General features: G+C 73.0%; 40 protein-coding genes and 1 other RNA gene (1 of these 41 running past the window's edge). 10 read left to right on the forward strand and 31 right to left on the reverse strand.

Annotation, left to right across the window (positions count from 1 at the left end; all coding sequences use genetic code 11):
- Positions 1–506 precede the first annotated feature (506 nt).
- The 10 genes from ACIG36_RS32350 to ftsE form a co-directional block, all read right to left on the reverse strand.
- Positions 507–2,783 (reverse strand): HelD family protein, encoded by a 2,277-nt coding sequence (locus ACIG36_RS32350; protein ID WP_399935963.1) that lies wholly within the window; start codon positions 2,781–2,783, stop codon positions 507–509.
- 160 nt (positions 2,784–2,943) lie between these two features.
- Positions 2,944–3,702 carry a zf-HC2 domain-containing protein gene (locus tag ACIG36_RS32355; protein WP_399935844.1) on the reverse strand — a complete coding sequence of 253 codons (759 nt, stop codon included), beginning with the start codon at positions 3,700–3,702 and terminating at the stop codon, positions 2,944–2,946.
- A complete protein-coding gene (locus ACIG36_RS32360; protein ID WP_399935847.1) occupies positions 3,699–4,238 on the reverse strand; it encodes a sigma-70 family RNA polymerase sigma factor in 540 nt (179 codons plus the stop codon). Before ACIG36_RS32360 ends, ACIG36_RS32355 begins: the two co-directional genes overlap by 4 nt.
- Positions 4,239–4,394: 156 nt before the next feature.
- Positions 4,395–5,000, reverse strand: a complete 606-nt coding sequence (locus ACIG36_RS32365) for a CGNR zinc finger domain-containing protein (RefSeq protein WP_399935850.1) — start codon at positions 4,998–5,000, stop codon at positions 4,395–4,397.
- A gap of 181 nt (positions 5,001–5,181) precedes the next feature.
- On the reverse strand, positions 5,182–6,339 hold the full coding sequence (locus tag ACIG36_RS32370; protein ID WP_399935853.1) for a hypothetical protein: 1,158 nt from the start codon (positions 6,337–6,339) through the stop codon (positions 5,182–5,184).
- A 144-nt stretch (positions 6,340–6,483) separates the two neighbouring features.
- Positions 6,484–6,853: a transfer-messenger RNA gene (gene ssrA, locus ACIG36_RS32375) on the reverse strand.
- Between the two features lie 101 nt (positions 6,854–6,954).
- Positions 6,955–7,458, reverse strand: a complete 504-nt coding sequence (gene smpB, locus ACIG36_RS32380) for an SsrA-binding protein SmpB (RefSeq protein ID WP_399935856.1) — start codon at positions 7,456–7,458, stop codon at positions 6,955–6,957.
- Positions 7,459–7,476: 18 nt separating this feature from the next.
- Entirely contained in the window at positions 7,477–8,745 is a 1,269-nt protein-coding gene (locus ACIG36_RS32385) for a S41 family peptidase (protein WP_399935859.1), read from the reverse strand.
- Positions 8,746–8,812: 67 nt separating this feature from the next.
- On the reverse strand, positions 8,813–9,724 hold the full coding sequence (ftsX, locus tag ACIG36_RS32390; RefSeq protein WP_399935862.1) for a permease-like cell division protein FtsX: 912 nt from the start codon (positions 9,722–9,724) through the stop codon (positions 8,813–8,815).
- Between the two features lie 78 nt (positions 9,725–9,802).
- Positions 9,803–10,492, reverse strand: coding sequence for a cell division ATP-binding protein FtsE (gene ftsE / locus ACIG36_RS32395; RefSeq protein WP_399935864.1), 690 nt, complete (start codon positions 10,490–10,492; stop codon positions 9,803–9,805).
- 275 nt (positions 10,493–10,767) lie between these two features.
- Between ftsE and ACIG36_RS32400 the strand changes: the two genes are divergently transcribed.
- A complete protein-coding gene (locus tag ACIG36_RS32400) occupies positions 10,768–10,962 on the forward strand; it encodes a hypothetical protein (RefSeq protein ID WP_399935867.1) in 195 nt (64 codons plus the stop codon).
- 110 nt (positions 10,963–11,072) lie between these two features.
- Here ACIG36_RS32400 and ACIG36_RS32405 read toward each other — a convergent pair whose 3' ends face one another.
- From ACIG36_RS32405 to ACIG36_RS32420, 4 genes are all read right to left on the reverse strand, one after another.
- Positions 11,073–12,134, reverse strand: coding sequence for an LPXTG cell wall anchor domain-containing protein (locus ACIG36_RS32405; RefSeq protein ID WP_399935870.1), 1,062 nt, complete (start codon positions 12,132–12,134; stop codon positions 11,073–11,075).
- Positions 12,135–12,382: 248 nt separating this feature from the next.
- Positions 12,383–13,498: a peptide chain release factor 2 gene (prfB, locus tag ACIG36_RS32410; protein WP_399935873.1), complete on the reverse strand. Its 1,116-nt coding sequence runs from the start codon at positions 13,496–13,498 to the stop codon at positions 12,383–12,385.
- Between the two features lie 77 nt (positions 13,499–13,575).
- Positions 13,576–14,961 carry a serine/threonine-protein kinase gene (locus ACIG36_RS32415; protein ID WP_399935876.1) on the reverse strand — a complete coding sequence of 462 codons (1,386 nt, stop codon included), beginning with the start codon at positions 14,959–14,961 and terminating at the stop codon, positions 13,576–13,578.
- A 186-nt stretch (positions 14,962–15,147) separates the two neighbouring features.
- Positions 15,148–16,944, reverse strand: a complete 1,797-nt coding sequence (locus tag ACIG36_RS32420; protein WP_399935879.1) for a protein kinase — start codon at positions 16,942–16,944, stop codon at positions 15,148–15,150.
- Between the two features lie 481 nt (positions 16,945–17,425).
- Here ACIG36_RS32420 and ACIG36_RS32425 point away from each other — a divergent pair, with 481 nt between their 5' ends.
- The 4 genes from ACIG36_RS32425 (at position 17,426) to ACIG36_RS32440 (ending at position 24,623) form a co-directional block, all read left to right on the forward strand.
- Positions 17,426–20,662: an FtsK/SpoIIIE domain-containing protein gene (locus tag ACIG36_RS32425; protein WP_399935966.1), complete on the forward strand. Its 3,237-nt coding sequence runs from the start codon at positions 17,426–17,428 to the stop codon at positions 20,660–20,662.
- A gap of 211 nt (positions 20,663–20,873) precedes the next feature.
- The gene (locus ACIG36_RS32430) at positions 20,874–22,283 is read left to right on the forward strand and encodes an ABC transporter substrate-binding protein (RefSeq protein ID WP_399935882.1); all 1,410 of its coding nucleotides are present in this window, start codon (positions 20,874–20,876) and stop codon (positions 22,281–22,283) included.
- A gap of 58 nt (positions 22,284–22,341) precedes the next feature.
- Positions 22,342–23,646, forward strand: a complete 1,305-nt coding sequence (locus ACIG36_RS32435) for an ABC transporter permease subunit (RefSeq protein WP_399935885.1) — start codon at positions 22,342–22,344, stop codon at positions 23,644–23,646.
- The gene (locus tag ACIG36_RS32440) at positions 23,643–24,623 is read left to right on the forward strand and encodes a carbohydrate ABC transporter permease (protein ID WP_399935888.1); all 981 of its coding nucleotides are present in this window, start codon (positions 23,643–23,645) and stop codon (positions 24,621–24,623) included. The genes ACIG36_RS32435 and ACIG36_RS32440 overlap by 4 nt, the downstream gene beginning before the upstream one ends.
- Positions 24,624–24,723: 100 nt before the next feature.
- Here ACIG36_RS32440 and ACIG36_RS32445 read toward each other — a convergent pair whose 3' ends face one another.
- The gene (locus ACIG36_RS32445) at positions 24,724–26,289 is read right to left on the reverse strand and encodes a glycosyltransferase family 39 protein (RefSeq protein ID WP_399935891.1); all 1,566 of its coding nucleotides are present in this window, start codon (positions 26,287–26,289) and stop codon (positions 24,724–24,726) included.
- 172 nt (positions 26,290–26,461) lie between these two features.
- Between ACIG36_RS32445 and ACIG36_RS32450 the strand changes: the two genes are divergently transcribed.
- Complete coding sequence (locus tag ACIG36_RS32450; RefSeq protein WP_399935894.1) at positions 26,462–28,123, forward strand: glycosyltransferase; 1,662 nt, start codon at positions 26,462–26,464, stop codon at positions 28,121–28,123.
- A gap of 35 nt (positions 28,124–28,158) precedes the next feature.
- Here the strand turns inward: ACIG36_RS32450 and ACIG36_RS32455 are convergent, their stop codons facing one another.
- The 6 genes from ACIG36_RS32455 to ACIG36_RS32480 all read right to left on the reverse strand — a co-directional run bounded on the left by ACIG36_RS32455 (position 28,159) and on the right by ACIG36_RS32480 (position 37,033).
- Complete coding sequence (locus tag ACIG36_RS32455; protein WP_399935897.1) at positions 28,159–29,304, reverse strand: glycosyltransferase; 1,146 nt, start codon at positions 29,302–29,304, stop codon at positions 28,159–28,161.
- Positions 29,301–32,132: a CDP-glycerol glycerophosphotransferase family protein gene (locus ACIG36_RS32460; RefSeq protein WP_399935900.1), complete on the reverse strand. Its 2,832-nt coding sequence runs from the start codon at positions 32,130–32,132 to the stop codon at positions 29,301–29,303. The genes ACIG36_RS32455 and ACIG36_RS32460 overlap by 4 nt, the downstream gene beginning before the upstream one ends.
- Positions 32,133–32,135: 3 nt before the next feature.
- Positions 32,136–33,533: a glycosyltransferase family 87 protein gene (locus ACIG36_RS32465; RefSeq protein WP_399935903.1), complete on the reverse strand. Its 1,398-nt coding sequence runs from the start codon at positions 33,531–33,533 to the stop codon at positions 32,136–32,138.
- Positions 33,530–34,480 (reverse strand): hypothetical protein, encoded by a 951-nt coding sequence (locus tag ACIG36_RS32470; RefSeq protein WP_399935906.1) that lies wholly within the window; start codon positions 34,478–34,480, stop codon positions 33,530–33,532. The genes ACIG36_RS32465 and ACIG36_RS32470 overlap by 4 nt, the downstream gene beginning before the upstream one ends.
- 586 nt (positions 34,481–35,066) lie before the next feature.
- Positions 35,067–35,882 (reverse strand): polyprenol monophosphomannose synthase, encoded by an 816-nt coding sequence (locus tag ACIG36_RS32475; protein ID WP_399935909.1) that lies wholly within the window; start codon positions 35,880–35,882, stop codon positions 35,067–35,069.
- A 71-nt stretch (positions 35,883–35,953) separates the two neighbouring features.
- A complete protein-coding gene (locus ACIG36_RS32480; protein WP_399935912.1) occupies positions 35,954–37,033 on the reverse strand; it encodes a sugar phosphate nucleotidyltransferase in 1,080 nt (359 codons plus the stop codon).
- 174 nt (positions 37,034–37,207) lie between these two features.
- Between ACIG36_RS32480 and ACIG36_RS32485 the strand changes: the two genes are divergently transcribed.
- Positions 37,208–37,774: a GtrA family protein gene (locus ACIG36_RS32485; protein WP_399935915.1), complete on the forward strand. Its 567-nt coding sequence runs from the start codon at positions 37,208–37,210 to the stop codon at positions 37,772–37,774.
- Here ACIG36_RS32485 and ACIG36_RS32490 read toward each other — a convergent pair.
- The 4 genes from ACIG36_RS32490 to ACIG36_RS32505 all read right to left on the reverse strand — a co-directional run bounded on the left by ACIG36_RS32490 (position 37,702) and on the right by ACIG36_RS32505 (position 45,544).
- Positions 37,702–38,856, reverse strand: coding sequence for a hypothetical protein (locus ACIG36_RS32490; protein WP_399935918.1), 1,155 nt, complete (start codon positions 38,854–38,856; stop codon positions 37,702–37,704). The genes ACIG36_RS32485 and ACIG36_RS32490 overlap by 73 nt on opposite strands.
- Positions 38,857–38,939: 83 nt before the next feature.
- Positions 38,940–43,946, reverse strand: coding sequence for an NAD-glutamate dehydrogenase (locus ACIG36_RS32495; RefSeq protein ID WP_399935920.1), 5,007 nt, complete (start codon positions 43,944–43,946; stop codon positions 38,940–38,942).
- 328 nt (positions 43,947–44,274) lie between these two features.
- Complete coding sequence (locus ACIG36_RS32500) at positions 44,275–44,937, reverse strand: HAD family hydrolase (RefSeq protein WP_399935969.1); 663 nt, start codon at positions 44,935–44,937, stop codon at positions 44,275–44,277.
- Positions 44,938–45,040: 103 nt separating this feature from the next.
- Positions 45,041–45,544 carry a DUF6912 family protein gene (locus ACIG36_RS32505; protein WP_399935923.1) on the reverse strand — a complete coding sequence of 168 codons (504 nt, stop codon included), beginning with the start codon at positions 45,542–45,544 and terminating at the stop codon, positions 45,041–45,043.
- 291 nt (positions 45,545–45,835) lie between these two features.
- Between ACIG36_RS32505 and ACIG36_RS32510 the strand changes: the two genes are divergently transcribed.
- The gene (locus ACIG36_RS32510; RefSeq protein ID WP_399935926.1) at positions 45,836–46,270 is read left to right on the forward strand and encodes an Rv3235 family protein; all 435 of its coding nucleotides are present in this window, start codon (positions 45,836–45,838) and stop codon (positions 46,268–46,270) included.
- A gap of 95 nt (positions 46,271–46,365) precedes the next feature.
- On the opposite strand, the gene secA is transcribed toward ACIG36_RS32510, so the two are convergent.
- A complete protein-coding gene (secA, locus tag ACIG36_RS32515; RefSeq protein ID WP_399935929.1) occupies positions 46,366–49,191 on the reverse strand; it encodes a preprotein translocase subunit SecA in 2,826 nt (941 codons plus the stop codon).
- Between the two features lie 227 nt (positions 49,192–49,418).
- Between secA and ACIG36_RS32520 the strand changes: the two genes are divergently transcribed.
- Positions 49,419–50,012, forward strand: a complete 594-nt coding sequence (locus tag ACIG36_RS32520) for a GNAT family N-acetyltransferase (RefSeq protein WP_399935932.1) — start codon at positions 49,419–49,421, stop codon at positions 50,010–50,012.
- A 44-nt stretch (positions 50,013–50,056) separates the two neighbouring features.
- A complete protein-coding gene (locus tag ACIG36_RS32525) occupies positions 50,057–51,280 on the forward strand; it encodes a winged helix-turn-helix domain-containing protein (RefSeq protein WP_399935935.1) in 1,224 nt (407 codons plus the stop codon).
- A gap of 48 nt (positions 51,281–51,328) precedes the next feature.
- On the opposite strand, the gene ACIG36_RS32530 is transcribed toward ACIG36_RS32525, so the two are convergent.
- The 5 genes from ACIG36_RS32530 to mtrB form a co-directional block, all read right to left on the reverse strand.
- On the reverse strand, positions 51,329–52,069 hold the full coding sequence (locus ACIG36_RS32530) for a response regulator (RefSeq protein ID WP_399935938.1): 741 nt from the start codon (positions 52,067–52,069) through the stop codon (positions 51,329–51,331).
- 233 nt (positions 52,070–52,302) lie between these two features.
- Positions 52,303–52,992 carry a ribosome hibernation-promoting factor, HPF/YfiA family gene (gene hpf, locus ACIG36_RS32535; protein ID WP_399935941.1) on the reverse strand — a complete coding sequence of 230 codons (690 nt, stop codon included), beginning with the start codon at positions 52,990–52,992 and terminating at the stop codon, positions 52,303–52,305.
- 337 nt (positions 52,993–53,329) lie between these two features.
- Positions 53,330–54,055: a ComF family protein gene (locus tag ACIG36_RS32540; RefSeq protein WP_399935943.1), complete on the reverse strand. Its 726-nt coding sequence runs from the start codon at positions 54,053–54,055 to the stop codon at positions 53,330–53,332.
- A gap of 213 nt (positions 54,056–54,268) precedes the next feature.
- Positions 54,269–56,113, reverse strand: coding sequence for an LpqB family beta-propeller domain-containing protein (locus ACIG36_RS32545; protein WP_399935946.1), 1,845 nt, complete (start codon positions 56,111–56,113; stop codon positions 54,269–54,271).
- Positions 56,097–57,671, reverse strand: the 3' portion of a protein-coding gene (gene mtrB / locus ACIG36_RS32550) for an MtrAB system histidine kinase MtrB (RefSeq protein WP_399935952.1). The gene runs 474 nt beyond the window's last position; 1,575 of the gene's 2,049 nt are visible here — the last part of the coding sequence; its start codon lies off the right edge, out of view; its stop codon occupies positions 56,097–56,099. Before mtrB ends, ACIG36_RS32545 begins: the two co-directional genes overlap by 17 nt.

The raw sequence follows: 57,671 nt of genomic DNA on the forward strand, positions 1-57,671 counted from the left end.
CCACGGCCGTGGTGAGCTGACTGACCGCGGTCCCACCCGCGGGAACCTCCAGCCGGACCGTCATCGAGTACGAGACGCTAGGCGCCGTTGCCATGGCCGCTTTCCCCTGCTTTCCCTGTTTCGTTTGCCGCGCTCACTGAGACGCGATATCGGAGACGCGATGTCGATCGTCCCACCTACCGGCCAGTACGCGGTAACCAGCCCCGCATCCCGGAAGGAGCCTTCCAACATACGAGAAGGGCAGAAAAGCCTACGGGCGTCCCCCTCCCGGAGAACTCCGTGGAGGGGGACGCCCGTAGGGATACGTCTACGACACCGACCCGCCATGCTCGCCTCGCGGCAAGTGGTCGCTCGAAGCGACTAAGGTTGGGCCCGGGGGCTTGGATCGAGCCGGTGCCGTACCCAGGCTAACAAACCGCTCCCGGAAGTCATTCCGGTAGGGCATCTTCCATTTAGGGCACGTCGTGGGCACCTCCGGGGGCCCGTCCCGGCCACGCCGGGGAGCGTCAGTCCCGCAGCAGGTCCGGCACTCCGGCCCCGTCCGGATCGTCCCGCTCGCCCGACAGCACCGTCAGCCGCTGCGTGGCGCGGGTGAGCGCCACGTACAGCACGCGCAGGCCCGCGGGCGACTCGTCGGCGATCTCGGCCGGCGTGACCACGATCGTCGCGTCGTACTCCAGGCCCTTGGCCTCCAGGCTGCCCAGCACCACCACGCGGTCGCCGAGCCCGGCCACCCACGCGCGCGCCTCGGCGCGGCGGCACATCGGCACGACCACGCCGACCGTGCCGTCCACGTCGGCCAGCAGGTGCAGCGCCTCCTCCCGCACCGAGGCGCCCAGGTCGGCGCCCGCCACGGTGAAGCGGGGCTCGATGCCGGTGGACCGGACGGCCGAGGGGGACCGCATGCCCGGCATGGCCAGGGCCAGCACCTTCGCCGCCAGCTCGGCGATCTCCGCGGGGTTGCGGTAATTGACCGTCAGCTCGAAGCGGCGGCGCGGACGGGTGCCCAGCGCCTCGTCACGGGCCGCGCCCGCCTCGTCCGGGTCGGACCAGGAGGACTGCGCGGGGTCGCCCACGATCGTCCAGGTGGCGTGCCGGCCCCGGCGGCCGACCATCCGCCACTGCATCGGCGTCAGGTCCTGCGCCTCGTCCACGATGACGTGCGCGTAGTCGCGGCGCTCCTGCGCCAGCCGCTCGGCGCGCTCGCGGCGCGACTCGCCGCGCTGGGGCATCAGCTCCTCGAGCCCCGTGAGCTGGTCCAGCGGGTCCACGTCGCGCGGCTTCTTCGGCCGGTGCGGCACGCCCAGCAGCGTCTCGAGCTCGTCCAGCAGCGCCACGTCGTGCACCGACAGCGGGCCGCGCCCCTGCCCGTCCAGCCGGCCCAGCGAACGGGCCAGCTGCCGCACCTCGCGCGGATTGAGCACCCGGCGGGCCCAGCGCGAGAGCCGGCGCTCCTCGCCCATGGCGGCCAGCACCCGGCGCGGGGTGAGCTCGGGCCACCAGGCGTCGAGGAAGTCGATGAAGACGTCCTCGGTGGTGATGTCCTCGTCGAACGCCGAGCGTGCCTCCGCCGCGAGCTCGGGGTCGGTGTAGCGGCGGGGGCCGCCGGCCTTGGACCACAGCGCGTCCAGGATCAGCCTGCGGGCGCGCGGGCGCAGCAGGTTGACCGGCGCGGTGCCGCCGAGCGCGGAGTTGCGGATGCGCCGCAGATCCTCGGCCTCCAGCTCGATGCGGGCGCCGAAGGCGACCACCCGCAGCCGCTCGGGCGTCCCGGGCCTCTCCAGCGCCCCGCGCACCGCCTTGCGCAGCACCTTGAGCATGCGGGAGGAGCCCTTGATCCGGGCGACGGCCGGCTCGTCGTAGGTGTCGGCCTCGGCGCCGTCGACGAGGGAGCCGACGGCGCGGATCGCCACCTGGCCCTCCTCGCCGAGGGAGGGCAGCACGCCCTCGGTGTAGGCGACGAGCAGCGGCGTCGGGGAGACGACGAGGATGCCGCCCGCGTAGCGCCGGCGGTCCTGGTAGAGGAGGTAGGCGGCGCGGTGCAGGGCGACGGCGGTCTTGCCGGTGCCGGGGCCGCCCTCGACCTCGGTGACGGAGGCGGCGGGGGCGCGGATGACCAGGTCCTGCTCGGCCTGGATGGAGGAGACGATGTCGCGCATCGTGTGGCTGCGGGCCTGGCCGAGGGCGGCCATCAGCGCGCCGTCGCCGACGACCGGCAGGGCGCTGCCGCCCAGGGTGGTGATCAGCTCCGGGCGCAGCAGGTCGTCCTCGACGCCGAGCACCTTGCGGCCCTTGGAGCGGATGACGCGGCGGCGCACCACGCGGCCGGGCGCCACGGGGGTGGCGCGGTAGAAGGGCGCGGCGGCGGGCGCCCGCCAGTCGATGACGAGCGGCGAGTAGTCGGAGTCCAGGACGCCGATGCGGCCGATGTGCAGGGTCTCGGCGATCTCGGCCTTGTCGTCGCGCACGGCGTCGTCGGCCGGCTCGACGGAGGTGTACGCGCCGTCGGGGCCCTTCTTGCCGTCCTTGCCCAGGAGGAGGTCGATGCGGCCGAAGAGGAAGTCCTCGAACTCGTTGTTGAGCCGGTTGAGGTGCACCCCGGCGCGGAACACCTGCGCGTCCCGCTCGGCGAGCGCGCCCGGTGTGCCGACCTGGCCGCGTTTGGCGGCGTCGTCCATGAGGAACTCCGCCTCGTGGATCTTCTCCTCGAGGCGCCGGTACACCCGGTCCAGATGGTGCTGCTCGGCACCGATCTCACGGTCGCGGACCCCGTCGGGTTCCATCGCCGGTCCTGTCGCCACGTGCGCGTGTGTGGCGTTCTGCGCGGCCACCCAGGCCCCCTTCTGCTGTGCGTAGGGCAGCCGTCAACCGTACGCGAACAGGAGCGCCGAGCGCACCTGTCATGACATGAGGGGTTTGCCACGACAGTTACCTGTTGACGGATCACACCTGGACCGTCGCGAGGCGCCGGCCGTCGAGGGTGCGGACCTCGAAGCGGGCGATGTCGCCGCGGTCGAAGGCCGCGCCGCCGTGGGTGTAGAGGGGTTCCGCGTTCCACTTGGAGCCGTCGCCCTTGTCCAGGCCGTAGCCGGAGGCGGGGACGGCCCAGGTGGTGACGGTCTGCTCCCGGCCGTTTCTGCCGACGGCCACGAGGTCGCAGGCCAGGGGTCCCTTGACGTTGCCCAGTCGCAGCGCCACATGGGTGCCCCAGGGCTTGCGCTGCAGCGAGACGGTCGCGTCGGCCCTGGTGACCGGGTCGACGGCGCCGATCTTCTCGCCCTCCTCGTACATCGCCTTGGCCGCGCTCACGCCACTGTGGTCCATGCCGTCGCGCGCGGTGAGGGCGGCGCCGGCCATCGGTCCGGCGACGACGAGCGCGGCGGCCGCGGCAGCCAGGCACAGCCGGCGGGTGCGGCGCGCCCGGCGGACGGCGGTGACGTCGTCGAGCACCCGGTCCAGCAGCTCGGGGCGGGGCGCGGGCGCGAGGAGGCCGGGCCCGGGGGCGGACTCCCTGACCTCGGCGAGGAGCGGGGCCAGGCCGATCAGGTCGTCGAGCTCGGCGGCGCACCGGGGGCAGTCGGCGAGGTGCTCCTCGAAGCGGGCGGCGTCCGGCTCCTCGAGGAGGCCGAGGGCGTAGGCGCCGGCGGCGGTGTGCTCGTCGTCCCGGTACGGCCGCCCGGGGTGTGGTGCCGGGCCGTTCATGCCGTCACTCCTCGTTCCTCGAGCGAGAGCTTCAAGGAGCGCAGCGCGTAGAAGACGCGGGACCGCACGGTCCCGGCCGGTACGCCCAGCACGTCCGCCGCCTCGCTCACCGTACGTCCTTTGAAGTAGGTCTCGACCAGGGCCTCCCGGTGGGCCTCGGTGAGGTCGCCCAGCGCGTCGGTGATGGTCATCAGGCGCAGGGCCCGGTCGATGTCGTCGGCCGCGGGGATCAGCTCCAGGGGCGCGGGGTCGACCTCCCGGGGGCGCGACTGGCGGCTGCGGTGGTTGTCGATGACGATCCGGCGGGCGACGGTCACCAGCCACGGCCGTACGGAACCGGTGGTTCCGCGCAGCTGTCCGGCATTGCGCCAGGCGCGCAGCAGCGTCTCCTGGACGACGTCCTCGGCCCGCTGGCGGTCGCCCGCCACCAGCCGCAGCACGAAGGCGAGCAGGGGGCCCGCGTGCTCCTGGTAGAGCGACCGCATCAGGTCCTCGTCCGGACTCGTCCTGTCAGCCACGGCGGCATCCTCGCGCAAGCCATCCCCCTGGGTCGAGAGCTCGGGCCGGGCAAATGCCGTGGCGGGAACCGCAGTTGGCGGGCGGACCCGGGGCCCCTTTCGACCGTGAGTACGTACGCGAGGCACGTACCGCTCACCGTGCGGGGACGTACGCGAACGCCGCGCCGCAGGGCGCTACCGCTTCAGCGCCTGCCGCGTGCCCGTCTGCTCGCCGCTCGCCCGCCGCCGGTGGCGGGCCACGCGTTCGCGGTTGCCGCACACCTCGCTGGAGCACCAGCGCCTGCGCCGCCCGCGCGAGGTGTCGAGGTAGACCAGCGAGCAGGTCTCGCCCTCGCACCGCCGCAGCCGGTCCCGCTCGGCCGGGTCGGTGAGCAGTTCCACGGCGTCGCGGGCGATCTGCCCCACCAGGGCCCCGCAGTCGGGCGCGCCGGCGACGGTACGGACGAGGCCGCCGTCGGCGCCGCGGACGGCGACCGGCGCGGGCGGGGCGGTGGCGGCGAGGGCGTTGACGCGCTCGAGGTCGGGGTCGGCGGCCCGGCTGTCGATCTCGGCGTGGACCACCCGGTGCAGCAGGTCGCGGGCGGCCTGGAAGCGGGCCAGCCAGGCCGCGTCCACGGCGTCCAGCGGGGTGCCCGGCGGCACGATTCCCACGCCGAGCAGCCAGGCCCGTAATCGCCGGGGGCTGTCGAGCCGCTCGACCGGCTCCGCGGTCGCGACCAGGTCCAGGCACAGCCGCCCGGCCTCGAACCGCAGGTCGTAGGAGGCCGCTGCCGACGCCATGCGTGTCCCCTTTTCCCTGTGGGTGTCCCCCGCCGCCCCCAGGGTGCCCCGGCCGGGCGCGCCACCGGAAGGCCCAGGTCGGTCAGGCACCGGCAAACCCGTCAGGGAGCGGCGTCGCGCTCAGGGGCCGACGGCGGGCTCGGCGGGTGACAAGCACGGGGGCTCGGCGGTGATGACGGGCTCAGGCGCCGGTCGGCCGGGCGCGGCGCCGCAGGGCCCAGGCGCCCGCCGCGACCCCGGCCGCGGCCAGGCCCGTGCTCGCGGCGACGATCAGCAGGGTGCGGTCCGGGCCGCCGGCGGGGGCCGGGTCGGCGCCGGCCACCAGGAGGTGGCCAGTCCGCTTCACCCGGCCGTGGTGGCTGATGACGGTGACCGGGTAGCGGCCGGACTCCAGGCCCGGCCGGACGCGGGCGGGCCCGTGGTAGCGGGGGTCGTCGCCGTCGCCCGCCTTGCTGTCGTCGCGCCGCAGCGCGACGGGCCGCTCGAAGGCGGGCGAGGTGGCCATCAGGCGTTCCTCCTCGCCCGGATCGGGTGAGGAGTCGCTCCACAGGACGTTGACGGTCCCGCCGGAGCGCACCTTGTGGCCGTGCGTACGGGCCTCCTCGGGGCGGTCGGGGCCGGCGAAGAACGCGGGGCCACGCACCTTGCCCACGTAGTCGCGGTCGCCGGGCCGCGCCGCGCGGACCTCGAGGGGCTTGTCGTCCACGCGCCGCCCGTCCGGGCCGCTGAGGGTGACCTTGTAGGTGCCGTCGGGGACGTCCAGCGGCAGGGCGACGAGCGCGGTGAACATCCGGGGGTTGTGCCAGTGGACGCCACCGGGGTCGTGGGTCAGCCGCACCTTCGACCGGAAGGCCGGGGAGGACGCGGTGAAGGCCTCGCCCCGCTCCCCCGGATACAGGTCGTCGAAGGACAGCGCCAGCCGCTCCCCCGGCCGCAGCACCTCGCCCGGCGCGCTCGCCCGGAACTCCGGCCGCCGCGCCTCCGTGACCTCCACCTGGTCCTTCGCCACCACCTCGCCGCCGGCGTGGACGGTCAGGGGGTACGTACCGGGCCGCACGGCCATCGAGACGGCGGGCCGCGCGTGGTGGCCGGGGCCGTCCCGGTGGTAGCGGTCCAGGCGCACCCGGCGCGGGAAGACGGGCGAGGTGACGGTGACGTCGCCCCGGGCCCGTACGCCCCGCACATCGATGTCGATCAGTTCGCCGGGGCGGCTGCCGAAGGCACCGTTGAGCAGCAGGTGCACCCCGTCCGGGCCGTCGTCCGCCGTCGCGGCCGGGGCCGCGCCCAGCCACAGCGCGGCCAGGACCGGCGCGGCGACCGCCGTCCGTGTCCAGTCCACCGGGCCACCCCCTTCGGTCGCCCTGTAAGAGGGACGATCCGATCCGGCGGTTGCTCCGGCCCGGCCGTCCGGAAAAGCCCGGCGGCGGACACGACGAAGGCCCCACCGCCGCAGTGGCGGTGGGGCCTTCGCCTCACATGGGATGAGTGGAGATGGCGGGAATCGAACCCGCGTCCAACGGTGCGGAACCAGGGCTTCTCCGTGTGCAGTCCGCTGCGATTTTCTCAGCCCCGGAGATCACGCGGACAAGTCTCCGACGGGCTCAGTCACTGTTTGATTTCCCACCAGGCCCCGTGACCGGACCTAGTGGTTTAGTTCCCTAGCTGATGCCAGGATCCGGGTCGGGAACAGCCCCGGGCTGACACTTCGCAAGTCGCTACTTAGGCAGCGAGGGCGAAGGAATCGCGCTTGGTGTTGGCGATTATTGGTTGCGACATATGGTTTACGAGATCATTGCCGCTTCCTCGACACGCTTCCCCTGCTTCGACATCCGCTGTCGAAACCGATCATCCCCATGTTGTTTTTTCAAAGTACGCACGCGGCACCACCCGGTGTGCTGTGCGCCCATCGTACGTGACCAACGCTCGACGGTGCCAGTGAATTCCCCGGAAGGAGCTAGCCCCGCTGGACCCGCTGGGCCTGCTGGCGCCTGCGGGCGGCGGCGATGGCACGGTTCGACTCGCGCGTGTCCTGCTTCTCGCGCAGCGTCTGCCGCTTGTCGTACTCCTTCTTGCCCTTGGCCAGGGCGATCTCGACCTTGGCCCGGCCCTCCTTGAAGTAGATGGAGAGCGGCACGATCGTGTGCCCCGTCTCCTGCGACTTCGAGTCGAGCTTGTCGATCTCCGCCCGGTGCATCAGCAGCTTGCGCTTGCGGCGCGCGCTGTGGTTGGTCCACGTGCCCTGGGCGTACTCGGGGATGTGGGCGTTGTGCAGCCAGGCCTCGCCGCCGTCGATCTGGACGAAGCCGTCCACCAGCGAGGAACGACCCTGGCGCAGCGACTTCACCTCGGTGCCGGTCAGCACCATGCCGCACTCATAGGTGTCCAGAATGTGGTAATCGTGGCGCGCCTTCTTGTTCTGCGCGACCAGTTTGCGACCCGTCTTCTCTTTCTTTGCCATAGCGCAGTCATTCTCGCACTACGACCCACCCCCGAGGCCACCCAATACTGTGCGGGCCCGCTGCTCGGCGTCCCCGCCGGCGGCGAGGTCCGGGGTGATCCCGGAGCCGTCGACCGCCCGCCCGTCGGGGGTGCGGTAGTGGCCGACGGTGAGCTCGGCGACGGAACCGTCCGCCAGCCTGCTGGGCATCTGGACGGACCCCTTGCCGAAGGTCCCCGAGCCGACGACGACCGCCCGGCCACGGTCCTGCAGGGCGCCCGCCAGCAGCTCGGCGGCGCTCATGGTGCCGCCGTCGACGAGGACGACCAGGGGTCGCCGGGTGTCCCCGCCCCGGGCGGCCCGCAGGGCCCGCTCCTTGCCGTGGACGTCGTACGTGGCGACGAGCCCGCCGTCGAGGAAGGCCGAGGCGGTCGTGACGGCCTCGCTGACGAGCCCGCCGGGGTTGCCGCGCAGGTCCAGCACGATGCCCTCGCCGGGCGCGGCCGCGTCCACCGCCTCGCGGACGCGCTGCCCGGTGCCCCGGGTGAAGGAATCGACCCTGACCAGCGTGGCGGGCGGTGCGACGCCGTCACCGGCGCCGCCGCCGTCCTCGAGCCGGACCGTCTCGACGCTCTCGGTGACCAGCCGCTCCCGGTGCAGCGTCCGCTCCCACTGCCGCCCGGCGCGCCGCAGGACGACGCGTACGGGCGTGCCGGCGGCGCCCGCCTCGTCCCACGCCGCCGGGTAGGAGCGGGCGTCCCCGCGCAGCAGCGCGACGACCTCGGTGACCGGGCGGCCGGTGACCTCCGTGCCGTCGACGCTGACGATCCGGTCGCCGGGCTCGATCCCGGCGCGGTCGGCGGGGCCACCGGGCACGACGCTGCCGGCCTCCATCCGGCCGTCCGCGTCGCGCCGGGTGGTCAGGCCGACACCGACGTAGGCGCCGTCCAGGGCGAGCGCGAAGCCCTCGTACTCGCGGGCGCTGTAGACGGCGCTCCAGTCGTCGCCGCTGCGGCTGACCACCTCGGCGGCGGCCTCCGAGCCGGACCGGCCGTCCCGCGCGGCGGCCGAGGCGGCGGCCTCGACGGCCCGGCGGTCCACGCCGTGCCGGTCGGCGGCATGGCGGTCGACGGCCCTGGCGGCGGTGCGCGACGGAGCGCGGTATTCCGTCGGTGTCCGGCCGTCCCGCCCGTCCTCGCTCCAGGACCCTGTGGCGGCGCCCGCCGCCAGCACTCCGGCGAAGACCAACGTCAGGGCGGCTCCGTGACGGGCGCGGCGCTGCGGAACGGACATCGTCGGGCCGGGCATGCGCGTGAGTCTAGGACACCGGCGGGCGCCGCACGGGGAGTTGACCGTACGACGCCCTTGGCACATCTCACACCTTGAGGTACTTCCGCAGGGCGATGAAGGCCGCCAGGGCGGGCATCAGCAGGCCGATGGCGATCACGAGCGGGAGTTTGGAGAGCACCGCGTCCCAGCCGATGAACTGGATGACGTCGATGTGCTGGGCAAGCCAGTTGTCGACGAGGAAGTACTGGCCGCCGAGGAGCAGCAGACAGGCCAGTCCCGCGCCGAGCAGGCCGGCGAACGCGGCCTCCATGATGAACGGGATCTGGATGTAGAAGCTGGACGCGCCGACCAGCCGCATGATCCCGGTCTCCCGGCGGCGGCTGAACGCCGAGACGCGCACGGTGTTGACGATCAGCAGCAGGGCGACCACGAGCATCAGGCCCATCAGGCCGAGGGCCACGATGTTCATCATCTTCAGGAGGTTGAAGAGCTTCTCCAGCAGGGACTTCTGGTCCTGCACCACCTGGACGCCGGGGCGCTGGGCGAAGGCGCTGGAGATCACCTCGTACTTGGTGGGGTCCTTGAGCTTGACGCGGAAGGACTCCTGCATCTGGTCGGCGGTGAGCGAGCCGGCGATCGGCGACCTGCCGAACTGCTCCTTGTAGTGCTTGAAGGCCTCGTCGGCGGTCTCGAAGCGGACGCTCTGGACGACCGACATCTTCTCCAGGTCGGCCCTGATCTGCTTCTTCTGGCCGTCGGTGGCCACGCCCTTGGCGCAGGCGGGGTCGGACTCGGCGTCGCTCCTGCTGCAGAGGAAGATCGAGACGTTGACCTTGTCGTACCAGTAGCCCTTCATGGTGCTGACCTGCTCGCGCATGATCAGCGAGCCGCCGAACAGGGCGAGCGACAGGGCGACGGAGACGATCACCGCGAAGGTCATCGTGAGATTGCGGCGGAGACCGACGCCGATCTCCGAGAGGACGAACTGGGCGCGCATGGCGTCCTTTCAGTGCCTTCGAACGTGCAGTGCCTGCGAAACTGCTGTGCCTGCGAAGCTGCTCGGTTTTCGAGCCGGTCAGTGCTGGTAGCCGTAGACGCCGCGCGACTGGTCGCGCACGAGACGGCCCTGTTCGAGCTCGATGACGCGCTTGCGCATCTGGTCGACGATCTGCTGGTCGTGGGTGGCCATGATGACCGTGGTGCCGGTGCGGTTGATGCGGTCCAGCAGCTTCATGATGCCGACCGAGGTCTGCGGGTCCAGGTTTCCGGTGGGCTCGTCGGCGATCAGCAGCAGCGGGCGGTTGACGAACGCACGGGCGATCGCGACGCGCTGCTGCTCGCCGCCGGAGAGCTCGCCGGGCATCCGGTCCTCCTTGCCGCCCAGCCCCACCAGCTCCAGGACCTGCGGGACGGCCTTGCGGATCTCGCCGCGCTGCTTGCCGATGACCTCCAGGGCGAAGGCGACGTTCTCCCCGACGGTCTTGTTGGGCAGCAGCCGGAAGTCCTGGAAGACGGTGCCCAACTGGCGGCGCATGTGGGGCACTTTCCAGTGCGAGAGCCGGGCGAGGTCCTTGCCGAGCACATGGACCTGGCCGTGGCTGGCACGCTCCTCGCGCAGCAGCAGCCGCAGAAAGGTGGACTTTCCGGAGCCGGAGGAACCGACCAGGAAGACGAACTCGCCCTTTTCGATCTCGAGCGAGACATCCCGCAGCGCCGGGCGGTTCTGCTTGGGGTAGGACTTGGAGACGTTGTCGAATCGGATCACGAGTGCACCACGCGTCGACCTGGTAGCGGCACGGAACGCCGCATTCCGCGGCGGCCCCGTCGGGTGTGCGTGACCCTACCGAACCGTAGGAGCACGCGCAGTCGGCATCGGGGGTTGACGCGTTCCGACCAGCGCTCCCCCGGACAATCCCTGGACATTTGGCCCCCATTTCGTGGTTTGGGAGACCGCTCGCGCCGAACGGCGGGAAAGCTGGCACAGTGGTAGGGAACCGCTCGGCTCTCTCGCGCGTTGGACGTACCTGAGGAGGAAATCGCATGACATGCGACCGACTGGTGTGCGCCCATTGCGCGGCCCCCGTCAGCGAGGGCCGGTGCCCGGTCTGCCGGGCGAGCCGTGAGCGGCTGCAGCACCAGGAAGGCGTCTTCGGCGGGCTGACGCCGACCGCGCTGATAGTGCTGCTGGTGGCGCTCGTCGCGGTGGCGGTGCTCGCCCGTGGCTTCGCCGGGTGACCTCACGACGCGGACTCGACGCACTTCGCATACCGGGGCCCGGAGCGCATCAGCGCTCCGGGCCCCGGTCACACGGCTGAGTGCCGCCGGTCGCGGTCGCCCCTAGGGGTTCAGGCCGCGGTACCGCGGTTGATCAGGCGCGGCAGCATCCGGAAGCCGACGCCACCCGCGATCATCGTCGCGGCACCGGCCAGCAGGAAGGCGGTCTGACCGGCACCGGTCTGGGCCAGCTCACCGGGCTTGTCGGCCTGGGCGGGCTTGCCGGTCTGGGCGAGCTCTTCCTTGGGCTTGCCCTGCTGCACGGGCTTGGAGCCGGCGCTGTCGGTGCCGGTGTTGCAGTTGCCGTCGGTGTCCACCGGGCAGGTGTGGGCGTCGTCACCGGAGCCGCCGGTGCCGGTGCCGCCCGTGGCGGAACCGTTGTCGTCGCCGCCACCGGTGGAACCGCCGCCGGTCGAGCTGCTGCCGCCGGTCGAACCGCTACCGCCGGTGGAGCTGCTGCCGCCGGTGCTCTGGTCGCCGCCGGTCGAGCCGCCGGAGGTACCGTTGCCGCCGGTGCTGCCGCCGCCGGTGTTGCCACCGTTCGAGCCGCCGCTCGTGTTGCCGCCGCTCGAGGAGCCACCGGAGCTGCTGCCGCCGGAGCCGCTACCGCCGGTGGTGGTGCCACCCTCGGTGGACCCGCCGGTGGTGCCGCCCTCGGTGGAGCCCCCCGTCGTGCCGCCCTCGGTCGAGCCACCCGTGGTGCCACCCTCGGTGGAACCACCGGTCGTACCGCCCTCGGTGGAGCCGCCCGTCGTGCCGCCCTCGGTGGAACCGCCGGTCGTACCGCCCTCGGTCGAGCCACCCGTCGTGCCGCCCTCAGTGGAGCCGCCCGTCGTGCCGCCCTCGGTGGAACCGCCGGTCGTACCGCCCTCGGTCGAGCCACCCGTCGTGCCGCCCTCGGTGGAGCCGCCCGTGGTGCCGCCGGAGGTCGGGGGCTGCGGGATCTCGGTCGGGTCGGAGGTCGGGTCGGGGGCGGGCGCACGCACGCCCGCGTGGGCCTTCACACCGACGCCGCCGACCTCGACGTCGACACCGGCGGCCGAGGCCGCGCCGGCGGCCGTCAGGGAGGCGCCCGCGGCGATCATCGCGCCCGCGGCTATTCGCGCGACACGCAGTCGCGTCCTGTTCGTCATCTGCTGCTACCCCCAGTAGCCGATCTCGTCATTGGAGCAGCGCTGCACGGGGCGGTGGCCTCTGGGGGACGGCGTGACTGACCGGCCGTACGAGTTCGTACCGGCCGGGCCGCTCGCCCCCCCGCCACACGCGCCCCAGTGATCGCATGCCGCCCGCCAGCCTTCCCAGTTTTGGGGGCAGCGTCAAGGAAGTTACGGGCGTTATGCCCCGGTGCGCAGGGGGTTGTCGGCAGTTGTCGGGCGGATGTTTACTTCTCCGCCTGCTCCTGCTGCTTGCGCCAGCGGATACCGGCCTCCAGGAAGCCGTCGATCTCGCCGTCGAGCACGGACTGCGGGTTGCCGACCTCGAACTCGGTGCGCAGGTCCTTGACCATCTGGTACGGGTGCAGGACGTAGGAACGCATCTGGTTGCCCCAGGAGTTTCCGCCGTCGCCCTTGAGCGCGTCCATCTTGGCCTGCTCCTCCTGGCGGCGGCGCTCGAGGAGCTTGGCCTGGAGGACGTTCATGGCGGTCGCCTTGTTCTGGATCTGCGAGCGCTCGTTCTGGCAGGAGACGACGATGCCGGTGGGGAGGTGCGTCAGGCGGACCGCGGAGTCCGTCGTGTTCACGCCCTGGCCGCCGGGGCCGGAGGAGCGGTAGACGTCGACGCGCAGGTCCGACTCGTCGATCTCGACGTGGTCGGTCTGCTCGACGACCGGCAGCACCTCGACGCCCGCGAAGGAGGTCTGGCGGCGGCCCTGGTTGTCGAAGGGCGAGATGCGCACCAGGCGGTGCGTGCCCTGCTCGACGGAGAGGGTGCCGTAGGCGTACGGGGACTGGACGGCGAAGGTGGTCGACTTGATGCCGGCCTCTTCGGCGTACGAGGTCTCGTAGACCTCGGTCTTGTAGCCGTGGCGCTCGGCCCAGCGCAGGTACATGCGCTGCAGCCGCTCGGCGAAGTCGGAGGCGTCGACGCCGCCGGCCTCGGCGCGGATGTTGACCAGCGCCTCGCGGGAGTCGTACTCGCCGGACAGGAGGGTGCGGACCTCCATCTCGTCCAGCGCCTTGCGCACCGACACCAGCTCGGCCTCGGCCTCGGCGAGCGTGTCCGCGTCGTCCTCGGCCTGTGCGAGCTCGAAGAGCACCGCGAGGTCGTCGATGCGGCCGCGGAGGCCCGCAGCCTTGCGCAGCTCCGCCTGCAGGTGCGACAGCTGGCTGGTGATCTTCTGCGCCGCCTCGGGGTCGTCCCACAGCGAGGGGGCCGCCGCCTGCTCCTCGAGCACGGCGATGTCGGCCCTCATCCTGTCGAGGTCCAGGACGGCCTCGATCGACCCCATGGTCGAGGAGAGGGACTTCAGCTCTTCGGATACATCAACGACTGCCACGCACCCAGCCTAACGGCTGCGCCGGGCAACCCGGCCCGAAGGGGCTTCCCGAAAACGGGCGGCCCCCTCGCGTCCGCTCAGCGCAGCGGGGCCACCGAGCCCGTCACCGGGGCCCGGTCCGGGCCCGTGGACGGCTCCGTGCGGTGCACTCCGGGCTTGCCGCCGCCCGGCTTGGCGTCGCCGGGGTCGGAGCCGCCGCTCGTCGCGAACCAGCCGCCCACCCCGGCGACGGCCGCCAGCGCCACGACCATCGCACCGATCTTCACGCGCCGCCGCCGGGCCGCCTCCGCGGCCGTGCGGTGACGGGCCGACCCGGCACGCGGCTGGCCGGGCGCGCGCGGCGCGCGCGCCGTGCCGTGCGCTCCGCCGGCGAGCTCCTCCGGGCCGGGCACGCGCATGCTGGTGTGCGTGTCGCGGCTGGAGTCGGGGACGGCGCCCGGCACCAGCGGCACGGCACCGCGCCGGCGCGGCTCGGCGGGCGGGACGGCCGTGGGGGCGCCCCCGGCCTCGTAGCCGCCCTCGTGGTCCGCCGCCGGTCCGGCGGCCGGTTCCTCCTCCGGCTGCTCGTCGATGTCGAGCGGCGGGATCCCGGCCAGGCCGGGCAGCAGCTCGCGCAGCCGTGCCGCCAGCTCCGAGGCGCGCAGCCGGGAGGCGGGCGCCTTGGCGAGGCACTGGACGACGAGCTGCCACAGTTCGTCGGGGATGCCGGGCAGCGGCGCCACGGTCTCGGTGACGTGCCGGCGCAGGACCGCGCCGGGGTGGCCGCCGCCGAAGGGTGTGAAGCCGGCCAGCAGCTCGTACAGGACCGTGGCCAGGGCGTAGACGTCGACGGAGGCGCGCGGCGGCAGGCCCTCGATGATCTCGGGGGCGAGGTAGTCGGGCGTGCCGATGACGCTGCGCGTGGCGGCCTGGCGGCCGCCGGGGCCCTCCGCGGAGCCGGTGGTCTGGCGCTCGCGGGCGGGGCGCGGGGAGTCGACGAGCCGGGCGATGCCGAAGTCGGTGAGCAGCGCGGGGTGCGCGCCGGCCGGGCCGAGCGGGCCCTGCATGTCGAGCAGGACGTTCTCGGGCTTGACGTCGCGGTGGATGACTCCGGCGGCGTGCGCGGCGGCGAGCGCCTCGGCGACGTCGGCGACGATGGCGACGGCCGCCTCGGGTGCGAGGCGGCGCTCCCGGTCGAGCCGGGTGCGCAGGTCCGTGCCGCGGATGAGGTCCATGACCAGGGCGAGGTCGGCGCCGTCGACGACGAGGTCGCGGACGCCGACCACCCGTGGGTGGTCGAGACCGAGGAGGGCCGCGCGCTCCTGTACGAAGCGGCCGACGAGCTCCTGGTCGGAGGCGAGGTCCTCGCGCAGGAGCTTGATGGCGACCGGTCCGTCGGGACCTTCGCCGAGCCACACCGTCCCGGCACTGCCGCGTCCCAGGACCTGGTGGGCGGTGTACCGGCTGCCGATCTTCCGTGCCAAGACTGTTCCCCGACTCCTCCGTCATCCGACAGACGCGCTGGCGACCAAGCTACGCGGCTGACGGTGTGTTGGGGACACCGATTCGGCGCCAACCGTCACTTCTGCGGCAGAAAACACCCGTCAGGTGTCGACATATCGACGGACCAGCGGGCCCTCGAGAGGGCCCGCCGGTCCGTCTGCGGGTTCCTACTGGGTCTTCGACCCCACGTCGGAGATCCAGTCCTTCATGTCGGTGACCCAGTCCCAGGTGGCGTCCCAGAAGCTCTTGCCGTCGGCGACCCAGTCCTTGAGCGGGGTGAACTCCCACACCAGCCAGGAGCCGGCGATCAGCACCACGATCATGAACAGGCAGCCCTTGAGGCAGCCCAGACCGGGGATCCGCATGGGGTTGGCGCTGCGCTGCCGCGGCGGGCGCGGCTCGCGGCGCGGAGCGGGGGCCGACGCCGGGGCGGGAGGCGGCGAGTACGGCTGCGGCGCCTGGGGCGGCTGCTGCGTCCGGTGACGCGACGGCCGCCGGTCCGGCCGGCCCTGCGGGGCGGCCGGGGGCGCGTACCGCTGCGGCTGCGGCTGCGGGGCCTGCGCCGGGTACTGCTGCCGGCCGTACTGCTGCGGCTGGGGCGGCGGCTGCTGCTGCCCGTACTGCTGCTGCGGCGCGGGGGCCGGGCGGCGCGCGGGGCGGCGGCGCAGCGGGTCCTCGCTCGGGTCGAGGTACTGCACCTGGGTCTGGTCGTTGCGGTCGCGGGCCGCGCGCATCTGGGTCTGCCACGGGTGCGGGCTGTCGCCCTGCTGCGGCTGCCCCTGCGGGGGCCCCGGGGGGACGGGCGGCATGACGCGCGTGGGGTCGCCGCCGCCCTGCGGGCCGGAGCCGGCGGGCAGCACCTGCGTGGGGTCGGCACCCTGGCCGGCGCCGTTGGCGGCACCGAGGCCGGCGCTGGGCATGACGCTGGTCGCGGCGTTCGGGTCGTAGGAGGCCGGGGCGCCGCCGGCGGGCGGCAGCACCTGGGTGGGCTCGGCGTCGCCGGTGCCCGCCGCCGGGCCCGCGCCCAGGCCCGTACCGGGCACCTGGGCGGGCTGCGGGTCGGGGGCGAGCAGCGCGCCGACGCCGAGCGCGGCCTCGGCCTGGGCCGGGGAGGCGTGCACGCCGACGCCGGCGGCGACCACGCGCAGGGCGCGGGCGAGGTTCTCGGCGCTCGGCCGCTCCTCGGGCCGCTTGCTCAGGCAGCGCTCTATGACCGTCCACAGCGGCTCGGGAACGGTGGTGGGGCGGCGCGGCTCGGCGCTCAGGTGCTGGTGCAGCACCTCGAGCGCGGTGGCACCGGCGAACGGCGGACGGCCGGTGACCAGCTCGTACAGCAGGATGCCGGCGCCGTAGATGTCGACGGCCGAGGTCTGCGGGCGGCCCTCGGCGGACTCGGGGGCGACGTAGGCCGGGGTGCCGACGAACTCGTGGGTGCGGGTGAGGCCGGGCGAGTCGGCCAGGCGCGCGATGCCGAAGTCGGTGAGCATCGGGTGCATCTGCCCGCCGTCGTCCTTCAGCAGGACGTTGGCGGGCTTCAGGTCGCGGTGGACGATGCCGTCGGCGTGGCTGGCGGCGAGCGCGTCGGCGATCTGCGCGGTCAGCAGCGCGGCCGCCACCGGCGTGAACGGTCCGTTCTCGCGCAGGTAGCGGTGCAGGTCCGGGCCGTCGACGAGGTCCATGACCAGGGCGAGCAGGTCGCCCTCGACGACGAGATCGCGGGTGCGCACGATGTTGGGGTGGGTGAGCCGGAGCAGGACGGACCGCTCGCGCAGGAAGCGCATCACGACGTCCGCGTCGTTGGCCAGCTCCTCCTTGAGGACCTTGATCGCGACGGTCTCGCCGGGCTGGCCGGCCACCGCCGCCTCGGCGCCGGCCGACTCGCGCTGGCGGGCTCGCCAGACGGTGCCCGTGGCCCCTCGTCCGAGCGGCTCCTCGAGCAGGTATTTGCTGCCTACCGGCCGCACGTCATGCGCTCCCTGGTCGTGATCGTGATCCGATGCTCCGAGCTCTGTGGTCCAGGCTCTCCGAGGTGTTCGGCTTGGCGCCCACTGTAGTGCCGCCCTCCGACGGTGTTCGTCCGACGAATCCGGTGGGGCTCATGGGAAAGACGCGGGGTGCGGACCGATGGTTGCCGCGAGGCGGAAGCTCCCGTAACTAACGGCAAGAAACAGGTCGAGAGCGGACAACGTATTAAAGAAATCAACCATCGGCCGTCGCCGACCTGGAGCTTTCCCATACTCGGATGGTCGTTCAAGATCACGAATAGGCTCTCGCCGGGCGCGTCGCGGGCGGCAGGTGCGAGGATGCTCGCAGCACGGATGCGGCGGGGAGGGAGCGGTACACCCCGCGCGACGTGGTGACCTGTACGTGCCGACGCGCCCGTGCACGGTGGGGGAACGTCCGGCCCTGTCGCGCACCCGGGGCAGGAAGGGACCGTTGACGGCGATGCAGATCCGGCTGACCGTCCTCGGGCCGCTCAGCGGCCACACCACGTGCGCCTGCGATGTGCTCGTGACCGCCCCCACGGGGACCGCCCTCGCCGCCGTCGCGAGCGGCCTCGCGACGGCCGTCGCCGCGGCCGGCTCCGACCTCGGCAGCGGTGCCGTCGTGGTCTACGCGGGCACCGAACGGCTCGACCCCCAGCGCTGCGCGCTGGGCGAGCCGCCCCTGGTGGACGGCGCGGTGCTCTCCCTGGGCGCCCCGGCCGGACCCGAGCGCCACGCGGGCGTGCCGCTCGCCGGCGTCCCGGAGGCCACCGCCCGCCTGCACGTCGTCTCCGGGCCGGACGCGGGCGGCGTCCACCTGCTGCACGGCGGCGAGGTCCGCGTGGGCCGCTCGAGCTCCGCCGACATCCCGCTGGACGATCCCGACGTCTCCCGGCTGCACTGCGCGGTGACCCTCGCCGACGACGGCAGCGTCACGCTGCACGACCTGGGCTCCACCAACGGCACACTGCTCGACGGCGAAGCGGTGGACGGCGACCCCGTCCCGCTGCCCGCGGGCGCCCTGCTGCGGGTCGGCGAGACCGCGCTGAGCCTGCACGGCACGGGGTCGGCGGACGCGCTCGCGGCGGTGCCGGACGGCGAGGGCCACCTGCGGGTGGGAGCCCCTGCGGACGGCGCGCCCGGCGCGGGGCCCACGGACGGCACACCACTGCGCGCCGCCGCGGGCGCCGGTGCGCCCGCCACCGCCTACGGCGAGGGAGCCTGGCACGGACAGCCCGGGTACGCCCCGGCCGAGGCCGCCCCGCCGCCCGTGCCGGGCGCCACCACCAGCGCCGCCGGCTTCGCCGAGCTGAACCATCCCCCCGCCCCCGGCGACCGGCCCGGCCCGGCGGAGACCGCCGCGGCCGCCGAGCCCGCCGGCAAGCGCCGCGGCCGGGGCATAGGGGCCTGGGCCCGCCGGCTCGCCGGCGGCCTGGCAGGCCGGGAGGACGAGCCCGAGACGGCCGACCCGTCCACCGGGAGCCCGGCCACGGGCGACGGCCCCGCCGGAGCCGGTACCGCCACGTCCGGCGCCGCCGCCCTGCGCGAGCGCTGGCCCGACCCCGCCACCGTGCTGCTGACCGCCCTCGGGCCGGGCCCCCGGCTGTGGGAGCGCGGCCCAGGCCACCCCGACCTGCTGACCGTCCGCCTGGGCACGGCCGACCGCTACAGCCCCGACGGCGGCGGACCGCTGCCGTCGGTGCCGGTGACGGTCGCCCTGCGCGAGGCCGGCGCGCTGGGCCTGGCCGGCCCCCGGGCACGGCTGTCCGGGCTGGCCCGGTCCGTGCTGGCCCAGCTGGCCGCGCTGCACGCGCCCGCCGCGCTGGAGTACGTACTGATCAGCACGGACCGCGCGCGGCCCGTCGAGGAGCGGCTGGCGGAGTGGTCCTGGCTGGGCTGGCTGCCGCACGCCCGGCCCGCGCACGGGCAGGACTGCCGGCTTCTGCTGGCCTACGACCGCGAGCAGGCGGAGGCCCGTACCGCCGAGCTCGTACGCCGCCTGGACGACGGCCCGCTGGGCCCGAACTGGGCCGGCGCCTCGCCCGAGGCCGTCGCCGCGGCCGCCGGGCGCCACCGCGGCCCGTACACGGTGCTGATCGTGGACGGCGACCCCGGCTCGGCCGCGCTGCGCGAGACGGTCGCCCGGCTGGCCGTGGGCGGTCCGGCGGCGGGCATCCACCTGCTGTGCCTGGCGGACGCCCCGGCCACCACGCCCTCCTCTCCGGTGTCCGCGACGCTGGCGACGGCCGGGGCGGCCTCGCCCGCGTTCCCGTACTGCGGTGCCGTGGCGCTGTTGAGCGGCGACGTGGCCACGGTGGTCCAGGTGATCCGCCAGGTCCCGCTGCCCGCGCCCGTCGCACCGGGGCAGGGGCAGCCGGCGGCCCGGCCGGTCGTGGCGGGCAACGCCGGGCAGACCGTCATCGCCGCCCTCGATGCCGTCTCCGGCGCCTGGGCCGAGCGGTTCGCACGGGCGATGGCCCCGCTGCGGATGGCGGACGCGGCCGGCGACGCGCTGCGGGGCTCGCGCATCGCGGCGGCGCTGCCGCGCACCGCGCGGCTGCTGGACGAGCTGGGGCTCGCCCGCGCCACGCCCGCCTCGCTGACGGCGCACTGGGCCGCCGCCACCGACCGGGGCGCCCGTCCCGGCGGGCGGGCCCTGGCCGTGCTGGGGGCCGGGCCGCACGGGCCGCTCACCGTCGACCTGGCCGCCGACGGGCCGCACCTGCTGGTGGAGGGCGGCCGCGGCAGCGGCAAGACCGAGCTGCTGCGCGCGCTCGCCGCCTCGATGGCCGCCGCCGACCGTCCCGACCGGCTCTCGCTGGTGCTGGTCGACGGCGCGGCCGCCGAGCGCGGCGAGGGGCTGCGGGTGTGCACGGACCTGCCGCACGTCTCGACGTACCTGGCCGCCGCCGACCCGGTGCGGATGCGGGAGTTCGCGCAGGCGCTCAGCTCGGAGCTCAAGCGCCGCGCGGAGCTGCTGGGCACCCTCGACTTCACCGGCTGGCACGAGCGCAACACGGCCGCCGCGCCGGGCGTGGTCGCCCCCCGCCGTCCGGTCGAGCCCGCCTCCGGCGACCTGGAGTCGTCCACCGGCACGCTCAAGCTGCGCACTCAGCGGGGCGGTCCGGCGCGCACGGCCGAGACGGCGCTGCCCCGGCTCGTCGTCCTCGTCGACGACTTCGACGCGTTGGTGGCCCCCGCCCTGGGTGCGACGGGCCGGCCGGCGGCCGGTTCGGTCGTCCGGGCGCTGGAGTCCGTCGCGCGCGACGGCGAGCGGCTGGGCGTCCACCTGATCGTCGCGTCCGGCCGCCCGGACCGCACGGCCGACACGGCCGCCGTCGAACGGGCCGGGCTGCGGGCGACGTTGGAGATCGCACCGCCGTCGACCGACACCCCGGCGGCGGGACCGGACGGGACGGGCGCGGGCGAACCCGCCCCGGGTCGCGGCCGGTTGCAGCGCCCGGACGACGCGGCCGCCACGCCCTTCCAGGCGGGCCGCGTCACCGGCCGCATCCCCCGCACGGCGACACAGCGCCCGACGGTGGTGCCGCTGGACTGGCAGCGCATGGGTGACCCGCCCACCCGGCGCCCGCTGCGCGAGCTCGGCAACGGCCCCACCGACCTGGCGCTGCTGGCCAGTGCCCTGCAGCGCGCCGCCCAGTCGGCGGGCGCGCAGGCCGCCCCGCCGCTGCTGTGAGGCGCCACGGTCGCCATCTGCCGACGCGCGTTGCTCGCTGCTCGCTGCTGTGAGCGCGTCACATCCCTGTCACGATCGCCCTGTTGACCGCGAATACGGTATTGCGGCGATCCGTCACCGGGCGTAGGACTGTCGCACGGGAGTGCGGCCGTATGCAGGGGCAACGCGCGGTGCGGCCGCCTACGGGGACCGGGCACGGGAGGTACGGGCCATGCGTACGGCGACACGCACAACACTCCGCACCACACGATCCGCACGCGCGGCACGCGGCGCGCTGGCCCTGGTCGCGGCGGGGGCACTGGCCCTCACGGCGGCCGCCTGCGGCGACGGGGGCGGCAAGGACGACGACAGGAAGGGCACCGCACCGGCCCCCGGCCAGTCCGACGTCGACACCCACACCGTCCGGCTCCCCAAGCTCAACGGCCAGAAGCTCAAGGTGACCGCCGTGTGGACCGGCGCCGAGCAGAAGAGCTTCACCAAGGTCCTGGACGAGTTCGCCAAGCGCACCGGCGCCGAGGTCTCCTTCGTGCCCAGCGGCGACGACATGTCCGCCTTCGTCGGCTCCAAGATCGCCGGTGGCGATCCGCCGGACGTCGCCATGCTGCAACAGCCGGGCGTCCTACGGGAATTCGCGCAGAAGGGCTGGCTCAAGCCGCTCAGCGGCGAGGTGACCGGCCAGCTGAACAAGAACTTTGCCAAGGGATGGCAGGAACTGGGCTCGTACGAGGGCAAACAGTACGGCGTGTACTTCAAGGCCACGAACAAGTCCCTCGTCTGGTACAACACCAAGATCTTCGAAGCGGCGGGCGCCAAGGTGCCGGGGAGCTGGCAGGAGTTCCTGCGCACCGCGCAGGCCATAGCCGACTACGGCGTCTCCCCGGTGTCGGTCGGCGGCGCGGACGGCTGGACGCTCACCGACTGGTTCGAGAACGTCTACCTCTCGCAGTCGGGCCGGGAGAAGTACGACCAGCTCGCCCAGCACAAGATCAAGTGGACGGACGCGTCCGTGAAGGACGCGCTGACCACCCTGGGCCAGCTCTTCGGCAAGAAGGAGCTGCTGGCGGGCGGCAACGACGGCGCGCTGCAGACCCCCTTCCCCCTGTCCGTCACCCAGACCTTCACCGGCGGCGAGAAGGCGAAGGCCGCCATGGTCTTCGAGGGCGACTTCGCCGCCGCCAACATCACCGGATCCAAGGCGAGGATAGGCAGCGACGCCAAGGTCTTCCCCTTCCCGGCGGTGGGCGGCCGCTCGCCGGTGGTGACCGGTGGGGACGTGGGCGTGGCGCTGAAGGACGGGCAGGCCGCGCAGGCCCTGCTGACGTTCATGGCCTCGGCGGACGCGGCCCGGATCTGGGCGAGGGAGGGCGGCTTCGTCTCGGCCAACAAGAAGCTTCCGCTGTCCGTCTACCCCGACGACGTGCAGCGCTCCATCGCCAAGGCACTGGTGGCGGCCGGCGACGACTTCCGCTTCGACATGTCCGACCAGGCCCCGGCGGCGTTCGGCGGCAAGCCGGGGCAGGGCGAGTGGAAGCACCTGCAGGACTTCCTGCGCAACCCGTCGGACGTGGAGGGCACCCAGCAGCGGCTGGAGGCCGACGCGGCCAAGTCCTTCAAGGGCTGACGGGACCGCCGCCGTGACCACCGCGACCGCTGCCCCGCCTCCGGCGAAGAAGCGACCGGTGACGAAGTCCGGGAGCGTGCTCGGCACGCGCCCGTGGATCGCCGCCTGCTTCCTGCTGCCCGCTCTGGCGCTGCTCGGCGCCCTCGTCGTCTATCCCATCGGCTACTCCGTCTACCGCAGCCTCTTCGACGCCTCCGGCGACGGCTTCGTCGGCGCCGGCAACTACCGCGAGGTCTTCACCGACGACCGCATCCGCACGGCGCTGCGCAACAACGTCATCTGGGTGGTCGTCGCCCCCACCGTGGCCACCGCGCTCGGACTGATCTTCGCGGTGCTGACCGAACGGGTTCGCTGGGGCACGGCGTTCAAGCTGGTGGTCTTCATGCCGATGGCCATCTCGATGCTCGCCGCGGGCATCATCTTCCGTCTGGTGTACGAGCAGAACCCGGACCGCGGCGTGGCCAACGCGGTGTGGGTCGGCGTGCACGACACGTTCGCCGCGCCCGCGCCCTTCCCGGGGGCGCGGCCGCGCCCGACGGGCGAGCTGGCGGCGAGCGGCGGCGGCGCGTACACCACCAAGGGCGCGGCGCGGACGGGCGCGGCGGTCGCGCTGCCGCTGGTGGCCGTCAAGCCGGAGGACGTCGGCGGGGCGAAGGAGGCGATTCCGGCGCGGGACGTGCCGGGCAAGGTCACCGGCACGGTGTGGATGGACTTCACCCGGGGCGGTGGCGGCACGGCCGGGAAGATCGACGCGGGTGAGAAGGCCCTGGCGGGGGTGAGGGTGGAGGCCGTCAAGGACGGCCGGTCCGTCGCCTCGGCCACGACGGAGGCCGACGGGACGTTCACACTGCCCGCGACGGCCGACGGCGCCCGGCTGCGGCTTCCCGCCTCGAACTTCGCCGCCGCGTACAACGGCGTCGACTGGCTGGGTCCGACGCTGGTGACGCCGTCCATCATCGGGGCGTACATCTGGATGTGGGCGGGCTTCGCGATGGTGCTCATCGCGGCGGGCCTGGCGAGCGTGCCGCGTGAGCTGCTGGAGGCCGCACGGGTGGACGGCGCGAACGAATGGCAGGTCTTCCGCCGGGTAACGGTGCCCCTGCTGGCGCCGGTGCTGGCGGTCGTGGTCGTCACGCTCATGATCAATGTGCTGAAGATCTTCGACCTGGTGTACATCATCGCGCCCGGCTCCAGCCTCGACAACGCCAATGTGCTGGCCCTGCAGCTGTACCAGTCGTCCTTCGGGACGGACGTCAACCAGGGCGTGGGCAGTGCCATCGCGGTCTTCCTGCTGCTGCTCGTCCTGCCGGTGGTGGTCGTCAACATCCGGCGGATCCGCAAGGAGAGGGAGGAGCGGCGATGACCACCAAGCGGACCACTGCCAAGCGGATCACCACTGGGCGGACCGCCGCCAAGCGGGCCACCGCCAAGCGTCGGACGGGCACGGGGACGAGCACGTCGGGCACCGCGAGCACAGTTGTACGGGCCGAGCAGTCGCTGCCGGCGCGGGTGGCCGCCCGGCTGGGCGGGGGCGCCGTGCGGGTCCTCCTCGTCGTCGTGGGGCTGTTCTGGCTGATGCCGACCGTCGGACTGCTGCTGTCCTCGCTCCGCGACAAGTCGGATATCGCGGCCTCGGGCTGGTGGCAGGTCCTCGCCCACCCGGCGCAGCTGACGACGGAGAGCTACAGCACGCTCTTCGCCAACGACAAGGTCACGCACTCGCTCCTGACCACCGCCCTGATCACCGTCCCGGCAACGGTGCTGGTGATCCTCATCGGGGCGCTGGCCGGGTACGCCTTCGCCTGGCTGGACTTCCCCGGCCGGGACTGGTGGTTCATGGTCGTCGTGGGGCTGCTGGTGGTGCCGGTGCAGGTGGCGCTCATCCCGGTGGCGAAGCTCTTCAACACCCTGGGGATCTTCGAGTCCACGGTGGGCGTGGTCCTCTTCCACACGGCCTTCGGACTGCCCTTCGCCGTGTTCCTGCTGCGCAACTTCTTCGCGGAGATCCCGCGCGAGCTGCTGGAGGCGGCACGGCTGGACGGCGCGGGCGAACTGCGGCTGTTCACCCGGGTGGTGCTCCCGCTGGGCGGGCCGGCCATCGCCTCCCTCGGCATCTTCCAGTTCCTGTGGGTGTGGAACGACATGCTGGTGGCGCTGATCTTCGCGGACAGCGGCAACCCGCCGATCACGGTGGCCCTGCAGCAGCAGGTCCGCCAGTTCGGCGACAACGTGGACATCCTCGCCTCGGGAGCCTTCCTGTCGATGATCGTCCCGCTCGCGGTCTTCTTCGCCTTCCAGCGTCAGTTCGTCAGCGGGGTGATGGCGGGCGCGGTCAAGTGAGCTCCTGCGACCGGTCGCAGGAGGCCGCCTGACGGACTGCCGAGGGCCGGGCGTACGGACGGACCGGGCAGAAACGTGGTGGGTGCTGGGTGATGCGTGCTCACCCATCGGGCGCGCCCTGGCGGCGCACGTGCAGTGACACCGCGCCGCCGCGCACGAACACCGTGGACTCCTCCCGGTACAGCGCGCCGAGCACCGCCGTCTTGGCGGTCTCGGCGCGCCGCGCACGGAACCAGGGGGTGCCGACGGTCGTCGTGTCCGCCACCACCCACACCCGCTGCCGCGCGGGCAGCCGGAGCAGCCGGTCGCGCAGCTCCGCCGCGCCGACCTCCTCCCCGAAGAGGGTGCCGGAGGCGGCGGGCGACCGTCCGAGCGTGAGATCGCGCAGCCCGGCGAAGTCCCGGGGGTAGTTCAGGGATATCCGGCGCTCGTGGAGCGGCAGGAACAGCACCGCGTCCCCCGGCCGGGCCAGGCGCCCGACCACCGCCGCGACCCTGGCCGGTTCGTCGCCCCGACTGCCGGCAAGCCGCTCCCGCTCGTGGAAGGGGAACTGCCAGACAAAGGCCGCCGCGACGGCCACGGCCCCGGCCGCCGTCACCACCCGCCGCCACGGCAGCGACCCGAGCAGCCGCTCGGCACCGGCGGCCGCCAGCAGCGGCACGCCCGCGAGACAGAACAGCAGGTAACGGTCGAGGAAGAGCGGCTGTCGCTGCGAGGCGACGTACAGCAGGACCGGCGGAACGAGCGCCAGCGGCAGCGCGAGCGCGCTCAGCCGGAGCGGCCCGGTGCGGGGCAGCGGACGCAGCAGGGCCACGGCCGTCAGCAGCAGGGTGACGGTCAGCACGAGCTCGCCGGGCCCCGCGAACGCGTACAGCAGGGCCTTGGCCTGCTCGTAGCCGGGCGTCCGGATCCAGGAGACCTGCTCGCTCTGGCGCCGCGAGAGCACCACCAGCGGGGCCAGCAGCCCGCACGCGGCCACCGCCGCCGCTCCCCAGCCGCGCCACACCCGCCGGCCGACCCGCGAGACGAGCAGCGTCACCGCGTGCGCCGCGAGCAGCAGAATCGCGAACTCGTGCAGCAACGCCGTGACCGCGACGACCGCCCCATAGGCGACCCAGCGGCGGTACGGCCCGGTCACCGCGGCGGCTGCCTCGGTTTCCTCGGCCACCCCGGTCGGCCGGCTCGCCTCGACCGCCCGTATCAGGAGCCAGGTCGCCAGCGCGGCCCCCGCCGCGACCAGGGCGTACGAGCGGCCCTCCTGCGCGTAGTGGCCGACGAACGGCGTGACGGCGTACAGCAGCCCGGCCCACAGGCCCACCCGTGGCCGGGCGAGCCGGCAGCCGATGGCCGCGACCAGGGCGGCGGTGGCGGCGGCCGCCAGGACGGACGGCAGCCGCAGCGTGATCTCGTCGGCGCTCAGGGCCAGCACGGGATGCATCAGCGCGTAGTAGAGACCATGAACGGCGTCGACCTCGCCGAGCAGGCGCCCCATCTCCGGCAGGGAGCGGCGCGCCACCTGGAAGGTGGCGCCCTCGTCCCGCCACATCGTGCCCCGGTCCAGGCCCCACAGGCCGAGGACGAGCATGACGGCGGCGGGCACGGCGAGCGCGCACACCACGGCGGGCCGCCGCCCCCTCGACACCGTCACCGGTGCAGCCCGTTCCATCGGTGCCCCTCCCTTCGCCGCCGCGACCCTCATGGCCGTCGCGACCGTCATGGCCGTCGCGACCGTCATGGCCGTCGCGACCCTTATGGCGGTATCGACCCCTGCGGCCGTCGCCCACACGGGCGCACAGAATGCCCTGGTAATTGGCATTTATTCGATAAGACTGAGTTTTGTGACAGTGAACGGGAGCGGAATCCTCACCGCACGGGTCGGCGTGATCGTCATCGGCTACAACGACGCCGCGCACATCGGCCACGCCGTGCGCTCCGCTCTCGCCCAGGGGCCGGCCGTCGCCGAGGTCATCGCCGTGGACGACGCCTCCACGGACCGCACCGCCGCCGTACTCGACCGCATCGCCGCCGACGAGCCGCGGCTGAAGGTCATCCACCGCACCGTCAACAGCGGTGGCTGCGGCACCCCGCGCAACGACGGCGTCCGGGCCGCGACAGCGCCGTATGTGATGTTCCTGGACAGCGACGACGCCCTGCCCCACGGCGCGGCCTCCGCCCTCCTGGACGCCGCGCTGCGTCACGACGCGCCCGTGGCGGCGGGCCTGTGCGTGCGCCGCGAACTGCCCCGGCGGCGCGACACCCTCTGGCAGGCCTCCCTCTACCGGAGGCCCTCCGTGCACGGCTCCCCCGAGGAGCACCCGGCGCTGCTGCGGGACACGCTGTGCGTCAACAAGCTCTACGCGCGCTCCTTTCTCACCGGGCACGGCATCACCTTTCCCGAAGGCCCCTTCCACTACGAGGACTTCGTCTTCAGTGCCCAGGTCCTCGCCGCCGCCCCGCGCGTCGCGACCGTGCCCGACGCCGTCTACATCTGGCACGTCCGGCGGGACGCTGCCCGCCCCTCGATCTCCCTCGACCGCGAGCGGGTCACCAACTGGCAGGCCCGGGTGCGGGCCCATCAGCGGGGGGTGGAGGTCTTCCGGGAGGCGGGCAACGCACCGCTCGCCCACGCCGCGCGCGTCAAGTTCCTCGACCACGACCTGCGCATGTACGTCCGCGAACTGCCCGGCCACGGGCCCGGCTACCGCCGCGCGTGGTGGCTGACGGCCCGCGACTGCCTGGCCGCCTTCGACGAGGCCGACCTGCGGGCCGCCCGCGCCCCCGCCCGCTGGATCGCCCGGGTGGTCCTGGCCGCGCCGGCCCCCCGCGACCTGGACCGCCTCGCCCAGCTGGCCGCGGGCCCGGCCCGGCTTCTCCCGCCGTACGCCGAGGTGGCGGGCCGAGCGGTGTGGGCGGCCGATCTGCCGCAGGTCCACCTCGACGGTCTCGTCGGCCCCGGCGCCAAACCGGCCCGCCGCCTCCCGGTGACCATCGACGCAAGCCTGTGCCCCCGCGCGAGGTCGCGCACGGGACTGCGGCTGCGCGTGCACGACCTCTACGGCCGCCTGGCGGCCGCCCGCCCGCACACCGCCGACATCGAACTGCGGCTCCGCGACGGGCACGCGGTGATGGAATCCGCCGTGCCGCTGGTGGCCGACGACGGTGCCTGGAGGGCGCGCATGACCGTCGACCTTTCCGAGCTGGCCGCCCGTGGCCGTGACGTCACCGACGCCCCCCAGGCCTGGGACATCCGCGTCCGGGTCCACTGCACGCACGGCGGCACCCTGCGCACGGCACTGCGGGCGGCCGGGGGCGACATGCGCCCGGTGGCCCTGCCCAGCGCCCGGCACGGGCTGCTGGTGGCACAGCCCTACGCCACCGCGAGCGGATCGCTGGCCCTGCGCCTCGCGCCCGGCGTGCGGTGTGCGGTCGGCGTCGCCCTGCGCAGGCTCCGCCGGTCCGCGCGCGGGCGCCGGCCGCAAGGCCACCCGGATCCTTCGTAGCAACGCCACGACACCGCGCTCCCCCGTCACCCAGCTCATCGGTCGATCTCCTCGAACAGCGCCTCCCACCGGTCCAGCACCGCCGGCAGCGCCAGCGGCGCCACGTGCTCGCGCGCCGCGCGTCCGTAGCGCTCGCGCAGCGCCCCGTCCCCCATCAGCTCCTGCAGCGCGTCCGCGAACGCGGCCGTGTCGCCGTGCGGGACGAGCGTGCCCGTACGGCCGTGGCCGACGAGTTCGCGTACTCCGCCCGACAGGTCGAAGCTCACGCAGGGCACCCCGGCGGCGGAGGCCTCGGCGAGGGCCATGGGGCGGCCCTCGCGCTCGCTGGTGAGGGCCAGGACGGACAGCTCCCGGTAGGCGGCGGCCATGTCCTGGACGCTGCCGCGGAAGCGGACCCGGTCGCCGATCCCCAGGTGCTCCGCCCGCGCCCGGAGCTCCGCCTCGCAGGGGCCGTCACCGAAGAGGTGCAGCTCCCAGCCCTCGTGCCGGGCGCCGGCCGTGGCGAAGGCGTCGAGCAGCCGGTCCAGGCGCTTGACGGGTTCGAGCCGGCCGACCGCGCCGACGCGCCGGGTGTCCAGGGGGGCGGGGGCGAGGGGGGTGAACGGCAGCGGGTTGGGCATCACGCCGGCGTTCGGCAGCCGCCGACGGCGGAACTCGGCCGCGTCCGGCTCGCTCAGGAACAGCGCCTTCTCCAGCTCCGGGTAGTGGCGCAGGATCAGCTGCAGGTTGACGGAGGCACGGGCCTGGGCGAAGGACTCGTGGTACTGGCCGATCGCCTTGAGCCCCGGTGGCCGGCCGACGCCGTCGAGCCAGACCGCGGCCCAGGGTGAGCCGATGACGACGTAGCCCTCGCGGGCGGCCGCCAGGCGCCGGGCCAGCAGCCGCCGGGCGCGGCCGCGCTCGGCCCGTTCGGCGTGGGCCGAGCGCAGCCGTGCCGGGTGCAGCCGCTCGGCGAGGGAGACGGCCTGCCGGGCCGGAGGGGCCGGCGAGCGGTGGAGGGTGGTGCGGCGGTAGGCCGGGTCGGCGAGGTAGGTGTGCGGCTCGGGGCTCGGCCGGATGCCGATCAGCTCGACGTCGTGGCCGCGCTCGGCGAAGCCCTGGGCGAGGGTGTGCAGCACCCGCTGGGAGCCGCCCATGGAATCGACGTCGATGCCGAGCAGAAGGACGGTGCGCGGGCTCACCGGGCGCTCCCCTCGAAGAACAGATCGGCCACGGCCTTGCTCGACCGCCCGGTCTCCAGCGGATTGAACCTGGCCTGGAACGCGGCGTGGGCCCCCGCCCACTGCTCGCGCACCGCCTTCAGGTCCCTCAGCGCCGCGGTCAGTTCGCCGGTCGTGGCGAGCATCGGGCCGGGGGCGATCTCCGCCAGGTCGTAGTACGTGCCGCGCGAGACGGAGCGGTAGTCCTCGTAGTCGTCGGCGTAGAGGAAGATGGGCCGTCCCAGGTTGGCGTAGTCGAACATCACCGACGAGTAGTCCGTGAGCAGCGCGTCGGAGGCGAGCATCAGGTCGTTGAGGTCGGTGAACTCCCGTCCGTCGCGCAGGGCGTGGCCCAGCTCGCGGGGCACGGTGAAGCGTTCGTAGTAGTGCGGGCGGACCACGATCGTCCATTCCTCCCCGACCACGCGCACCAGCTCCGCGAGGTCCACCCGGACCGACTCGCCGCTGCCGCGCGCCCCGTCACGGAAGGTCGGCGCGTACAGCAACACTTGGCGGTCGTGCGGGATCTGCAGCCGCTCCCGGGCGGCGGCCGCACGGTCGCGCTGTTCGGGGTCGTTCCACCGGACGAGCACGTCGTTGCGGGGCAGTCCGGTGCGCAACAACTCGCCGGTGTACGCGTTGGCCCGGACGAAGGTGTGCTCGAACTCCGCGCTGGGGCAGATCAGGGCGTCCCAGCGGTTCACCATCTCGCGGTGCTCTCTGCGTCGTTCGGGGTGGGCGAGGCGCAGCTCGGGGGTGTCGAAGCCCATGTGCTTGAACGCCTGGCCGTGCCAGGTCTGCAGATAGCGGGTGCCGGGCCGTTTGGTGAACAGCACCGGGAAGCCGTGCGAGTCCACCCAGTAGCGCGCGCGGGCGACCGTACGGGCGTACTCCCAGCTGCCCCGTCTGATCAGCTCCACCCCCTCGGGATAGGAGGAACGGCTGCCGCTGTACGACCAGACGGCGCGCAGCGGGAGCCCGCGACGCAGCAGTTCCTCGTGGAGGTAGCGGGGGCTGTCCGCGTAGCCGCGGCCCTCCAGGGCCTCGAAGACGACGAGTCCGTCGTCGATGGGCAGCTTCTGCAGCTCGTGGTAGGCCAGGGCCTTGGCGCCGGGCCCGGTCGTCCTGCGGGCGAGCCGCTGGGCGCCGCGCAGCACGGGCCCCAGGCGGGGCGCGGCGCTCTCGGCGTGCCCCAGGGCGCCCGTGCGCTCCCACGCGAGCTCGAGGCGGCCCGCGCCGCGCCCCTCGCACGCCACCCGCACCCGGTGCCGTCCGGTCCCGACCCGCAGCGGGGGCAGCCCGGCGGGGGCCAGCAGCGGGTCGGTGCGGGTCAGCCCCAGCCGGTCCAGCGTGATCACGGGATGCCGCCGACCCCGGAACCCCTTGAGCCCCACCGACACCCGCCGCAGGTCGAGCTCGACGTCGGCGGTCCGCACGCCCGCGCCCGCGTCCGGGCCGCCGCTGTCCTCGGCCGGCGCGTACCGGAAGGGAACGGCGAGCGGCTCCCCGGACGCGGCGACGCGTAGCTCCGCCGTGACCGGCACAGGCCCGCTCAGCAGCCGCCCCGGGTCGTAGGTGCGCAGGGCGATCCGCAGCCGGGCCCCGGAGCGCTGGAGCGCGGCCACCTCGTGCCGCAGCGGCCCGGTACCGAAGGGCTGCTCGCCGAGCCGCCATTCGCCGATGTCCAGTGCGGCGGCGGCCCGTTGGTCCTCGGGCGGGGCCGCGCCCCAGTGGACGCGCCCCTCGTCGTCCCCGACGGCATGGCGTGGGGCGAGCCGCGGGCGGTCCAGAGTGCGGGCGCACTCCGCGGCCTCCTCCAGCCGCCCCTCCATCAGCAGGTACTGACAGATCCGCTGCTCGCGCGGGATGGCCTCGAACGCCTCCGGCGCGATCCGGGCCAGGTAGGGGGTGACGGTGGCGGCGAACTCCTCGGTCCACCGGCGGTCCCGGAAGGGCAGGTCGCCGAGGTAGAGACGGAAGTCGTGCCGGAGGAACTTCGCGTCCTTCGCCGGTGCGAGGTCGGCGTTGCCCGTCTCCTGGAGGAAGTCGTCGATGAGCCGGGCCACCCCGACCCGGTCGGCCACGTTCTGGATCTTGTGGCGGCTGGAGGAGATGGACGGACCGGCGGCCGGGTCGCCGGCGAGCCGCCAGGTGTAGACGGACCAGGGCACGACGGCGAAGGCGCGGGCCAGGGTGAAGGCCTTGGCGGTGAAGAGCTGGTCCTCGTAGTGCAGGTCCTCGGGGAAGCGCAGGCGGTGCCGGGCGATGAAACCGGCCCGGTAGAGCTTGTTGGTGGACAGGTGGTCGAGGAAGTACTCCGGGGCGGTGCGGATGCCCTCGACGAGGCGGACGTCCTCGAAGAGTTCGGGGTACCACAGGCCCGTGGCGCCGGTCTCCTCGAAGAGCCGGGTGACCTCGCCGGTGACGAAGTCGGCGCCCGTCTCCTCGGCGGTCAGCAGCAGTGACTTGCAGGAGTGGTAGGGCAGTTCGTCGTCGCTGTCGAGGAACATCACATGGGGCGCACGGGCCGCCTCGATGCCGGCGTTGCGGGGCGCGCCGCATCCGCCGCTGTTGGACGCGAGCCTCAGAAGGCGCACCCGGGGGTCGGACGCGGCGAGCTCCCTGGCGACCGACGGCGTGGCGTCCGTCGAGCAGTCGTCGACGACGATCACTTCCAGATTGCGCAGCGACTGCCCGAGCACGGACCGCACGGCGCGCGGCAGCCTCTCGGCGTCGTTGTAAACGATCACGACGACACTGACGTCGGCGTCGGAACCGGCGTCGGGAACACTCGCGTCGGCGGCGGGCACGGGTCACCTCACTTCCGGGTCGGGCGGACGGGAGTCGGCTGAATCCACCGGGCCGGCTCCGCACAGCGAGTAATTTTCGCTACTGACAGTTACAACACCGTCGGCCCGCCGTTGGTTGCGCCCCCGCCAGGCCACCAGCGCCAGGACCCCCGCCAGCCCCCCGAACATCACGATGTCCTTGAACGCGTGCCGTTGCGCCGATTCCAGCCCCGGCCACGGCACCCCGCCCAACTGCGGCACCAGCGGCATCCAGAACCACACCGAGCGCACCGCTGTCCCCGGCACCACCGCCGACGCCACCAGCGAAGGGACCACGACCAGCGCGTAGTTGAGGAACGACGGCCGTGACACCACGAACGCGGCCAGCATCAGCAACGACGCGCACTCCACCAGCCGGGCCCCCGTCTCCCCTCCGTTCCGCCACCGCAGCCGGGCGCAGTACAGCACCGCCACCGCGGCCACCGCCGCCAGCCCGAACGCCAAGTGCTGCGGCACCCCCAGCCGGGGCAGCACCGACGGCCAGGAGGCGTCGTACGGGCGTGCGTACGCGTCCTGACCGTGCAACAGGAACGGCAGCGTCCGGGTGAGGAACAGGCCGGGCCTGGGCATCGCCGAGGCCGCTGCCAGCGACACCCCGGCCAGGACGGCCACCGCCCAGCCCAGCGCCCGCCACCGCCGGGCCAGGACGAACAGCATCAGCAGCGGCACCAGCATCGGCTTGAGCGCGATCGCCGCCCCGATCACCGCGCCCGCCGCGCACCAGCGCCCCCGCCGCGCCAGCAGCAGCGCCGCGGGGAACGCCACCACCGAGGCCGCCGTCCAGTTCCCCAGGAAGACCAGGCTGTGGAAGGGCAGGAACAGCGCGATCCCCACCATCAGCGCCGCCCCGAGCCGGCTGTCCGGCCGTACGTCGAAGATCCGCAGCGCCAGCACCGCGCCCACCGCCACCAGCACCCCGGTCACCACCGGCACCGCGTAGAACAGCACCCGCTCGGAGACCAGCGTCTGCGGCAGCGCCGCGAACACCGCTCCCGGCAGGTACAGGAACCGCTTGTCCGCGTACGGCGAGCCGCCCTCCAGCATGGCCCGCGCCGCGCGCACCACGACCGCGTTGTCGATGCCGATGCGGTCCTTGGCGTACGGACGGATCGAGCTCAGCACGAACAGCAGCAGCGCGGCCACCGCCACCGGCCACGAGACCCGGACGCGCAGCCACCGGGCCAGGCCGTCGCCGGCGGAACCACGGCACTCGACGGCCGCGAAGCCGCCCGGGAGCCCGCCGGAGGACGAGAGCCCGCTGGAGGACGAGGGTCCACCGGAGGACGAGAGCCCACCGGAGGACGAAGGCCCACCCGCTGACGAGCTCCCACCGGCTGACGAGGTTCCGCGGTCCGCGCTCACCGGCCGACGACCTCCAGCAGCGTGAGCCCCCTGGGCCCCCGGCCCGCCGCCCGCACCGCGGGGTCGTCCACGGGCAGGCCCGGCCTGCCGTTCTTCTGCAGCACCCATCGCACGCCGTACTCCTTGAGGATGCCGAGCCGTTCGGCCCGGGTGGTGGCAGGGGCGAAGTAGCGCCGGGTGGCGGCCCGGCGCCGTTTCTCGTCGGGAAGGAACACGTCGGGGTAGGCGGGCGCGACGGTGTACGGGCCGTAGGCGGGGAGCGTGCGCAGCGCGTAGTAGTCGTCCGTCATCACGGTCGCGCCCCTGGGCACCTTCGCCGCCGCCCAGCCGATCCGCGGCCACAGGGTGAGCGCCCGCACGTCGCGCAGCACCGGCGGGACGGCTTCCGCGCGCAGGACGTACGACAGGACCCCGGCCTGTGCCCACGCCCCCGCCAGCAGGGCGGCCGCCGTCGCCGCGACGGGCAGCCGGCGCCACCACCACTCGCCCTGTCCGCCGCGTCCGGCGGCACCCGCGGCCTCGGTGACCTCGAGGGCGAGCGCGAGCTGGGCGGCGAGCAGCGGGGCGGGCAGCACCCGTCCCCACGCGTAGTGTCCGCTCACCCATCCGGCGGCGAACACCGCGGTGCCCAGTGCGAACAGCAGGACCAGCGGATCCCGGCGGTCCCGCCGCAGGCGCACGGCCAGGGCCACGACGCCCAGGGCCGTCAGGCAGAACTTCTCGGCCGGCCCCTCGTACAGCTGCCGGTGGACGGAATCCAGCCCGCCGCCGCCCGCCAGCGCGAGGAAGGAGTAGTACGGCCAGCACAGCGGCCCCGCCACCGCCACGCAGGCCCCCGCCGCCACCCGCCGCCACACCACCCCGTCCGGCCACGGCCGGGCCCCCAGCAGCACGGCCAGCACACCCAGCACGGCGACCGCCCCGGTGAACTGATGGCACAGCAGCACCCCCCGCGAGCAGCGCCCCCAGCCCCACGAAGCCCGGCCACCCCCAGCCCGCCGTCAGTGCCCGGCGCAGCAGCGCCCACAGGTGGAGGGCGAGCCCCAGGGCGAAGGTGCTGGGGTAGGCGAGGGTCAGGCTCAGCGAGGTCAGACCCGGCAGCCCGCTCCAGGCGAACAGCCGCACCCCGTACAGCAGCAGCACGCACAGCAGCGCGAGCGGCACCGCACCGCGCCTGCGGCTGAACGTACGGACGAAGGCGGCGACCCCCGTGCCGAGGAGGACGAGGCCGGCGAGCCCCGCCAGCCGCAGCACCGCGAAGGTGCTCCAGCCGCTCGCCGTCGCCAGCAGGGCGAGGGCGACCGTCCAGGGCGAGTAGTAGGGGCTGGCCGTGTCCTCGTCGACCAGGGGGTTGCCCGGATGGAGCAGGTCCGTGCGCAGCCGCTCCAGGACCGCTCCGTGCATGCCGAGGTCGCCGGACCACGGCAGCCGCACCACCATGAGCAGCAGCAGCGCGGCCAGCAGCAGCACGGCGGCGGCCGCCGCCCGGTGCGCGGCCCGCGCGGTGCTGAGCGAGGCGGTCCCCGTCACGGGTCAGCGGGCCGGCCGGCCGGACTTCGCCGCGCGCAGCGCCTTCGACCGCAGCCGCCAGGGCATGGCGACGGACTCGAGCTGCACCGCCAGGTTCATCTTCGACTCCCCGGCGGCGCGGTCCTCGAAGTGGATGGGCACCTCCACGACGGTGAAGCCGGCCCGCAGGGCGCGGTACTTCATCTCGACCTGGAAGCTGTAGCCGGCACTGTCGACGGAGGCGAGGTCGATGGCCCGCAGCGCGTCCGCGCTCCAGAGGTTGAAGCCGCCGGTGATGTCGCGGACGCGGGTGCCGAGGATGCCGCTGGCGTAGGCGTTGGCCCAGCGCGAGAGCAGCTTGCGGTGGGCGCCCCAGGCGTCGGAGAGTGTGCCGCCGGGCACGTACCGGCTGCCGACGACGACGTCCGCGCCGGTGGCCAGGGCGACGCCGAGCAGCTCTCCGACCCGGTCGGCCGGGTGGCTGCCGTCGGCGTCCATCTGCAGGACGTACGCGGCGCCCTCGGTGACGGCCCGGTCCATGCCGGCCGCGTACGCGCGGCCGAGGCCGTCCTTGGCGGTGCGGTGCAGTACCCCCATGCGGTCGCGACCGGGCTCGTTGTACTTCTCGGCCAGCTGCTCGGCGATGGTGCCGGTGCCGTCCGGGCTGTTGTCGTCGACGACCAGCAGGCGCAGGCCCGGCAGGGGCAGGGCCATCAGCGCCTCGGCCATGGTGGGCAGGTTCTGTGCCTCGTTGTAGGTGGGCATCACCACGGTCAGCGGGGTGCGGCCCCATTCCGCGGGGAGCGGTTTCGCGTGGGCGGGGTTGCGAGGGGCGCTCATGGGCTGCGGTTCCTTGTCAGTACGACCGGCGGGGAGCCACGACCGGTGGGTGCGGATGGGCGGGTGAGGGGTCACACGGCGGAGAAGCGGATGGCGGCGTCGGGGATGGCCGTGCCGCACCAGATGCGGGCGCCCTCGCGCAGCTCGTTGTCCGCGCCGATCTCGGAGTGGTCACCGATGACCGCGCCGTCGAGCACCGTGCGGGGGCCGACCCGGGCGCCGGTGCCGACCATGGAGGCCCGCACGCGCGCGTGGGCCTCGATACGGGCCCCGTCGAGGACCACGGAGCCCTGGACATCGGCGCCGGCCGCGATGCGGGCCCCGGCGCCGACGACCGTGCCGCCGCCGAGCCTGGCCCCGCTCTCCACGTGCGCTCCGGGCAGCACGAGGTGCTCCCCGGGCTCGCCGGGAACGGCCGGGGATCGGACGATGCCGCGCACGAGGTCGGCGGAGGCCTGGACGAAGGAGGCGGGGCGGCCCACGTCCAGCCAGTACGAGGCGTCGACCACGCCGTGCAGCAGCGCGCCGGCGGCGAGCAGCCCGGGGAAGGTCTCCCGTTCGACGGAGACCGGGCGGCCGGAGGGAATGGCGTCGGCGATCTCGCGCCGGAAGACGTAGCAGCCGGCGTTGATCTGGTCTGTGACGATCTCTTCCGGTCGCTGCGGCTTCTCGGTGAAGGCGAGGACGCGTCCGTCGCCGTCGGTGGGCACGAGGCCGAACGCCCCGGGGGAGGCGACGCGGGTGAGGTGGAGGGTGACGTCGGCCTGCGCCCGCTCGTGGCGCAGGAGCAGGCCGCGGATGTCGACGCCGGTGAGGATGTCGCCGTTGAAGACGAGCACGGGATCACGGGGCCCGCCGTCCAGTGCCCGGACGGCGTGGCGGATGGCGCCGCCGGTGCCCAGGGGCTCGTCCTCGTGGACGTAGGTGAGCCGCAGTCCGTGCGCGGAGCCGTCGCCGAAGTAGGGCTCGAACACCTCGGCGAGGTAGGAGGTGGCGAGGACGACGTGCTCGACGCCGGCGGCTCTGGCGCGGGCCAGCTGGTGGGCGAGGAAGGGCACCCCGGCGGCCGGGACCATGGGCTTGGGCGTGTTGATGGTGAGCGGCTGGAGCCGAGTGCCCTTGCCGCCGACGAGCAGTACCGCCTCTGTCATGCCAGTTCCTCGCCCATAGTGGTCCCACGGTCGCACAGTGTCAGTTTTTGCGGCAATTTACACTACAATCGGTTGTCTACGTGAAATGTCCGCTAGGCGTGGCGACCGTATCGGGAGATGCCCTTGCGACCGACGCAATCGAGGGGGACAGGCGCACGCGGCCGGGACCGCCTGATGGCTCTCGGCCGGGAATTCGCGAAGTTCGGCACGGTCGGCGGACTGGGGATCTTCGTCAACCTCGGCGTCTTCAACGTGTGCCGGGGGGCCACCGGACTGCCGGTCGTGCGCTGCAGCGTCGTCGCGACGACCGTCGCCATCGCGTTCAACTACCTGGGCCTGCGGTACTTCACCTACCGGGACCGCGACAAGAGCCACCGCAGCAGAGAGGTCGTCCTCTTCGCCGCCTTCAGCGGCGTCGGGCTCGTCATCGAGAACGGCATCCTCTACATCGCCACCTACGGCTTCGGCTGGGCGAGCCCGTTTCTCAGCAACGTCTTCAAGTTCCTGGGCATCGCCACGGCCACCCTGTTCCGCTTCTGGTCCTACCGGGCGTGGGTCTTCCGGGCCCTGCCCCGCCGCGGGCCGCGGCGGGGCCGCCCGCCCGGCGGGAAGGACGACGGCGATCCCGGCGGCGATCCTGAGGGACGTCACGGCAATCCCGGCGGACGTCACGGCGAGCCGTCGAACAGCACGAGCAACCCGGCCGCGTACCAACCCGAGACCACCGCACCTCCACCGTAGAGACAGATCCGCACCCCAAGCGGAGCACGCGCGAGCGGCCGGGCCGCCAACAGCAGCAGAACCGGCAGGAACGGCAGCATGAAGCGTGGCTTCGAGAACTGCGAGCCGGGCGTCCCCATCATCAGCAGCCAGGCCATGCCGACCAGTACCGCCAGCTGCCACGGCACGCTCCGGTCCAGCGCCAGGGCCAGCGCCCCCACCGCCGTCAGCAGCACCACCGCGAACACCGCCACGTGGCGGACGTCGTCGACCTCCCCGTCCCGGTAGAGCAGGACCTCCCACAGGAAGCGGACCGTGCCGCTGCCGAAGTCGAAGGACTGTCCCCACGCCCGCTCCGCCTCGAACCAGCCGTCCCAGCGCCCCACCCTGCTGCCCAGGTACAGCCAGCCCGCCAGCAGCCCCAGCGGCGCCAGCGCCAGCGCCGCCCACGGGCGCCAGCCGTCCCGGCGCCGCAGCACCGCCCAGCCGGCCGCCACCACCAGCGTGGCGATCAGCACGGTGGCCGTCGGGCGCACCGCCCCGGCCAGCGCGCACAGCACACCGGCGGTCAGCCAGCGGCCCGCCAGCAGGGCCACCAGGGCCCACAGCAGGAACGCGCTGAAGACCGCCTCCGAGTAGGGCACCCACAGCGCGAAGGCGTACGGGGAGCAGGACCACAGCGCCACGCACGCGTACCCGGCGCCGACGCCCGCCCCGACCGCCCGCACGAGCGTGAACACCCCGGCCGCGGCCACCGCCGCGGCGCACCACGACAGGAGCATCCCGGCGTACGCGAACGGCAGCGTGGTGACCAGGTGCGTGCCGCGGATCAGGGCGGGCACGAGCGGGAAGAACGCCAGCCGGCTGTACTCGGGCGTGCCGTCGGGGCGGTAGGCGATGGAGCCCGGATAGCCGTGCTCGGCGACGTGCAGGTAGTTGCCGCTGTCCCAGCGGTGCAGCAGCCAGCGCACGTCGTGCCCGAGGCGTTCGTTGATCAGCAGCATCACGGTGCAGCCGACGGCCGCCACGGCCAGATGGAGGGCCACCGCGAGGGCCGTCTCCCGGCGCGCCGGGGTGGACACAAGCCGTGGAACGACGGTCATCCGTCTCTCTTAGCACGCGAAAGGGGCGACTCCGGGGGTTTTCCCCGGAGCCGCCCCTTTCATACCGATGCGGAGGGTGAGCCTCAGCCGTGCGTGCGCAGCAGCGTGCGCATCGTGCGCATCGCCACCGACAGGTTGGCCAGGTCGAAGGCGTCCGAACCCCGGATCTCGTCCAGCGTCGTGCGCGCCCGGCTCAGGATCGCGGCGTTGCGCTCCTCCCACTCCCGGAACCGCTCCTCCGGCGTGGAGGAGCCGTTGCCGGCCGACAGGACCTCGGCGGTGAGGGCCGCGTGGGCGGCGTAGAGGTCCTCACGGATGGAGGCACGGGCCATGGACTGCCAGCGGTCGGCACGCGGCAGCTCGATGATCCGGTCCATCAGCTGGCTGATGTGCAGCCGGTCGCCCAGGTCGTAGTAGACCTCGGCCACGCTCAGCGACTCCTTGCCCGTGCGGTCGGCCGTGGCGACGATGTCCAGGGCCGGGAAGACGGACGAGAAGCCCGCGACGCGCACCGCCAGCTCGTCGGGCACCTCGGCGGCGACGAGCTCGTCGTGGATGGACTGCCACCACTCGATGTCCGCACCGCGCAGCAGCTTGGGCAGCTCCGCCCAGACCGCCTCCACGCCGTCGCGGAAGAACTCGATGGTCTCCGCCAGCTGCAGCGGCTGCGGCCGGTTGTTGAGCAGCCAGCGCGTGCCGCGCTCGACCAGGCGGCGCGAGTGCAGCCGGATGCGGGTCTGGACGTCGGCGGCGACCGCGTTGTCGAGCGCCTCGACGGCGTCCCACACGCCGTTCAGGCCGAAGATCTCACGGGCCGCGGTCTGCGCCCGGACGATCTCCTCCAGCGAGGCCCCGGTCTCCTCCCGCAGCCGGTGCAGGAAGGTCGAGCCGCCGGTGTTGACGGTGTCGTTGACCAGGATGGTCGTGATGATCTCGCGGCGCAGCGCGTGGTTGTCGATCTGCTCGCCGAACGAGCGGCGCAGCGCCCCGGGGAAGTAGGCGTAGAGCAGCCGCTGCAGGTACGCGTCGTCGGGCAGCTCGGTGCCCAGCAGCTCCTCGGCCGTGGTGATCTTGATGTACGCGAGCAGGACGGCCAGCTCGGGCTGGGTCAGCCCGCGCCCGGCGGACAGCCGCTCGCGGATCTGCCGGTCGCTGGGCAGGAACTCCAGCGCGCGGTCCAGGTGACCCTCGCGGGTGAGCCGGCGCATGATCCGCTGGTGGGCGTGGAGCAGGCTCGTGGCCTGCTCGACACCGTTGGCCAGGGCGACGTTCTGCGCGTAGTTGTTGCGCAGCACCAGCTCGCCGACCTCGTCGGTCATCTCCGCGAGCAGCTTGTTGCGCTGCTTGACGGTCATGTCGCCGTCGATGACGAGCGTGTTGAGCAGGATCTTGATGTTCACCTCGTGGTCCGAGGTGTCCACGCCGGCGCTGTTGTCGATGGCGTCGGTGTTGACCCGGCCGCCGGTGGACTCCGGTCCGCCGGACAGCGCGAACTCGATGCGGCCGAGCTGGGTCAGGCCCAGGTTGCCGCCCTCGCCGACGACCTTGACGCGCAGGTCCTGGCCGTCGACGCGGATGGCGTCGTTGGCCTTGTCGCCGACATCGGTGTGCGACTCGGTGGACGCCTTGACGTACGTACCGATGCCGCCGTTCCACAGCAGGTCGACGGGCGAGCTGAGGATGGCCTTCATCAGCTCGGCGGGGGTCATCTTGGTGATGCCCGGCTCGATGCCGAGGGCCTGCCGTACGTGCGCGTTGACCGGGATCGACTTGGCGCTGCGCGGGTGGATGCCACCGCCCGCGGACAGCAGGGAGGTGTCGTAGTCGGCCCAGGAGGAGCGCGGCAGCTCGAACAGCCGGCGGCGCTCGGCGTAGGAGACGGCCGCGTCCGGGGTCGGGTCGAGGAAGATGTGCCGGTGGTCGAAGGCGGCGACCAGGCGGATGTGCTCGGAGAGCAGCATGCCGTTGCCGAACACGTCGCCGGACATGTCGCCGACGCCGACGACCGTGAAGTCCTCGGTCTGGGTGTTGTGGCCGAGCTCGCGGAAGTGGCGCTTGACGGACTCCCAGGCACCGCGGGCGGTGATGCCCATGCCCTTGTGGTCGTAGCCGGCCGAGCCGCCGGAGGCGAAGGCGTCGCCCAGCCAGAAGCCGTAGGAGACGGCGACCTCGTTGGCGATGTCGGAGAAGGTCGCGGTGCCCTTGTCGGCGGCGACGACGAGGTAGGTGTCGTCCTCGTCATGGCGGACGACGTCCTTGGGCGGCACGACCTCGCCACCGACCATGTTGTCGGTGATGTCGAGCAGACCGGAGATGAAGGTCTTGTACGAGGCGATGCCCTCGGCCAGCCACGCGTCGCGGTCCACGGACGGGTCCGGCAGCCGCTTGCCGACGAAGCCGCCCTTGGCGCCGACCGGCACGATGACGGTGTTCTTCACCATCTGCGCCTTGACCAGGCCCAGGATCTCGGTGCGGAAGTCCTCACGCCGGTCGGACCAGCGCAGGCCACCGCGGGCGACCTTGCCGAAGCGCAGGTGCACGCCCTCCACGCGCGGGGAGTAGACCCAGATCTCGAAGGCCGGGCGCGGTGCGGGCAGGTCGGGGATGGCCTGCGGGTCCAGCTTGATCGAGAGGTACGCGTGCGGCTCGCCCGCACTCGTGCGCTGGAAGTGGTTGGTGCGCAGGGTGGCCTTGATGACGGTGAGGAAGGAGCGCAGGATGCGGTCCTCGTCCAGGCTCGCCACCTGGTCGAGGGCGCCGTCCAGCTCCTCCTCCAGGCCGTCGATCAGCTCGGTGCCGGCGCGCTGGAGGGCCGGGGACATCCGGGCCTCGAACAGGTTGACCAGCAGCCGGGTGGTGTGGACGTTGTTGCTGAGGGTGTCCTCCATGTACGCCTGGCTGAAGGTCGTACCGGCCTGGCGCAGGTACTTGGCGTACGCCCGCAGCACCATCGCCTGCCGCCAGTCGAGACCGGCCTGCAGGACGAGCTTGTTGAAGTTGTCGTTCTCCGCGGCGCCGGTCCACACGGCCGCGAAGGCCTCCTGGAAGCGGCTGCGGGCGTCGTCGCCCACGATGTTCTCGGGCAGGCGCAGCCCGAAGTCGTAGATCCAGGCGGTGGTCCGGTCCGAGCAGCGCAGCTCGTAGGGGCGCTCGTCGACGACCTCGACGCCGAGCCGGTGCAGGACCGGCAGGACGGCGGAGAGCGAGACCGGCTCGCCCGTGCGGTAGATCTTGAAGCGGCGCTCGCCGGGGACCGCGCCGACCGGCTCGTAGAGGCTGAGGTCGAAGTCGCGGTCGCCGCCGGCCGACGTCAGCTGCTCCAGGTGACCGAGGTCGGAGACGGCGCTGCGCGGGTTGTGGTCGGCCTTGTAGCCCTCGGGGAAGGCCTGGCCGTAGCGGCGCAGCAGTTCGGCGGCGCGCTCCTCGCCCACCTCGGCGGTCAGCGTCTCGGCGAAGCCGTCGGCCCAGGAGCGGGCGGCCTCGACCAGGCGGGCCTCGATGCGCTCGACGTCGGCGTCGGACAGGTCGGGCAGGGCGGCGCCGGGCTCGACGCGGACGACGAAGTGCAGCCGGGAGAGGACCGACTCGGTGTTCCAGGCGGTGAAGTCGACGCTGGTGCCGCCGAGCTCCTCCTTGAGGATGTCGATCAGGCGCAGCCGGACGCCGGTGGTGTAGCGGTCGCGCGGCAGGTAGACCAGGGCGGAGAAGTAGCGCCCGTACTCGTCGCGCCGCAGGTACAGCCGCAGCCGGCGGCGCTCCTGCAGGTAGAGCACGCTGGTGGCGATGGCGCGCAGCTGGTCGGCCTGGGTCTGGAACAGCTCGTCGCGCGGGTAGGTCTCCAGGATCTGGAGCAGGTCGCGGCCGTCGTGGCTGTCGGGGCTGAAACCGGCGTCCGCCAGGACCTTGGCGACCTTGCGGCGGATGACCGGCACGCGGCGGACGGACTCGGTGTACGCGGCCGAGGAGAACAGGCCCAGGAAGCGCCGCTCGCCGACCACGTTGCCGTCGGCGTCGAACTTCTTCACCCCGACGTAGTCGAGGTAGGACGGGCGGTGCACGGTGGCGCGGCTGTTGGCCTTGGTAAGGACGAGCAGCTTGTGCTCGCGGGCCTTGGCGCGGGCGTCCGCCGGCAGCCGGTTGAAGGAGGTCGAGGACGGGCGCGAGAGGGGCGCGTGGTGGCCGTCGTGGTGCCCGTCGGGGGTGTGGGAGGGGTCGGAGCGCAGGATGCCCAGACCGGTGCCGGGAACGGCCGTGAGGACGTCCTCCTCCTCGCCGTCGGTGGCGACCCTCGTCAGGTCGTACTCGCGGTAGCCGAGGAAGGTGAAGTGGTCGGCGGCCAGCCAGCGCAGCAGCTCGCGGGCCTCGTCGATCTCGGTCTCGGCGACGTCGGCCGTCGGCTCGTCCGCCAGCCCGTCGGCGATGCGCAGCGCGGCGTCGCGCATCTTGCCCCAGTCCTCGACGGTCTCGCGGACGTCGGACAGGACGCGCAGCAGGTCGACGGAGATCTGCTTGAGGTCGTCGCGGTCGGTCTCGCGGTCGATCTCGACGTGGATCCAGGACTCGACGAGCGCGTCGTGCGGCAGCTCGGCGTCCTTGCCGGTGCCGTGGGCGTCGCAGGCGGAGCCCAGCACCTCGAGGAGGCGGCCGGTGACGTCACGGCGGACGACGACCTGCGGGTGGATGACGACGTGGATGCCGCGGTTCTGGCGGGAGAGCTCGTTGGTGACGGAGTCGACCAGGAAGGGCATGTCGTCGGTGACGACCTCGACGACGGAGTGGCTGGACGTCCAGCCGTTCTCCTCCACCGTCGGGGTGTGGACGCGGACGTTCGCGGTGCCTTGCGGCCGGTTCTCGGCCAGGCGGTAGTGCGAGAGCGCCGCACCGTAGATGTCGACCGGATCGCGTCCGGTGAGGTCCTCGGGGGCGGTGTGCAGGTAATAGCGCTGGAGGTAGGCGGTCAGGGTCTCGTGGTCGAGCCCGCCCTCGCCCTTGGGCCCGCCCGGTTGCGGCCCCCCGGCCGGACCGGTTTCAGCGACGCGGGCCGCCCGTTCGAGCAACTCGGCCTTGGCTTCGTCCAGCTTGGTCTGCATGTCCTCTGGCTCCTGTCGCGCGCCGTTGCGAGACATAGGTGGTGATGGCGTCACGCCACGACGCGGGGTCTCCGGTCGTCTTCGACGTTATGCCGGGATGCGCGGTGACCGGGGCGTTCTCGGTGAAGTTCATGGGAAACGCCCGGTTCCGGGGACCAGCGGCGACCCGGGCACGGTGGCGGCCCGGGAGCAGGACAGAGGCGTCGTCGCCCCTGCTGGATATCGCGCTGATCACCTGGTAAGGCTATCGCTCTTCCCCCGGATGACGTCACGAGCTGCTTTCGTACAAATCCTGGGGCAGAACTTTGACGCTCTGGACAGCGACGGCTCAGCCGACGAGGCGCTCGGCCTCGGCGACGGCCTCCACCAGGCTGTCCACCACCGGAACCCCAGCCTCCGCCAGCGACTCCCGGCTGTGCGACCCGCCCGTGTACAGCACCGCGTGCGCGCCGACGTGGGCGGCCGCGACGGCGTCGTCCACCGCGTCGCCGATGACCACCGTGCGCCGGGCGCTCACCCCCTCCAGACCCGCAACATGGCGGGCCATGTGCTCCGCCTTGCTGCCGCCCGAAGGGCCCATGCGCCCGTCCACCCGGATGAATCTGCGCTCGATCCCGAAGCCCCGCACCAGCGGCAGCAGGTCCTCGTGCCCGTACATCGACAGGATCGACTGCGTCCCGCCCGTCTCCTGCCAGCGCTCCAGCAGCGACTCGGCGCCGTCCGCGAGCGAGCAGCGTATGTGGTGGTCCAGGTAGTGCCGGTGGAAGACCACGTCCATGTGGTCCCACTCGGCCTGGGTGGGCAGGCGGCCCATCAGCCGCTCGTAGAAGCGCGGGATCGGCACGCAGTACAGCTCCCGGTACCGGGCCAGGGTGATGGGCTCCAGGCCGATCTCGGCGAAGGCGGCGTTCGTCGCCGACATCACCGCGTCGATGTCGTGGAACAGCGTGCCGTTCCAGTCCCACACAATGTGTGCCGCCTGCTTGCCCATGCTCCGCATCCCCATGCCAAGACCGTACCCGGGGGGTGTGACAACGCCCCCTGGACCGGCGTCCTCGGACCGGTGCCGTCGGACGAGTGCCCTCGGACCGGTGTCAGATCAGGTTCGGGATCTCCTGCACCCCGAACCACATCAGCTCGTGGTCCTCGGCCCCGTCCACCGTGAACTGCGCGTCGTCGTCCCCCTGGTCCGCCGCGCCCAGCGCGGCGGCCGCGGCGGCCACGTCCTCCTCCGCGTCGCCTGAGTCGACGTGCACGGCCGCCGCCTTCTTCAGCGGCACGGGGCCGGCCAGCCGCACCCCGCCGAGCGCCGACGGGTCCAGGCCGCGCTCCGGGTCGATGGTCACCGCGCCGTCGGGCACGTCCACCGCGACCACCACGCGCCGCCGCGGGGCCTGCGGCTCGGCGGCCAGCCGCCGCAGCGAGCCCTGGGCGGCACGGCCGAGCGCCGCGTACTCCAGCTCCTCGATGTCCTCGGAGAGGTACCACTCGCGCAGCGCGGGAGTGACGGCGTAGGCGTCCAGCTCCGCCGGGCCCAGCTCGCCCGCCTTGTACACCTCGGCGAGACCGGGGAGGGTCAGGGGGACGTAGACGCGCATGACCGCCGCTTTCCTGGTGACTGAGGGCTTACGAACAGTGCTGCCAGCATACGGGCGCGAGTCCCCCTTCGAAGTGCCGGTCACCCCCGACGGCCCGCCCCGCCAGAACCCGGTGTCGCGCCTTCCGCCCGTCCGGCACGGCCCCGCTCCCCCGGATAGGTGAATGCGGACGGCCGCTCCGGCGCCCCGGCCGCGCCCTTGCCGCCCTCCGAAAACGGCCGGTAGAAGATCACCGATCCGGCTACCGCCCGGTACGGAACACCGGGCCCGGCACCTCGGGGGGCGAGCGCGATGCACAGGACGAGAAGCGGTCTCAGGAGCGCGCCACCACGGCGCACGGACACCCGCCGTCCGGCGGCCGACCTGGCGGCCCGCCGCCGCGAGCGCGAGCGGCAGCACCCGCGCTACTGGTTCGCCGAACGGCTGCTGCTCACCCTCAGCGGACAGCGCCCGGTGCACTGGATGCTCGGCTACGCCCTCGGCCCGGCCTACGACCAGCTGGCCGAACTGGCACCGTACGCGCCCCTGCGCCCCGCGCCGCCCGGCCGCGCCGTCCCGGTCGTGAGCCGCTGCGGCGAGTTCCGGCCCCGCCCCGGGGTGATCGAGGCCTACGCCAGGATCACCTCCGGCGACCGGCTACGGGCGCTGGCCTTCCGTCTGGAGCACTGCCCGGACCTGCGCTGGCGGTGCTCGGCGGTCGAGCTGGGCGGGGCGGGACGGCCATGAGGACGGGCACAGTCGCGAGAGCCGACACGCCGGAGGGGCGGGACACACCGGTTGTCGCACCGGGTGTCCCGCCCCTCCGGGGCCGCTGTCGCGGACTACTTCTTGCGTCGGCGGCCGCCACCGCCGCTGCGCTGCGCCTTGCGGCGCTCGGCGCGGGTCAGGCCGTCCGCCTCGGAGCGGAACTCGCCCGGCTCGTCGTTGGTGAAGTCGCCCTCGACCACGCCGCCCTCACCGTCCACCGTGGGAGCGGAGAAGTGCAGGCGGTCGGGCCGCTGCGGGGCGTCGAGGCCCTTGGCGCGGATCTCCGGACGCGCGGCCGGCACCGTGTCCTGGACCTTCTCCAGGGACGGCCGCTCGGCGCTCTCGTCGACCGGGACCTCCTCCAGCTGCTGGTCGACCTGAACCTCCAGGTTGAACAGGTAGCCGACCGACTCCTCCTTGATGCCCTCCATCATGGCGGTGAACATGTCGAAGCCCTCGCGCTGGTACTCGACCAGCGGGTCCTTCTGGGCCATGGCCCGCAGGCCGATGCCCTCCTGGAGGTAGTCCATCTCGTAGAGGTGCTCACGCCACTTGCGGTCCAGGACGGACAGCACGACGCGGCGCTCCAGCTCACGCATGATGTCGGAGCCGAGCTGCTCCTCGCGGGCCGCGTACTGCTCGTTGATGTCGTCCTTGACGGACTCGCCGATGAACTCGGCGGTGATGCCCGCGCGGTCGCCGGCCGCGTCCTCCAGCTCCTCGATGGTCACGCGCACCGGGTAGAGCTGCTTGAACGCGCTCCACAGCCGCTCGAGGTCCCACTCCTCCGCGAAGCCCTCGACGGTCTCCTGGCGGATGTAGTCGTCGATGGTGTCGTCCATGAAGTGCTTGACCTGCTCGTGCAGGTCCTCGCCCTCCAGGACGCGGCGGCGCTCGGCGTAGATGACCTCGCGCTGACGGTTGAGGACCTCGTCGTACTTCAGGACGTTCTTGCGGGTCTCGAAGTTCTGCTGCTCGACCTGCGACTGGGCGGAGGCGATGGCGCGGGTGACCATCTTGTTCTCGATCGGCACGTCGTCGGGGACGTTGGCCATGGCCATCACGCGCTCGACCATCTGGGCCTTGAACAGGCGCATCAGGTCGTCGCCGAGGGAGAGGTAGAAGCGGGACTCGCCCGGGTCGCCCTGCCGGCCGGAACGGCCGCGCAGTTGGTTGTCGATGCGGCGGGACTCGTGGCGCTCGGTGCCCAGGACGTACAGGCCGCCCAGCGACTTGACCTCCTCGAACTCCTCCTTCACCGCGGCCTCGGCCTTCTTGAGGGCCGTGGGCAGCGCGGCCGCCCACTCCTCGACGTGCTCCACCGGGTCCAGGCCCATCTGGCGCAGCTCCGCCTCGGCGAGGTCGTCGGGGTTGCCGCCGAGCTTGATGTCCGTACCGCGGCCGGCCATGTTGGTGGCGACCGTGACGGCGCCCTTGCGGCCGGCCTGGGCAACGATGGACGCCTCGCGCTCGTGGTGCTTGGCGTTGAGGACCTCGTGCGGGATGCCGCGCTTGGCGAGCTGCTGCGAGAGGTACTCGGACTTCTCGACCGAGGTGGTGCCGACCAGGATCGGCTGGCCCTTCTCGTGCTTCTCGGCGATGTCCTCGACGACCGCGTTGAACTTGGCGATCTCGGTGCGGTAGATCAGGTCCGACTGGTCCTGGCGCAGCATCGGCCGGTTGGTCGGGATGGGCACCACGCCGAGCTTGTAGATCTGGTGGAACTCGGCGGCCTCGGTCATGGCCGTACCGGTCATACCGGACAGCTTGTCGTAGAGGCGGAAGAAGTTCTGCAGGGTGATCGTGGCGAGGGTCTGGTTCTCGTCCTTGATGTCCACCCCTTCCTTCGCCTCGATCGCCTGGTGCATGCCCTCGTTGTAGCGGCGGCCGGCGAGGATACGGCCGGTGTGCTCGTCGACGATCATGACTTCGCCGTCCATGACGACGTAGTCCTTGTCCTTCTTGAACAGTTCCTTCGCCTTGATGGCGTTGTTCAGATAGCCGACGAGGGGGGTGTTGACCGACTCGTAGAGGTTGTCGATGCCCAGCCAGTCCTCGACCTTGCCGACGCCGGCCTCGTGGATGGCGACCGTGCGCTTCTTCTCGTCGACCTCGTAGTCGCCGGTCTCCTCGATGCCCTTCTGCGGGTTGGCCGGCTCGCCCTTGGTCAGGCGGGTGACCAGCTTGGCGAAGTCGCCGTACCACTTGGTGGCCTGGTCGGCCGGGCCGGAGATGATCAGCGGCGTACGGGCCTCGTCGACCAGGATGGAGTCGACCTCGTCGACGACGGCGAAGTTGTGACCGCGCTGCACCAGCTCGTCCTGCGACCACGCCATGTTGTCGCGCAGGTAGTCGAAGCCGAACTCGTTGTTCGTGCCGTACGTGATGTCGCAGCCGTACTGCTCACGGCGCTGGGCCGGGGTCATGTTGGCGAGGATGCAGCCGACCGACAGACCCAGGAACTTGTGCACCCGGCCCATCAACTCGGAGTCGCGCTCGGCCAGGTAGTCGTTCACCGTGATCAGGTGGACGCCCTTGCCGGAGAGGGCGTTCAGATACGCGGGGAGGGTGCCGACGAGGGTCTTGCCCTCACCGGTCTTCATCTCCGCCACGTACCCGAGGTGCAGGGCGGCACCGCCCATGAGCTGCACGTCGTAGTGGCGCTGGCCGAGTACGCGCTTGGCGGCCTCGCGGACGGTCGCGAAGGCCTCGGGCAGCAGGTCGTCCAGGCTCTCTCCGTCGGCGTACCGCTGCTTGTACTCCTCGGTCAGGGCACGCAGCTCGGCGTCGGAGAGGTTGAGGAAGTCCTCTTCGATGGAATTGACCTGGTCCGCGATGCGGTGCAGCTTGCGCAGGATCTTGCCTTCTCCTGCACGCATGATCTTGCCGAAGACGGACACGTAGGCTGGCTCCTTGCCGGTCGGGCCTGGGCACGGTGGGGTGCGCGGGCACGACGGGACAGTCCCCGCCGCAACGGCCATCGTAAGCGAGGACCCCACCGCGCCGGGAGGTCCGTCGGCACCGAGGCCGGGTGTCACCCGCAGTGAGAACGAACGGCCCTCCCGGAAGGTGCCGGGGCACCGATATTCGGACGCGTTCCCCCGGAGCCGGTCCCTAGACTCCGGCCATGGAGCCCATAAGTCTGACCACCGAGCGGCTCGTGCTGCGCACCTTCACCCCCGCCGACGCGCCCGCCGTCCACGAGGCCTGCCAGGACCCGGACATTCCGCGCTACACGAACGTGCCCTCCCCCTACACCCTGGAGGACGCGCGCGTGTACGTCGAGGAGACGTGCCCGGCCGGCTGGCTCGAGGACTCGATGTACGCCTTCGGGCTCTTCGCCCGGGACGACGACCGGCTCCTCGGCTCGATGGCCCTGGTGCGCCTCGCGGAGCTGCGCGCCCCCGAGCGGCAGGCCGAGCTCGGCTACTGGACGGCCAAGCCCGCGCGCGGCCGCGGCTACACCGTGGAGGCGGCCCGCGAGGTGATCCGCTGGGCCTTCGAGAACCTGGGCGTCGAGCGGCTGGAGTGGTACGCGGAGGCCGGCAACGAGGGCTCGCGCGGCGTCGCCGTGAAGGCGGGTTTCCGGATGGAGGGCACCATGCGCTCGAAGATCCTCCACAACGGCGTCCGCCGCGACGCCTGGATCGGCTCCCTGCTCCCCTCGGACATCGGGCTGCCGACGCACACGCCCTACCTGCCGTTTCCCGAGCGCGACTGATCCCGCGCGGACCGTTGTCAGTGGCCGCCCCTAGGCTGCTCGGTATGACAACTACCGCCACCGCGAAGGGCCGTTCCGGATCCTCCCGTACGGCCGGGGCCCGCAGGCCCGAGGCCCGGCTGTCCGCCGACGAGGCGCGCCGGCTGGCGCTGCGCGCCCAGGGCCTCCTCGGCGCCCCGGACCGGCGGGCCGGGACGCGCGGTGTGCTGCGCCGCCTCGGCGCGGTCCAGCTGGACACCATCTCGGTGCTCGCGCGCTCGCACGAGCTGGTGCCGTACGCCCGCCTGGGCGCGGTCGGGCGGGACGCGGTGGAGTCGGCGTACTGGAGCGGTGAGCACGCCTTCGAGTACTGGTCGCACGCGGCGTGCATCCTGCCGATCGAGGAGTGGCCGCTGTTCGCCTTCCGGCGCCGCGCCATGAAAGCGCGAGGTCACCGCTGGCACGTGATGAAGGACTCCGAGCGCTCGTGCGCGGCCGTCCGCGCCCGCCTCGAGGCCGACGGGCCCCTGACCGCGGGAGCGTTGGGGGGCGCCAAGAACGGCGGCGAGTGGTGGGACTGGTCCGAGACGAAGATCGCGGTGGAGTGGCTGCTGGACACCGGTGAGGTGGTGTGCACCCGCCGCCGCGGCTGGAAGCGCGTCTACGACCTGGCCGAGCGCGCGGTGCCGGAGGCCCTCTTCCACGACGGCCTCGACGACGCCGAGTGCGTACGGCGCCTGGTGGCACAGGCGGGCACGGCCATGGGCGTGGCGACGCGCGCCGACCTCGCGGACTACCACCGCCTCAAGGGCGAGCAGGTCGACGCGGTCGTCGACGACACGGGCCTGGTGCCGGTCGAGGTCGAGGGCTGGGGCAAACCCGCCTGGGCGGACCCGGCGGCGCTGGCGGACGGCGCCCGGGGGCGGCACCGTACGACGCTGCTGTCGCCGTTCGACTCCCTGATCTGGGACCGGCCGCGCACCGAGCGGATATTCGGCTTCACGCACCGACTGGAGGCTTATGTCCCCAAGCCCAAGCGGGTGCACGGGTACTTCGCGATGCCGTTGCTGACGGGCGGCCGGCTGGCGGGCCGGGTGGATCCGGCGCGCGAGGGACGGACGCTGGTGGCCCGGCAGGTCTCGCTCGAGGACGCCAAGGCCGTCGAACCCATGGCACGGGCGCTGTGGGAGGCGGCCGGGTGGGTGGGCTGCGACGCCGTGCGCGTCGAGCGCTGCGACGACGCCGGGCTGGCCGCGGCACTGGTCGCCGCGCTGGACCGGGAGCCGTGAGACCACCGGGGCCGCGACGCCGGGAGCCCTGACGGCCCCGGAACGCCCTCAGCGAATCTCGAGGATCTTCTCCCGCATCGCGTAGACCACGGCCTCCATCCTGGAGTGCAGCTGCAGCTTCTCCAGGATGTTGCGGACATGGTTCTTGACCGTGTTCTCGCTGATGAACAACTCCTTGGCGATGTCACGGTTGTTCATGCCCGTCGCGACGAGCTTGAGCACCTCCAGCTCGCGGTCGGTGAGCCGGGGCGCCGGCACCAGCCGGCGCTCGTCGGTGCGCTGGATCATCGACTTGAACTCGGTCAGCAGCTTGGACGCCATCGACGGGCTGATCTGGGACTGGCCGTCCGCCACCGCGCGGATGGCCGTCGCCACCTCGTCGGTGGAGATCTCCTTGAGGAGGTAGCCGGTCGCTCCCGCCTTGATGGCGTCGTAGAGGTCGGCCTCCTCGTCGCTGATCGTCAGCATGATGATCTTCGCGCTGGGAGCCACCTCCTTGATGGAGGTGCAGGCCTCGATGCCGCCGCGCTTGGGCATGCGCACATCCATCAGCACGATGTCGGGCAGCAGGTCGGCCGCCTTGTCCACCGCCTCGGCGCCGTCCCCGGCCTCGCCCACGACCAGGATGTCCTCCTCCTGGGCGAGAACGATCTCCAGGCCGCGGCGGAAGAGCGCGTGGTCGTCCACGACCAGGACCCGGATCGGCTCCTCCCGCGCGGCGCCCCGGTCCGGGTGGGCGCCCTCGTCGTCATCGCCGGGCCCGGTCACGGGTCCGAACCTGTTCGCCATCGTTCCTCCCCCTGAAGGCCATGGCCCCTCGCGGTTGCACGGTCAGCGCCACCCCAACCGGTTCCGGCGGACCGGCGGTTGGCCACTCATGATTTCATGCCGGGCCGCCGGGCAGTGCTTTCCGTGGTCGCACGGCGATGCCCCGGGAGCGCACCGGCGCTCCTGGGGCACCATCACGGGTCCAACGGCTCACACGGGGCCACGGCCGTGCGTCACGGCCGTGGCCTCGCGCTTCAGCCTCCCAGCGCGCCGCCCGCGCCGCCGGGTTCCACTTCGAAGAGCGGGTCGGCGTTGAGGCGGATGACGCCGTAGTCATAGGCGTGCCGCCGGTAGACGACACTGGGCAGCTTGGACTCGGAGTCGACGAACAGATAGAAGTCGTGGCCGACCAACTCCATTTCGTAGAGTGCCTGGTCGAGCGTCATCGGGGCGGCGGAGTGGGTCTTCTCCCGGACCACCAGCGGCCCTTCTCCGCGTACCTCCAGCGGCCCCATGTGTGTGACGGGCACGCCGCCCGCCTGTTCCTCCGCGACCAGCCGGCCGTTGTCGTTGAGCTCCGCGGCACCGATGACGGTCGCCGCTACATCGCTTGCCGGGATCCGTCCGTTGCCCCGGCGGTCAAAGCGCTTGTCGTGCTGCTTGCGCAGCCGCGCCTCGAGCTTGTTCGCTGCGAGATCGAGCGCGGCGTAGGGATCCGTCGCTGCGGCCTCTGCCCGGATCACCGGTCCACGGGAGATCACCGTGATCTCCACCCGGTCCGACCGGTCGGCCTGCCTGGGGTTGGGCTCCTTGGACACCTCCACGTCGAGGCGAATCACCTTGCCGTCCAGCTTCTGGACCTTGTCCAGCTTCAGCTTCTCGGCCACGTGCTTGCGAAACCGCTCGGGCACCTCTGTCTTGCGGCCCTTGACGACGATGTCCACGCAGAACTCCGTTCCCGGATCGCTCCGCCGAAGGTTGCGGAGCGCATCCCTCTTGCATCAGGCCCCGGGGTTCCCCGGAGCCCCCGACTAGGCGGTTTTCACCTCCTCCTCCCCCGTCGACAAGATCTACACCCCACGGCTTCGAGCCTCATCGAGCTTCTTCCCAGCTTCGACGAAGGCATACGAAACACGCCAATCGGAGATATGAGGCATAGCTTCTGCCATTCCTCACAACCGAACATATCTCGCTGGGAAGCCCGTCGGTACCCCCTACCGCGACGTACCTCCATTCAGGTGTTTTCCTGCCGTTTCCCTCAGGAACGAGGGGCCTTCCCCGTCAGTTCCGGTGGTTTTCGAAAGCCCGCGGAGGGGCCGCGACCACGGCCGCCGCCGCGATCCGGCCACCCGCCGCGGAGACGGCACGCGCGGCCTCCGCAAGTGAGGCCCCGGTCGTCACCAGGTCGTCGACGAGCATCACCTGCTCTCCCTCCTGCCACAGGCGTCCCACCCCGCTCACTGCCCCCATCGCCCCGGCCACATTCGCCGAGCGCTGCCGGGCGTCCAGCCCCGACTGGTCCGCGACGGCCCGCCGCAACCGCAGTACGGCCGCCACCCGGGCGGGTACCCCACCGGCGCGCAGCGCACCGGCTGCCGCCAGCGCGATCCGCCGCCCGGCGTCATGCCCCCGCCCGGCCACGGCCCGCCGCGCGGAGGGCACCGGCACGAGCAGCAACGGGCCACTCCCGGCCCGTACATCCCAGGCCCCGCCTGACCGTCGCGCCCCCAGCACCGCGCCCGCCAGCGCGGCGCCCAGCGGCTCGGCCAGGCCCACCGCTCCGCGCTCCTTGTGCGCGAGCAGCACCGCGCGCACCCCGTTCGCATACCGCGCCGCCGCGTAGACGTCCGGCAATCCGGCCGGAACCGGCTCCGGCACCACCCGGCTCGGCCGCCCGCCGCACAGCCGTGCCCGGCACCCCTCGCACAGCGCGTGCCGTGGGAGGCCGCAGCCCGCGCACTCACCCGGCAGCACCAGGTCCGCGACGTCCCGCCACCACCCGCGCATGGCTCCACTGTCCCGCCACGCACCCGAGCCCGCCACCCCTGTGGAAAACCCGGCCGACGGCCCACGAGCAGCGGAAACACCACGCGCCCGAGCGCACGCGATCCGTCACCGTGGCCGTGGCCGTCGCCGACCCGCACGGCCGACAGTCCGACGGCCCAGCGGTCCGACAGCCCAACGGTCCGGCGCCCGGCGGTCCCGACAGCCCGAGCGGAATCACCCCGGATGGACCGGAGCCGAACCGTCCTTGCCCACGAGCTTCCAGTTCGTGTCCGGCAGCAGCCGGAAGATGCCGCCGTCGCCCTCCGCGACCAGCGCCTGCGCCTTGCCGGGAGTCTCCGACGCGGCGATGCCCCGTACCCCGGTGATGCCGGGCAGCCCCGAGTTGTTCGGCTGCGACCCGTCCGTCTCGACATACTGCAGCTGCTGCAGACCGCCCTGCTCGCTGCCCGCGACCAGCAGCCGGCTCGCGCCCGACCAGGAGACCGCGCCGACGTCCTCCAGCCGCGGCGCGACGGACCGCAGCTCCTGCACCGAAAGGCTCGGCCGCCCCACGCTGCCGCTCCGCTCGACCCTGCCGAGCTTGAGGACCGTGTGGTCGCCCCGCGTCACCAGCAGCGCGATCCGCACCCCGTCCGCCGCCACCCGCACGCCGGTGATCCGTCCGCCGTCCAGCCCGGACACCCGGACCTCCTCCGGCGCGCCCGTACCGCCCGGCAGCCGCAGCAGCCGGGGCCGCTCCTGATCCTGGTCGGCGACCCACAGATCGCCCAGGCCGTCCCAGCTCGGCGCGGTCAGCCCCGCCTTGCCGGAGCCGCCGCCGTGCGCGGTCAGCCGGGCCTCGCCCAGCGCGGCGCCCGCCTGCAGCGGCGCGACATACAGCGCCTGCCCATTGGCGGACACCCCGGCGGCCCGGCGTTCACTGCGGTCCACGGCGACCGAACGCAGCTGGGCCGCGCCGTCCGCGCCGAACGGCCCCGGCACCCGGCGCGGCTGCTCGTCGTTGTCGGCGAGGCTCACCATGCGGCGCTGGCCGTCGACGAAGTACTGCCCGTCCGGCCGCCCGGACGTCTGGTCCGGCGCGTACGACCTGGCCTGCTCCTTGCCGAGCGAGCACAGCCGGGAGCCGTCCTTGCGCTGCAGCGTCACATCCGTGACCTTCGCCGACTCCTGCACGGTGTACAGCAGCTGCGCGGCCATGCGCCGGCACTGCTCCTGGCCGGCGGCCGCGGCACGGTCGTTCAGGCGCACCTTGAGGGCATTGGAGTCGTCCAGCGACAGCCGCGGCTCCACCAGGCGGGTGCCGGTCGGGAAGGCCGTCCCGGCCACGGGGTCGAGCCAGTTGGTGGGCCCGTCCAGCAGCGCCTTGACCCCGGAGGTCACCGGGTCTATCCGCTTGCGCAGATAGACGGGATCGGCGACGAGCACGCCGCGGGCCCTGCCGCCACCGCCACCGTCCGGCCCCAGCTCGGCGAAGTAGTACTTATTGACCGACCGGTAGATGCGCTGGAAGTCGGAGACGCCCAGCACCAGACCCGCGTCCAGCGCGTCGATGCGCCACTCGCCGTTCTCCCGCGACATCTGCAGGGTGGCCTTGAACGCTCGCTCGTCCGGCTTGTACGCGTGCTTGGCGTCGACCTTCGCGATCTGCTTGCCGGTCAGCGTGACGGTGTAGGACTGCTCCCGGTCACTGCCCGTCCGCTCGATGCGCACCTGCGGGGTGCGGTCCAGCACCGTCGTCGACGCGGACGGGTCCCACTGCCGCTTCACGGACTTCGCCAGGTACATCCGGGCCGTCTCGTAGTCCGGATCGTCGCTCGTCGTCGCCTCCAGGAAGCCCGCGACGAGCTCCTGCGGCTGCTCGTTCTTGCGCGGCGGCACCCCGTACACCCGCACCTGCGCGTCGGCGTCCGCGCGCTGCGAGGAGTCGACCGGGGTCACCTCCCCGCTGCCGGGCATCGAAGCGCAGCCGGCCAGCAGCGCGCCGCCGACCAGAGCGATCAGGGCGCCCGCCGGACGGCCACTTCCGGTGATCCCGCGGAGCCTACGCCTGACCGTCACGGTCACCTCCGGTCGTCCCGCGGCCGCTGCCGCTGTCGGTGCCGTCGGCGGGCTTTTCGGCCGCCCTGTCGGCGCTCTTGTCCCCGGCGAGCGTTCCGCCGGTGCGCGGCACCACACGCGCCCCGCTCCCGGGCAGCGCGGTCGGATCCGCCGTCGGCCGTACGTTCCTGCTGTGCGGCGGTACGGGCGGCACCGGCGGTACGGGTGACTGCCGGCCCGGCAGCGCCAGGGGCACGCCCGCCTCGTTGACCCCGCGGTTGCGGCGCGAGTCCTCCGGCTCCAGCGGAATGGGAGAACCGCGCAGCGAGTCGCCCGCCGTGCGCGGCAACGTCAGCCGGAACTGCGACCCGCCGCCCGGCTCACCCCATGCCTGCAGCCAGCCGCCGTGCAGCCGCGCGTCCTCGACCGCGATCGACAGGCCCAGGCCCGTGCCGCCGGTCGTACGGGCCCGCGCCGGATCGGCCCTCCAGAAACGGTTGAACACCCGGGTCGCCTCGCCCGGCTTGAGCCCGACGCCGTAGTCGCGCACCGCGACCGCGACCGCCCCGCCGGCCACCGCCAGCCGCACCACCACGTCCCGGCCCTCGCCGTGCTCCACGGCGTTGACCACGAGGTTGCGCAGCACCCGCTCGACGCGCCGGGCGTCGGCCTCGGCGATCACCGGCTGCTCGTCACCGCGTACGAGCAGCCTGCTGCCCTTGCGGTCCGCGAGCGGCAGCGCCGCCTCGATCACCCGGTTCACGACGTCGCGCAGGTCTATCGGCTCGGCCTCCAGCGCCGCCGCCCCGGCGTCGAACCGGCTGATCTCGAGCAGGTCCGCCAGCAGCGACTCGAAACGGTCGAGCTGCCCGAACAGCAGCTCCGCCGAACGCCGCGTCACCGGGTCGAAGTCCTCACGCGCCTCATGGATGACGTCCGCCGCCATCCGTACGGTCGTCAGGGGCGTGCGCAGCTCGTGCGAGACGTCCGAGACGAACCGGCGCTGCATCCGCGACAGGTCCTCCAGCTGCTGGATCTTCACCTGGAGGTTCTGCGCCATCTTGTTGAAGGCCTCACCCAGACGTGCGATGTCGTCCTCGCCGGTGACCTTCATCCGCTCCTGCAGAACGCCCGCCGCCAGTCGCTCCGAAATGCTCGCGGCCATCCGCACCGGCGTAACGATTTGCCGCACCACCAGCCAGGCGATGGCCCCCAGCAGGACCACCACGAACACCCCGGCCGTCGCCAGCGTGCCCTTGACCAGGCTCAGCGACTTCTCCTCCTGCGTGAACGGGAAGAGGTAGTACAGCTGATACGGCTCGCCGTTGACGTCGTACATCCGCTTGCCGACGATCAGCGCGGGCTCGCCCTCGTCGGAACCGCTGCGCTTGATCGTCCCGGGCTTCTCGAACGTGCCCGTACGGCCATCCAGCTGCCGCCGCAGGTCGGCGGGCACACTGCGCTCCGGGTCGATGTCACCGGAGGCCCGCGGGCCGCGCGTGCCGCCGGCGCCCACGTACGAGCTGTCGCCCGCGGCACTCAGCGCCACCACGTGGTACACGCCCTGGCCACCACTGGC

Origin of the sequence: Streptomyces sp. NPDC053048 (genome assembly GCF_044547045.1) — a bacterium.
GTDB lineage: Bacteria > Actinomycetota > Actinomycetes > Streptomycetales > Streptomycetaceae > Streptomyces.

Excerpts from the sequence above, each read along its gene's own strand:
- ACIG36_RS32495 (WP_399935920.1), bottom strand. The coding sequence starts at position 43,946 with ATGCAGACCAAGCTGGACGAAGCCAAGGCCGAGTTGCTCGAACGGGCG.
- ACIG36_RS32430 (WP_399935882.1), top strand. The coding sequence starts at position 20,874 with ATGCGTACGGCGACACGCACAACACTCCGCACCACACGATCCGCACGC.
- ACIG36_RS32440 (WP_399935888.1), top strand. The coding sequence starts at position 23,643 with ATGACCACCAAGCGGACCACTGCCAAGCGGATCACCACTGGGCGGACC.
- ACIG36_RS32500 (WP_399935969.1), bottom strand. The coding sequence starts at position 44,937 with ATGGGCAAGCAGGCGGCACACATTGTGTGGGACTGGAACGGCACGCTG.
- ACIG36_RS32445 (WP_399935891.1), bottom strand. The coding sequence starts at position 26,289 with ATGGAACGGGCTGCACCGGTGACGGTGTCGAGGGGGCGGCGGCCCGCC.
- ACIG36_RS32355 (WP_399935844.1), bottom strand. The coding sequence starts at position 3,702 with ATGAACGGCCCGGCACCACACCCCGGGCGGCCGTACCGGGACGACGAG.
- ACIG36_RS32510 (WP_399935926.1), top strand. The coding sequence starts at position 45,836 with ATGCACAGGACGAGAAGCGGTCTCAGGAGCGCGCCACCACGGCGCACG.
- ftsX (WP_399935862.1), bottom strand. The coding sequence starts at position 9,724 with ATGCGCGCCCAGTTCGTCCTCTCGGAGATCGGCGTCGGTCTCCGCCGC.
- ACIG36_RS32475 (WP_399935909.1), bottom strand. The coding sequence starts at position 35,882 with ATGAGCGCCCCTCGCAACCCCGCCCACGCGAAACCGCTCCCCGCGGAA.
- ACIG36_RS32425 (WP_399935966.1), top strand. The coding sequence starts at position 17,426 with ATGCAGATCCGGCTGACCGTCCTCGGGCCGCTCAGCGGCCACACCACG.
- ACIG36_RS32400 (WP_399935867.1), top strand. The coding sequence starts at position 10,768 with ATGACATGCGACCGACTGGTGTGCGCCCATTGCGCGGCCCCCGTCAGC.
- ACIG36_RS32350 (WP_399935963.1), bottom strand. The coding sequence starts at position 2,783 with ATGGAACCCGACGGGGTCCGCGACCGTGAGATCGGTGCCGAGCAGCAC.
- ACIG36_RS32525 (WP_399935935.1), top strand. The coding sequence starts at position 50,057 with ATGACAACTACCGCCACCGCGAAGGGCCGTTCCGGATCCTCCCGTACG.
- ACIG36_RS32485 (WP_399935915.1), top strand. The coding sequence starts at position 37,208 with ATGGCTCTCGGCCGGGAATTCGCGAAGTTCGGCACGGTCGGCGGACTG.
- ACIG36_RS32480 (WP_399935912.1), bottom strand. The coding sequence starts at position 37,033 with ATGACAGAGGCGGTACTGCTCGTCGGCGGCAAGGGCACTCGGCTCCAG.
- ACIG36_RS32385 (WP_399935859.1), bottom strand. The coding sequence starts at position 8,745 with ATGCCCGGCCCGACGATGTCCGTTCCGCAGCGCCGCGCCCGTCACGGA.
- ACIG36_RS32505 (WP_399935923.1), bottom strand. The coding sequence starts at position 45,544 with ATGCGCGTCTACGTCCCCCTGACCCTCCCCGGTCTCGCCGAGGTGTAC.
- ACIG36_RS32540 (WP_399935943.1), bottom strand. The coding sequence starts at position 54,055 with ATGCGCGGGTGGTGGCGGGACGTCGCGGACCTGGTGCTGCCGGGTGAG.
- ACIG36_RS32490 (WP_399935918.1), bottom strand. The coding sequence starts at position 38,856 with ATGACCGTCGTTCCACGGCTTGTGTCCACCCCGGCGCGCCGGGAGACG.
- ACIG36_RS32365 (WP_399935850.1), bottom strand. The coding sequence starts at position 5,000 with ATGGCGTCGGCAGCGGCCTCCTACGACCTGCGGTTCGAGGCCGGGCGG.
- ACIG36_RS32530 (WP_399935938.1), bottom strand. The coding sequence starts at position 52,069 with ATGGCGAACAGGTTCGGACCCGTGACCGGGCCCGGCGATGACGACGAG.
- ACIG36_RS32520 (WP_399935932.1), top strand. The coding sequence starts at position 49,419 with ATGGAGCCCATAAGTCTGACCACCGAGCGGCTCGTGCTGCGCACCTTC.
- ACIG36_RS32405 (WP_399935870.1), bottom strand. The coding sequence starts at position 12,134 with ATGACGAACAGGACGCGACTGCGTGTCGCGCGAATAGCCGCGGGCGCG.
- smpB (WP_399935856.1), bottom strand. The coding sequence starts at position 7,458 with ATGGCAAAGAAAGAGAAGACGGGTCGCAAACTGGTCGCGCAGAACAAG.